Origin of the sequence: Saccharospirillum alexandrii (genome assembly GCF_043641555.1) — a bacterium.
Taxonomy (GTDB): domain Bacteria; phylum Pseudomonadota; class Gammaproteobacteria; order Pseudomonadales; family Natronospirillaceae; genus Saccharospirillum; species Saccharospirillum alexandrii_A.
The window spans coordinates 57,672-115,342 of the sequence record NZ_JBHZRJ010000005.1; the positions used below are offsets into that span (position 1 = coordinate 57,672).

Here is a 57,671-nt window from a genome sequence, read left to right on the forward strand (position 1 = left end):
TCTGCCGACCCAGTTGATGCCCGATTACAGCTTGCCGGGCATTGAAGTATCGACTCCCTGGCCGGAAGCCAATGCCCAGGCGGTTGAAACCTACCTGACCACACCGCTGGAACAGGCTTTTCGACAACTGGATGACGTTGAGGAAGTCTGGTCCTGGTCGAGCCAGGGGCACAGCCAGATCATCGTGCGTTATTCGATGGACGCCGACATGGACAGCGCCCTGTCAGACATGTCTGGCCTGCTGAGTGGTTTTAACGACCTGCCCGAAGGCGCCGAGACACCCAACCACCAGCAGGTGGTCGAGAAAGAAGTGGTCTTCTCCCTGTTGATTGGTTCAGCCGGGCCGCTGAGCGAACTGCGCCCCCTGGTGCACGATTTCAAAACTGACCTGATGGCCCGGGGCATTGCCGATGTGGATGTTCGTGGCTTCCCGGATCAGGAGATCGCCATCGACGTGCCGCTCGACCGGTTACTGGCAAGCGGAGCATCACTCAACGAAATCGCCAACCAGGTTCGCACCGTCAACCGGGATGACAGTGCCGGCCAGGTAGGTGACGATTTTAACCGCGCATCGATTGGCAGTCAGCGTCGCGCCGACGGTGCCATTGCTCTGACTGACTTGCCGCTGGCCAACCAGCACTCCCTGTCTTCCCTGGCCGACATCAACCGGCAAGTCGCGCCCGGCGCCCGCCATTATGTCCTTGAAGAACAGTCTGTCGCCCGCCTGCTGATCTACCGGTCCGACAATCTTGATAGCCTCGACACCAGCGACATCGTTCACGACTGGCTGGACGACGTTCGCCCCGGCTTGCCCGCCGGCACCAACATCGTTGTCTGGTGGGACATGTCTGAATTCGTGCAAGGCAACATGGACATGCTGCTGCAAAACAGCCTGATGGGCCTGGTACTGGTCATCGTGATTCTGTTTGTTTTCCTGAACCGGCGGGTCGCCTGGTGGACGGCCATGGGTATTCCTGTCTCGGTGCTGGGCACGCTGATTCTGCTGTATTTTACCGGCGGGTCGATGAACTTTCTGTCGATGTTCGCCTTTCTGATGGCACTGGGCATCATCGTCGACGACGCCATTGTCGTCGGTGAAGAAACCGTGACGCAAATGGAAAAAGGCCTGGCACCGGACGAAGCCACCCGGGTTGCCGCCAAGCGCATGTTTGGCCCGGTTATGGCCAGCTCGCTGACGACCATTGCCGCCTTCTTTCCGCTGCTGCTGGTACCCGGCCCGTTTGGTGAGCTGTTGCGACCCATACCGGTGGTGATCATCAGCGTTATTATTGCCTCACTGATCGAATGTTTTTTGATTTTACCGGGCCACCTGAACCACAGTTTTCACGGACGCAACCCCACACGCAGCCGCTTTCGGCTGGCGATGGATAACCGGGTCCACCGGCTGCGCGAACATTATTATCGCCCCTTTGTTACCTGGAGCATCCGTAACCGGGCGGTCACGCTGAGCCTTGCCATTGGCCTCTTTGTGCTGGCCTGCGGCCTGCCCTTTTCGGGCCTGGTGCCGGTGACCGATATGAACAACATTGAAGACAACATGGTAACCGCCTACATCGAGTTCTATGACGGCACCGATGAAGCCGTTATTGACCGCTATACCGCCCAGGCAAAATTAGCTCTGGCAGAAACCGAGACCGCGCTGGGCAATGGCCAGCCGATCGTCGACCAGGTGTATGAGATATACAGTGCCGACGAAGGCTTCACCCAGATACAGGCACGACTGGTCGACCGCGACAACCGACCGGTTTCCAACGGTGACTTTCTGCAAGCCTGGGGTGAACGAATCGAAGCCGGACCGGAAGTCTCCTATATGTCGACCGGCAATGAAGATGGCAGTGGCCAGTCAACGCTGACGTTTTTTCTCGCCGGGCGCACCCTGGTCGATCTCAAACAAGGGGCAGATGCGCTGAAAGCCCGACTCGAAGACTACGCCGGGCTGGCGAACGTGCGCGATACCCTGCCGTGGGGTGATGAACAGCGATTGTTCGAACTCAATGCCACCGGTCAGGGCCTGGGGCTGACCGAGCCGGACATAGCCGCCCAGATCCGTCAGGCCTTTATGGGCATTGAAGCCCAGTCGTTTACCGAAGACGGGCATGATATTCCGGTAATGGTACGGCTCGCCGAAGCAGACCGGAAAGCGCCGGGCGCCTTGTATGACTTGCCCGTGCGAACCGCAACGGGTCAGTATGTGCGCCTGGCTGACGTTGTCGATTTTCGAACCGAGCGCGAACTCAGTTCCATCTTTCACAACAATGGGCAACTGGGTGTGGAAGTAAAAGCCGACGTGCTCGGCGAAGACGCTAATCTGGCCGACATTGCCAACGACATTCGCGCACAGGAGCTGCAACCCATTCTCGACCGTTACGGACTGACGGCCGAGATTCAGGGCAGCGCCCAGGACATTCAGGAAATGCAGCAGAACCTGATCTTCGCAGCCCTTGGCGGGTTCGCCCTGATCTACTTCATACTGGTGTGGATGTTCGGCAGTTACAGCTGGCCGCTGGCCGTCATGTCGGCCATACCGCTCGGGATGACCGGGGCCATTTTCGGGCACTGGCTGCTTGGTTATGAACTGACGTTCCTGTCGTTCTTCGGCTTGTTTGGCCTTGGCGGCATCATCATCAACGACGCCATTATTCTGATTAACCGCTACCAGGAAATTCGCGTTGAACAACCGGAACTCGACTCAAGACTGGCTATTATCGACGCCAGTTGCCAGCGCTTTCGCGCCGTGATGCTGACGTCCATCACCACGGTAGCCGGGCTGATACCCATTCTTCTGGCCGATTCCGTGCAAGCGCAGCTGGTAAAAAGCATGGCCACTTCGCTGGCCTTCGGGCTCGCCTATGGCACCTTGCTGGTGCTGGTCGTCATTCCCGCCACCCTGACGTTTATTGAATCGGCCAATCACCGGCGCCAGCAGTTCGCCGGCTGGGTCAAACGGCGGGTGTTTTTGTAAGTTATGAGCTTCGAGCTGCGAGCTGTGAGCTTTGAGCTTTGAGCTGATAGCTGTTAACTCGCAGATCGCAGCTAATAACTCACAACTCCAGCTTCTCCACCCATTCCCAGGCCAGGGCATCCGCCCTGGCTACATTACCCTCATTGAACACCATGGCGACCACGGTATCCCGTTCGGGAACCAGCACCAGCAGGCTGTACCACATGGTATTGGAGCCGTTGTGCCAGAGCATGGGCCCAGTGTCAGCGCTGCCTTCACGCAACACCCAGCCAAAGGCATAGTTTTCAAGAACAGGGCTGTGCAGGCGCTGATAACTGCTGGCACTCAGCAGGGTGCCTTCACCCCGCTCACCGCGCAGGTGCTCGTAGCCATAACGCGCCAGGTCTTCGACCGTCATGTGCACCGTACCGGCCGGGCCGATGATGGCATTGTTGTCTGCTGTCTCACTGGCGGCCAGGGTGATGCCCAGCAGGTATCGATGGCCGCGTGGCTCGGTTAGTGATTCCCCGTCACTCCGGGGTGGCCCAAAGCCGGCACTGCCTAGATCCAGCGGCGCGAACAAACGCTCGCGCATGGCTTGCTCCCAGCCCTGACCGGTTAAGGTTTCTATTACTACACCGGCGAGGGTATACCCCACATTAGAGTACTCGAACCCGGAGCCAGGCGTGGATCTCGGCGGCTTTTTCAACACCTCCAGTACCGCCTGCCGGCGTGCAGCCGGGCGCTCTGCTTCTTCGGGTGATGACGTCATATTGACCCGTAGAGAAAAGTTCGCCGGCAAGCCTGCGGTATGGCTCAGTACCTGCGCCAGCGTCAACCCTTCCCAGCCCGTGTCTGCCGTGTCGGTCATGCCCAGAACGGGAGGCAGTGGTGTATCCCAGCCTATGTCACCGGCCTCTACCAAACTGGCCAGTACCGTCGCCGTCATCGACTTGGTGACCGAACCAATGTGCCAGCGATCGGTCACGGTGACCGGAACGCCAGACCCTTTTTTGCGGTCACCCGCGGCACCGAGGTATCGAACCTCACCGCCCTGAATCACGACGGCCGCCATGCCGACGAGGCCAGTTTCAGCCTGTTGTTGCTGTAGCCAGACATCGTCCATAACCTGCTCCCTCTCCTCGGCCAGACTCATCGCCGGCGCGTGCGACAACAGCATCAAGCCGGCCCAGAGCATTACGCGATAATTTCGACGAGTGAACTTGTTCATTGCAAACACTGGGGTTACCTTGGAAAGCTCTGATTGAGCTGTGAAGTAGATGTAAACCAGTCGCTTGGCTGCGCCAATGACCAGAAGTCACCTTTGTAAAACCCTAGGGAACACCGGGATGTTAGTCAAAAAATTACCAGTCACCTTTATGGTGCTATGCCTGGTGGCCACAACCGTGCTGGCCGGGTGCGCAACCGCCCCTACGCCTGCCCGGAATGACGACGATAACCTGCTCGGGCAAGACGTTCGCCTGTTGTACCAGCAGTGGGGAGAGCCCGAATACCGCTCCAACGCGACCGCTGAAGAACAGCAACTTCATATCTGGGACATCCGTGGCTGCAAAAACAACATAACCACCCGGCCCGATGGCACCATTATTGGCTATGCCGTAACCGGTGATTGCCCATAATCAGCCGGGGCCAACCCGACCTGGTCGATGAACACTCACAGGAGTTCACTGCGTGACGACAGCGCCCCGTTTCAGCCTGAAAATACGCCTGCACCAGGGCGATGCCATCGCGCTTGGCCCGGGTAAAATCGAGCTGCTCGAAGCGCTGCACACCACCGGCTCCATCAGCTCGGCGGCGCGCAGCATGAACATGAGCTATCGCCGTGCCTGGCTGCTGATCGATACCATGAACCAGTGCTTTGAAAGCCCACTGGTCAGTACCGCCAAAGGCGGCAAAGGTGGCGGCGGCGCTCATCTGACGGAACGGGGTGAACAGGTACTGAAGCAATATCAGCAGATGGAGCGCGCCGCCCTTCACAGTATAGAAGCCGACGTTGCAGCGTTAATGGCACACCTGAAACCTCAGTGAACGGCAATGCCTTTGATCAGTGCCCACACCCGGTCTCCCGGCTGCAAGGCCAGTTGCCGGCGTGAGCGTTCGGTAATGCGCGACAGCAGCACCTGCGTGCCCAGCCTGAGTGCGATCAGCACATGCCCCGGCTGCGGATCGGCTTCCAGCGCCTCAATCTGCACCGACAGGCAATTAAGCACACTGCTGTCGGTCGCCGGTACCTGGCTGATCGTCACATCCCGGGCCGCTACGCTCAACCGCACCCGGGTGCCACAGGCCTGGTTCAACTGGGAGACCCAGACTGACTGACCATCGCACACCACCTCGGTCAGATGGTCGGCCTCATCCTGGCGGGTAACTACGCCTTCCAACAGAGCTTGTGCGCCCTGCTGATGCGCCAACGGCATGTCGAGCCGGGTGAGCACCCGGGCTACCGGGCCCTGGGTCAACACCCGGCCGTCATCCATCAACACCAGCTGGTCAGCCAGCCGCAACACTTCATCCTGGCTGTGGCTGACATACACCACGGGCAACGCCAGGGTGCGATGCAGTTGCTCCAGATAGGGCAGAATCTCGGCCTTGCTGTCGCTGTCGAGCGAGGCCAGGGGCTCATCCATCAACAACAAATCTGGGCTCGTCAGCAGCGCCCGACCCAGCGCCACACGCTGGCGCTGGCCACCGGAGAGCTGATCCGGGTAACGATTCAGCAGGGGTGCCAGCCCCAGCAATTCGATGGTCGTCTGCCACTCGACGCGCCGATGCGACGGCGCCACTCGTCGCCAGCCGTAGCGCAGATTGCGCTCCACGGTCAGGTGGGCAAAGAGGCTGGCTTCCTGAAACACATAGCCCAGAGCACGCCGGTGCGTCGCCAGGCTCTGACTACCCGCTTGCCAGACTTCACCGGCAACGTCCAACTGCCCCCGGGCATCCGGCTCAAGCCCCGCCATGCACCGCAGCAGGCTGGTCTTACCGCAACCAGAGCGACCAAAAACAGCGGTAACACCCCGGTCGGCCAGATCAAAGGCGGCATCCAGCGTGAAGTCACCCCGTCTAAGCTGAAAACGGACCTTCATTGCACCACCCCTACCAGACGAAAGCGACGGTTCAGGGCGTAGACAGCCAGCAATAACGAGAACGCCAGCACCAGCAACACCAGCGAAAGGCCATGAGCCGCGCCGTAGTTGAGCGCCTCAACATGGTTGTAGATGGCGATTGACGCCACCTGCGTCTGGCCGGGAATACTGCCGCCAATCATCAGCAGCACACCGAATTCACCCAGGGTATGGGCAAAAGACAACACAAAGGCGGTGAGAAAGCCGCGCCGTGTTAGCGGCAACACCACAGACAGAAAACGATCGGAAGGCCCGGCACGCAGGGTTGCGGCGGCTTCGAGCGGCCGGGTGCCCAGGCTTTGAAAGGCATTCTGCAGCGGTTGCACCACAAACGGCAGGGAATAAACCATCGACCCGATGACCAGGCCGGTAAAGCTGAACGCCAGATGGGTAAGCCCAATCGACTCCAGCGCCCCGCCTATGGCGCCCCTCGGGCCCAGCAATATCAGCAGATAAAAACCGATCACCGTCGGTGGCAACACCAGCGGCAATGCCACCAGCGCTTCAATCAGCACCTTGGCCCGGCTTGGCGTAAAGGCCAGCCACCAGGCCAGGGGAACGCAGAGCACCAGTAGCAGAACCGTGCTGATCAGGGCGAGCCTGAGTGTCAGCAACAAGGCTATCCAGTCTGCCTCGGCGATGCCGGCTATCACCATCTCAGCACCTCAGGGAACGTCGGCGGGCAGATCATACCCGTACGACTGAAACAACGTCGCCGCCTCAGACCCGCGCAGGTAATCGGCGAAATGCCGGGCGACCTCGTTTTGCGCGGCACGGCGGGTCACCACCAGCCCCTGTTCCAGCGGCTGGTGGACGCCAGCGTCGATCAGCGCGTGCCCACCCTGCGCTGCGATACCGGGGTTCAGCACCTGTGCCAGGGCAACGATACCAACCTCCGCAGCGCCGCTTTGCACCAGTTGCAGGGTGCCGGAGACGTTGTCGCCATAGACCAGCCGGGGCTGCAGAGCATCCCAGAGACCGGCAGAGATCAGCGCTTCTTTTGCCCGCGCGCCATAGGGCGCAAGCCGGGGGTTGGCGATGGCCACCCGGCGGAAACGCTCATCGGCCAGGTCAGCGAGCGCCAGCGATTGCGCATCGACCGTATTGCTCCAGATCGCGATGCGACCGATGGCGTATGGCATCACCTCACTGGCGGCAAAGCCGGCATTCACCAGCGCAGCGGGGTAGTCCATATCAGCCGAGAGGTAAACATCGAAGGGGGCACCGTGGGTGATTTGTGCGTAAAACCGGCCGGATGATCCGTATTGAACCTCGATCCGGTTTTCCGGATAACGCTCCCGATACTGCATCGCTATCGCCTCAAGTACGAAACGCAGCTGGGCAGCCGCAGCCACCCGGGTGATTTGCTGTGCCTGAACCGCCGTCACCATCAGCAGCGCCGTTGCCGCCAGGCCAGCCAACACCGTCTGACGGATCCACATGGTACGCTTCCTGATGTTAGGGCTTAAGTAACCGAAATATATAGCCATATATAACGCCTGACAACTCCCTACCCAGGCAGGTGCCACTCTGGTCAGGCATCCGGCGGGACATCATCCTGCTTGAATCGCTCCATCAGAGGTTTGACGCTGAGGCCGTGCAGGACGATGGACAAGGTCACCACAATTAACGTCAGACCAACCAGCTCCAGTGCGATCTGCTCGGGCAGACCATGCTGAATCGCATACATCAGGTAAAACAGCGAGCCTATGCCGCGAACGCCAAACCACCCCACCATGCCGCGCAGTGACCAGGAAGTGTTCGTACCCAGCAAGCCAATGTAAACACTCACCGGGCGGATGACGATGAACACAAACAAGGCCAGCAAGACCGAACGCGCACTCCAGGAATCGAGGAACAGCGTGCCACCGATCAGCAACACCAGCACCATTTCCGAGAGGCGCTCCAGTTGCTCCTTGAACAGCAGTGACCCGCCACTGACAGACGGTGGCGGGTCGACATTGGGGTCGGCGGGCTGCGCTTCCGGTTCAATCAGCGTCTGATCCGACTCGGGCAGGCGTTCCCGGGGGCTGGCCAGAGTCAGCTCGGTGTTGCGCAGGCTCACCGCTGCGAAAAAGACCGCCAGAAACCCCCAGGCACCCACAAGCAGACTCAGACCATAGGCCACACCGATCAGCCCCAGGCCCAGAAAGTTATCCATCAGGTTATGGCGCGGTGGCAATTCGCGCAGCTTGAAGGCGACCCGGGCCAGAACACTGCCGCACACCACCCCGATGGCAATTCCCGCTGCGGTTGCCCACACCACATCGACCAATACCCAGCGCAGATTGAATTCACCCAGATCGTGCAGGCCCAGCATGCCCAGCCCCAGCATCACAAACGGAAAGGCACTGCCATCATTCATGCCCGCTTCGCTGGTCAGCGTAAAACGCAGCGGATCACGATCACCGGGGTGGCGGGTTTGAACATCAGTGGCCAGTACCGGGTCGGTCGGCGCCAGAATGGCGCCCAGCAAGATTCCAACCCCCAGCGGAAAACCAAACACATAATAGGTAAAAGCCGCGACCAAACCGACACTGACAATCATCGATACCGACGCCAGCATCACCGGCGCACGCCAACTGGAGAGCGTAAACGGCACCGGCATTTTCACACCTGCGGAGAACAGTGAAATCAGCACCACGACTTCAGTGAGTATTTCCAGTAATGCCGATTCCTCGAGCGGGTTGAAGTGAAACACATTCAAAACCGTCGGGCCGAGCAACATTCCCAGCGCCAGATAAAACATGGCCGGCGTGATGGGCGAGCGTTCCAGCACGGTAGCCGTTAACCCCCGCGCCAGCATCAAGCCGCCAACCAGCAAAAACCAGAGCGAAGCAGACATGGTTCGTTTTCCGTATCGGGCAAATGAAAAGAGGGTGAGATGGCAGCACTCGTGTCAGCCAGTGTACCCGTCACGCCTGCCCAGCTTAGCGGGAAACCGGGCCGGTTTCCGTTCGCTACGCCTCATACCGGCGCATCACCCAAGCAGCTTTGTGGTTTATCGAACAGAGTAACGCGGCTTGTTAGTGCATACTGCGTGATTGGAGATTCTCCCACCACGATCGCCGTTCAGTGACCCATCCCCCGGCCAACACCCCGGCATGGCGGGAACGCGACAGCACAGGGCTTTTACCATGAAGATCCGCATTGGCTACGAACTGGAATTCAACTGCCCGCAACCGACGCCGATGATTCTCTCGCTGAGAGTGCACGCCAGCCGCGTCCCCGACCTGGACGAGCCCGACGATATTGCCGCAAACCCACCTATCCCGCTTATTGATTATGTCGACACCTACGGCAACCATTGCACCCGCCTCGTGGCCCCAAGCGGCATTTTGCGCCTATCCGCCAATGCCATCATCGGTGATAACGGCTTAGCCGATCCCATGAACCCCGCCGCGCAACAGTTACCGGTCGAAGACCTTCCTGACGACGTATTGCTGTACCTGCTCGGCAGTCGCTATTGCGAAACCGACCCGCTCGCCGATACCGCCTGGCGGGTGTGTGGCCATTACACCACGGGCTGGGACCGGGTCCAGGCGATCTGCGACTTTGTGCACCAGCATATTGAGTTTGGTTACCACCATGCGCGCCCTACCAGAACGGCCCTGGAAGCGATGCAGGAACAACAGGGTGTATGCCGCGATTTTTCTCACCTGGCCATTGCTCTGTGTCGCAGCATGAACATTCCCGCCCGCTACTGCACCGGCTACCTGAGCGATATCGGCATTCCTCCGCCCTATGGTGAGATGGATTTCGCGGCCTGGTTCGAAGCCTGGCTCGATGGCCAGTGGTACATTTTCGACCCACGCAACAATGAACGTCGCATCGGCCGCATTCTGATTGCACGCGGTCGCGATGCGGCCGATGTTGCCATCAGTACCTCGTTCGGGCCGAACGTCCTGCAAACATTCAAGGTATACACTGACGAAATTATCGAACGCCAGCCCGACCGGCCAAGGCAACTGGCCAACAGCGCACCCCTGTTCTGAGCCCGCGGCGCCGTCCTGTTTGGTCGTTGACCGTTGCAAAAGATCGCCACATTAATCCACCTCGCATTCAGGTACTATGAGTGACTGAACCCGGGGAAATGCCAGGAGCGAGCATGTCTACACCCATGGATCAACCCAGCATCTACAAAAAGCTGCGCGACAAGGCTGAAGCCCAGTTGCGGGCAGGCACGTCACCCAGTGGTGGCCACGGCACCATGGGAGTCGATGCCCTGCGCTTGCTGCACCGCCTATCCAGCAACCCCGAGAAAGCAGACGATGCGCTCAAGTTTCTGCACGAACTTCAGGTTCATCAGGTGGAGCTCGATCTGCAACATGAAGAGATCGCCGCCAACGAGCAAACCCTGGCCGACGATCTTGGGCTGTATGAGACACTCTACGAGTGTGCGCCCTTCGCCTACTGCGTGGTTGACCTGGAAAGCTGCGTCATTCATGGCAACCTTGCCGCTGCCGAACTGTTTGGAGTAGCCAGGGCGCATTTCGAAGGTCAGCACCTCGACGCCTTTTTAAACCCGCAAGATTTGCCAAAACTGCTCAGTTTACTCGCAACGGTTGCAAGAGATGGAAGCCGCGGCAGCTGTCTGGTTGAAAGCGGCAGAGAGACACTGTCGCCGCGGCAGTTGCTGTTTCAGGTAACGCCCGGGCCCGTGCCCGAGCAACTGCTACTGGTCTGTTACGAGCCTGGAAATGCGCAGTAGACTCATGGTTGACCGCACCAACAAGACGGCCTTGCATCCGCTCATGCCACGGGTGGATCAGTGACCCTTCGGATCATGGGCATAGGCGCCTCTGCCGGTGGCCTGGCTCCGCTGGAGCAATTACTGGCGCACATTCCACCCAACAGCCAGATGGCGTACATCGTGGTTCAGCACCTCGACCCCAACCACAAAGCGATGCTGTCAGAACTGCTGCAACGCGCGACTCCGATGACGGTCGAGGAAGCAACCCAGGGCAAGCGCATTGAACCGGATTGTGTGTATGTCATTCCACCCAATACCGAACTCAGTGTCGTCGACGGCGCCCTGCACCTGGCACCCCCTGCAGAACCCAGAGGCATGCGACTGCCGATCAACGTACTGTTCTCGTCACTGGCCAGCGCCTGTGGCGACAAAGCTATTGGTGTGGTGCTCTCGGGCATGGGCACAGATGGCACTCTGGGTTTGCAGGCGATCAAAGCCGTGGGCGGCCTCACCGCCGTGCAACAACCCGATACCGCTCAGTCAGACGCCATGCCCAACAGCGCCATCAGTGCACATTGTGCCGATATCGTTGCGCCACCCGAAGAGCTGCCCGCTCGCATCCGGTCGTGTATTGAGCACATGCCCGACCCGGCTCCACCTCACCAGCCGCCGCAGGAAACCCCGTCGGCCTCTACCCCGCTAAAGCGCATTTTGCATCTGTTGCAGGGGCGCACCCGGCATGACTTCTCCCTGTACAAGCCCAGCACCCTGAACCGTCGGATCGAACGGCGCATGGCGATACACAGCATCGACTCACTGCCACGATACGCCGATTTCCTGCAAAATAACCCCCAGGAAATCGACCTCCTGTTCAAAGAAGTGCTGATCGGGGTAACCAGTTTTTTCCGGGATGCACCCGTGTGGCAACACCTGGCAGACCGCACACTGCCCGACCTGCTGGCGCACCCTGGCAGAGAGACCAACCTGCGTGCCTGGGTGGTGGGCTGCTCAACCGGCGAAGAAGCCTACTCCCTGGCGATCACCTTCATCGAAGCGCTCGATAACCTGCCCCGTCCACACAACCTGACCCTGCAAATTTTCGCCTCCGACCTGAGCCCGGACGCCATTGCCACTGCCCGCCGCGGTTTATACCCGGCCGACATCCGTCACTGTGTGTCAGAGCAACGCCTGGCCCGCTTCTTTACCGCACAGAACGATGGCTACCAGATCAACAGCGAGCTGCGCGACCGGGTACTGTTCGCCCAGCAGGATGTGGTGCTCGACCCGCCATTCACCCGCCTCGACCTGATCTCCTGCCGCAACCTGCTGATCTACTTCGACCAGAGTCTGCAACGTAAACTGATTCCACTGTTTCATTACAGCCTGCGCAACAACGGTGTATTGTTGCTGGGCAGTTCAGAAACGGTTGGGCGTTACACCCAATTGTTTGCCCCCATTCAATCGAAACTGCGTCTCTACCAACGCCAGGCAATGACACAGGACAGCGACACCCGACTACCGGTAAAGTCGTTCCCTCCCCTAACCCACTTCGCCAAGGAGTTTCCCGTGCCATCCAGTAACACTACCCGGCCAGCGACCGACAACCTTCAAACCGCAGCCGATCAGTTGCTGCTGCAGGTTTACGCCCCAGCGGCTGTCGTGGTCAACGATGAAGGTGACATCGTTTACATCAGCGGGCGCACGGGAAAGTATCTGGAACCAGCGGCCGGCAAAGCCAACTGGAATTTTCACGCCATGGTGCGCGACGGTTTACGAACACCAATCGGCAGTGCACTGCATCAGGCCGCCGAACAAAGCGAACCATTGCACCTGCAAGGGCTTCAGGTGCAGCTGCCCGGCGGCGTCCTGCAAAACGTGGAGGTGACGGTGCAGGCCTTACGAGATCCCAGTGCACTGCGCGGCATGAAGATGATCGTCTTCCGGGACGTTGCCGCAGCCAATACCGGCAAAGTCAGCAAGGCCACCTCTAAATCAGCCACCCAGCAGGCTCACGCCGAAGAACTGCAACAATACCAGGATGAGATTCAGACACTGCGTGAAGAAAACCGGGCCTCTCGCGAAGAATTGCAATCGGCCAACGAAGAATTGCAGTCAACCAATGAAGAGCTGCAGTCGACTAACGAAGAACTGACAACCTCGAAAGAAGAAATGCAGTCAATGAACGAAGAACTGCAAACCATCAACGCCGAAATGCAGACCAAGCTCGACGACCTCGCCCTGGCGCAGAGCGATATGAAAAACCTGCTCAACAGCATTGAAATTGCCATTCTGTTTCTCGACCAAGACCTGAACCTGCGTCGCTTTACCGACCGGGCTTCAAAGATCATCAGCATCCGCGACAGCGACATCGGCCGCCCGCTCAGCGACCTGACCACCACCCTCAACTACCCGGATCTGAGCAGCGACGCCCAATCTACGCTGAACACACTCGTCTTTTCCGAAAAGCAAATTGCCAGCACCGACGGCCGCTGGTTTACAGTCAGAATCATGCCCTATCGCCGCCTGGACAACGTCATCGACGGCGTCGTCATCACCCTGCTCGACATTACCGATACCAAGGCGCTGGAACAGTCTTTGCGCAAGGACTTGCAGGCCTAATCCCGCTGGGGCAATACCAACCGATCGCACTTCGCCATTCAATTGAACAATTCAGATCAACCTTTATTGCTTAAAATTCAACAGCTTGCGCGGCAATTCTACTAAAACGCACTTTTTTGAGGCATCCAGCCTTGCCTAATGAAGGTTTGCTGTTAGTATGAATGTTCAATTGAACATCTAACAATAACAAACGTCTGGGGCAGGTCCTTTCAGGATGTTCAATTCAAGGCATGGAGCCTTCACGCATGGACCGCACCCAATGGAGAACCAACCATGAATCTGCATAAGAAAGTGCTCTGCCGCACAACCCTGATGGCATCCGCCTTGTTACTGGGCTTCAGCAGTCACGCGCTGGCCGAATGTGAACGCGGCGCGCTCGACGCCCTGTATTGCGACACAGATGGTGACATGGTGGCCGACCTGCCCACCGACGAATCACAATGGGTTGACCCCGACACACTGATTTTCGCTTACACCCCGGTTGAAGACCCCGCCATTTACTCTGATATCTGGCAGCCCTTCATTGACCACCTCGCTGAGGTCACCGGCAAGGATGTCCGCTTTTTTGCGGTGCAGTCCAACTCGGCTCAGGTTGAAGCCATGCGCAGTGGCCGCCTTCACGTAGCGGGCTTTTCAACTGGCCCGACGCCATTCGCTGTTAATTTGGCAGGTGCCGTGCCCTTTGCCTTAATGGGCTCAAGCTCCGGGCAGTTCGGCTATACACTGCAGGTATACACCCATGTCGACTCCGATATTTATGAAATGGCCGACCTGAAAGGCAAGCGCATCGCTCATACCTCGCCTACCTCCAACTCCGGCAACCAGGCACCCCGCGCCCTGTTCCCTGAGATGGGCGTTGTTCCAGGCGAAGATTATGAAATTTCGTTCTCTGGCAGCCACGACCAGTCCATGCTGGGTGTCGTTGCAAAAGATTACGATGCGGCACCAGTTGCCTCGGAAGTGGTGGAACGCATGGCCGCACGCGGCCTCTATGATGAGGAGGACGTGCGCCTGGTCTGGGAGTCGGATCGATTCCCGACCACCTCCTATAACCACGCCTACAACCTGCACCCCGAGCTTGCCGAAAAGGTGCGTCAGGCTTTTTATACCTTTGAATTCGCCGGTACCGAGCTGGGTGAAGAATTTGAAGGTGTAGAGACCTTTATCCCAATCAACTACAAGGATAACTGGCGCGTCATCCGCACCATTCAGGCCTCCAATGGTGTGCAGTACACCCGCGACAACCTTCAATAAGCTCTTCAAATAAGAATGGGTGCCTCCGCCCAAGGGTTGGAGGCACCGTCGGGAGTGAAACAGATGTTAGAAATCACCAACCTGGTAAAACGATACGGGCGCAACGATCCGGTGCTCAAAGGCCTTAATTTGAGTGTCGATGGCAGCAGCGTCGTGTCGATCGTCGGCGCGTCCGGTGCGGGCAAGAGCACCATGCTGCGCTGCATCAACCGACTGGTCGAACCGACCTCGGGCTCGATCAAGCTAAACGGTCATGAACTGGTCAACCTTCGTGGCAGCGAGCTGCGCCATTCCCGTCGACGCATCGGCATGGTGTTTCAGGGGTTCAACCTGATCGACCGGCTGACGGTAATGGAAAACGTTCTGTCCGGGCGGCTCGGTTATGTGTCGTTTTTCCAGGCGCTGACACGCCGCTTTCCGCAAACCGATATTGATCGTGCCTTCAACCTGATGGAGCGTGTGGGCATCGCGCACTACGCCAACAAACGGGCCGACCAGCTCTCCGGCGGTGAACGCCAGCGAGTTGCTGTGGTGCGCGCTCTGATGCAAGAACCGGAAATTCTGCTGGCCGATGAGCCCACCGCCTCGCTCGACCCGAAGACCTCTCAGCAGATCATGAGCTTGCTGCAAACCCTGGCCAGTGAAATGTCACTGCCCGTGCTGATTAATATTCACAACGTTACCCAGGCCCGTATGTATACCGATCGCATTGTCGGCATGCGCCATGGCCAGATGATATTCGACGGCGCGCCCAAAGATTTTAATCAGGACGCACTGGATGCCATTTATGGCGGCATCGAATCGCCGGAAGAAGACGGTGGTGAACCGCAACACCAGACGGCTCAGGAGGCACTGGCATGACACCCGTCAGAACCGCTACCGATGCGTCGTCGGGCAGGGTCTGGAAGAAACCCCCGTTTATTACCAACCCCTGGGTTCGGTATGGGCTGGTTGCCATCACCCTGGTGTATTTGTACTGGGCATTTTCAACACTGCCATTCAACTGGGAACGCATTGCCGAAGGCATGCCGCGTGCGCTAAGAATTTTTGGCGGCGCCTTTCCACCGAGTTTTGAACGCGCCGGCTTGCTGTGGACCGGCTTCAAGGAAAGCTTCCAGATCGCGTTTTTATCGACATTACTGGGTGTGTTTCTGTCGGTACCCATCGCGGTTATGGCGGCGCGCAACGTCGCTCCGCTACCGGTGTATTTGCTTGGGCGTACCATCATCATCGTGTCGCGCAGTTTTCATCCGGTCATCGTTGCCATCCTGTTTGTTGCAGCGGTCGGCTTTGGGCCACTGGCGGGCATTCTTACCCTCACGCTCTACTCCATCGGTTTTGTCGCCAAATTACTGGCTGAAGAGATTGAAGAGATCGACTGGGGCCAGGTGGAAGCCATGCGTTCGGTCGGTGCCGGCTATCTGAAGATGCTGATTTACGGTGTGTTCCCGCAAATCATGCCGCGTCAGATTGGCTTGTCGATGTACCAGCTCGACAGCAATTTACGCGCGTCGGCCGTCGTCGGCATTGTCGGCGCCGGTGGTATCGGTGGCACGCTGATGAACGCCTTTGGACGTTACGATTACGATTTCGCATTTGCCATTCTGCTGATGATCATCGGCATCATTCTGGTCAGTGAAGGCATCAGCGGATGGGTGAGGAAAAAAGTATGGTAGATCATGCAGCAAAACTGTCCGATCACGTCTGGTCTCGCTACGACCGCAAAGAGCAGTGGACGCGCTACGCAGTCTACCTGGTCACGCTGATCGCCATTGTCTGGGCGGTTCGCGACATCGACATTTTCTGGCCCTGGGTCTGGGATGCCCCCAACCAGATTCAAAACCTGGGCGCGCGCATGTGGCCGCCCCGGTTCGATACCTGGAATGCCATCTTCCATGCCATGCTGGAGACGGTACACATCGCCACCCTGTCGACCCTGCTGACCATTTTTATTGCCCTGCCGGTCTCCTACATCGCGGCACAGAACACAACACCGAACAAGGCTACCCTGTGGCTGGGCCGGTTTATTCTGGTTTCAAGCCGCTCGGTGAACACCATCATCTGGGCGCTGCTGTTCGTAGCTATTTTTGGCCCGGGTGTACTGGCTGGCATTCTCGCGGTGATGTTCCGGTCAGTTGGCTTTATCGGCAAACTGATGGGCGAGGCCATCGAAGAAATCGACCGGCGTCCGGTTGAAGCCATGGAAGCCACTGGCGCCAGCAAAATGAAGATTGTGCTGTACGCCATTGTGCCTCAGGTGATGCCGGCGTTCTTTGCCATCATCATTCTGCGCTGGGACATCAACATCCGCGAATCCACTGTGCTCGGTCTGGTGGGTGCCGGTGGCATCGGAGTGTTGCTGCAAGGGTCGATTGACCTCTTTGCCTGGCAGACCGTTGCAACCATTCTGCTGGCGATTGTCGCACTGGTTATTCTGGGTGAAGCGGTAACCAGCGCCCTGCGCAAGAAGGTCATTTGAAGTCGGCAAACGATGCCCGGGCGCTGCCTGCGGCATCTTCCGCCAGTCGAAACTCGCCGGCAAATCCGCTAGTATGGATTTGGCAAAGCTGATGTTCTGTTCACCGGGTTGGACCATGCCGAGGCGCGCCTCGTACAATATCAACAAGGGTTTACTGATAGTGGCTTTATTCTAATGGGTGCCAAAGAACGGCAGTACAGTATTCTCGAATGGGTGCGCGAACAAGAGCATGTCGAGGTTGAAGACATTGCCCGGCGCTTCGGTGTCACCACCCAAACCATTCGCCGGGATATCAACAGACTCTGCGAACAGGGTTTGTTACGCCGCCGTTACGGCGGTGTCAGTTTGCCGACCAGTGCGTCAAAAAGCCCACTGGGCGACCCCAAAGTCCGTAACCTGCTGGCCAAGCAACAGATGGCCCGGCGGGTTGCCGCTGACATACCTGAAAACGCCACCGTCAGTCTGGGCGTGGGCAGCAGCATAGAGCTGGTCGCTCAGGCGCTGATTCACCATCAGTCACTGCGCATTCTCACCAACAACCTGAGTGTCGCCTCGGCGCTTTCCGGAAACCCGGGCATCGAAGTGATTGTATCGGGCGGGCAATACCGGCATAACGATCACGATGTGGTCGGCCCGGAAGTCACCAACTTTTTCAGCTCCTTCATTACCGACTACGGGATCATCAGCACCGGCAGCATGGACCTGAACCACGGCCTGATGGACTACGACATTCGCGAAGCGGAAGCCAGCCGAGCCATCATTTCCAACACCCGGGCTCGTTTGCTTGTGGCTGATCAGAGCAAATGGACACTGAATTCACACTGCAAAGTAGCATCGTTCAAATACGTCGATCGTTTCTACACCGATAGCCTGCCCGGCGAACAACGGCAGAACCTACCAGATACGGTTGAGGTTATCGAATGCGGAGAAACCGACGCCTCGATCGACCAATCCGATGCATTATCGGTCAGCAACCTCTGACGTCCATCTGCCCCGTTTGGGTTATCCAAAACGCAAACCCCCGCACCTTGCCTTGAATCTGCAAACTCAGTTTCGCTGGTCCTTACAAAAAAGGCATGACGTCTATATCGAGCTGGCGCGCATCCAGCGTTCCAATAATGTCGTAACGACAGCCTTTTTTGGCCAGATCGACCAGCTCCGGCTCGACCTGAACCCGGTTCACGGTGCTGTAAAACACTCTGACCACCGGCTGCTTGGGGCTGCGTCGGTTCGCCTCAACGACTACCGCAGCGCGATTCCCCGACAACTCAACCAGCGCACCGACCGGGTAAACCGACAGGCACCGGATAAAATCGTACACCAGGTCTTTGTCGAGGTGGAAAACACTCCACTCAATCAGCTTTCTTAGCGCCATGTCGGGCGCCATGCCCGTGTGGTAGACGCGGTCTGCGGTCACGGCATCGTACACGTCGCAGATGGCCGCCATCCGGCCATAGCGATCGATCTGCTCCCCCGCCCTATTTCGCGGATAGCCTGTGCCGTCGAGCCGTTCATGATGAAGCTGGCAAATCGACCGGCTCAGGTCGCTCAACCCGGCCGTCACGTCCAGAATTTTCTCGCCATAGGTGACATGGCGCTTCATTTCCTCCCACTCTTCAGCTTCGAGCTTGCCGGGTTTGTGCAATATCGAATCAGGCACCAGTACCTTGCCTATATCGTGCAGAATGCCGCCGATCACAAGGTCCTTTAAGACGTTGGGCTCAAGCCGCATTGAGCGACCAAATATGCCCAGCAGAATGCCGACGTTTATCGAGTGTTGGAGAAGATAGGTATCTTTTGAGCGAATATGAGACAAGCACGCCAGGGCGTTTTCGTTGGTATTGAGCGATTCAAGCAGCTCTTCGGAGGTCTCATCGACCGCCGCCACATCGATGGGCTGGTTGTTTTTAACATCATTCAACACTTCATCCAGAACATTCCGGGCTTGCTGATAGCGCTTTTCAGCCCGGTCGCGCTCTTGCGACACAGGCACCCGCTTCACGGCCGTTCCGGCATCCGACTGAAGTTGCAACGACTCCAACTGCTGGGCTTGAATCTGTTTCTGTTCATCGGCCGGCAATGCCTCCGGGCAATCCAGTCCCTTGGCGGTGTCTATGTACAGTTCGGTAACCCCAAGCCGCTTGATCTTCTCGATGGTCGCCAGATTGCCAATCTTGCCACTTCGGGATGCGTTATTGCTCGGAACCCACTGGTTATTCAGATCGGAGACATACATTCCGGGCTTCAACATGCTGATCAGTATCTTCTTTATCACTGTACACCCCGAGCCATGATGAAAACCTGCCATTACCACCAGTCTATACTAGCAACATGCCCAATACCTGTCCCATATATGAGCAATTATTAATCAATGATTCACATAGGCCAGTTGTATCGTTCACTGTTTCAGCAAAGGCTGCGAGCAGCACACGTTAATACACCTCATACGTGAAGCCGGTCTACAAATCCCGCGCTCGGGTGGTAGAGTTAAGGCGTAACCGACAGGGAGCCAGCCAACCTCATGATCACCGACCCGACTGCTTTGACCCCGAGCCAGCTAAAGACCCTCGAGATTGAACTGTTCAATCAGTTCTGCTCGTTTAAACGACGGGGACTGAATCTCGATTTAACGCGCGGCAAGCCCTCTGCCGAACAGTTAACCCTGTCCAATAGTCTGGACGGCATTCTCAGGGGCGACTATCAATCACGCGATGGCATCGATGTGCGCAACTACGGTGGTCTGGAAGGCTTATCAGAATGTCGTGAACTGGGCGCCGCCCTGCTCGGCATGCCAGCAAACCAGGTGCTCGCCGGTGGTCATTCCAGCCTGACGCTGATGCACCAGGCGATGAGTATTGGCTACTACGATGGACTCAGTGGCCCCGGCAGCGCCTGGCGTCTGAACGGGCCAGTCCGGTGGCTCTGCCCGGTGCCAGGCTACGACAGGCATTTCAGCATCTGCGAGCACCTTGGCATCGAGATGATTCCGGTCAGCATGACCGACACCGGCCCGAACATGGACGAAATCGAACACGCCGTTCAACAAGACCCCAGCATCAAAGGTTTGTGGTGCGTACCGCGTTTTTCCAACCCGACCGGCATCGTCTACGACGAACAGACTGTTCAGCGTATCGCCAGGCTCAGCGAGATCGCCGGCGAGCACTTTCGAGTCTTCTGGGATAACGCCTACAGCGTGCACGCACTAGCCGACGATGCCCCCGAACTTGCCAGTCTCTACGAAGCCTGCAGTGACGCGGGCACCGAAGACAGCGTACTGCAGTTCGCATCAACCTCTAAAATCACCTTTGCTGGCGCCGGGGTCGCGTTCCTGGGTGCCAGCCCCACCAACCTGAAACACATAACCGCCTCACTCAGTGCTCTGACCATTGGCCCGGACAAAGTCAACCAACTGCGGCATGCGCGCTTTTTTGAACAACACAACGCCCTCGAAACTCATATGGCTCAGCATGCGGCGGTTCTGAAACCGCGTTTTGAAGCGGTTCACCACCACTTGAAAGACGCCTTTGGCAGCAATCACCTGGGGCACTGGAAAACGGTGAAGGGCGGGTATTTTGTCGCTTTTCATACCCGGCCCGGGCTGGCCAAAACCGTTGTAAAACTCGCCGCAGAAGCGGGCGTTAAACTGACACCGGCCGGTGCCACCCACCCTTATGGCAACGACCCGAACGACACCTGCATTCGAATCGCGCCGTCGGTGCCCAGTGTCGACGACGTCAATGCCGCCATGAACGTTTTCACGCTGTGCGTGGAACTTGCCACCGTGCGACAGGCGCTTGATCTGTGAAGTGGCCTGACTGACCTGAAACCCTTAAATACACCCGGTCAGTTGCTACCCGATGCGCCACATCGACATGCAACCCAGTAAAAACCTGCCAGGGAGCCGAACCATGGAAGCCACAACGCCGCTCATCCCCCGCAAACACCTGTTCAGTAATCCGGAACGCAACGCACCCGTGATCAGCCCTGATGGCCGGTACCTGGTCTGGCAGGCACCGGTCAACGGTGTCATGAACATCTGGCTGGCGCCGAGTGATGATCCAGACGCCGCACGACCGATCACCCATGACATCCATAGGGGTATTCAGTCATGCCACTGGGCTTACAACAGCCGGGCGGTGCTTTACACCCAGGATAAGAACGGCGACGAGAACTGGCATGCCTACGCTGTAGATATCGAAACCGGTGACAGCCGAGACCTGACACCCATCAGCGGGGTGTCGGCGATGTTTACCCAGCTCAGCGAGCGCCACCCTAACCGCGTCGTCATTGGTTTGAACGACCGGGATGAATCACATCACGACCTCTACGTCATTGATGTGCTCACTGCAGAGCGCACCCTACTGGTCGAGAACCCGCGCTTTCAGACCATCATCGTGGATCGGGACTTCCAGGTTCGGCTGGCGGGGGAAGTGGAAGCCGACGGCGCCATACAATGGAATCAATACGATCAGGGCAACTGGCACCCCCTTGAGCGAATTCCTGCAGAAGACGCCATGACCACGAATATCGTCGGCTTCGAATCCGACAGCAATCAATTGCTGATGTTCGACAGCCGGGGGCGTGACACCGCTGCACTGGTTCGCTGGAATCTCGTCACCGGCGAACGCGAAACGCTGCTGGCCGATGACAGGGCAGACATTAGCAAACTGATGATCCAGCCAGGCACGCGCACGTTGCAGGCAGCGGCAGTGGAATACGAACGGCTGGAATGGATGCCTCTGGCCCCGGGCATCGAACACGACCTGGCCTTCCTTAAGACGCTGTGCGACGGCGATTATTCAATCACCTCCAGAACGCTGGATGACCAGCAATGGATCGTTACCTACGCCAACCCGGAACAACCTCGTCACTTCTACCGCTACGATCGCACCCAACGAACGGCTGATCTCCTCTTCACCAGCCGACCACAGCTGGAAGGCGCGCCGTTGTCTTCAATGCACCCGACGATCATTACCGCACGCGACGGGCTTAACCTGGTCAGCTACCTCAGCTTGCCTGAAGAAAGCGACCCGAAACGAACCGGCGTTCCATCGGCGCCGTTGCCCATGGTGCTGCTGGTTCATGGCGGCCCCTGGGGACGCGACAACTACGGGTGGAATGCCTACCACCTCTGGCTAGCCAACCGGGGCTATGCGGTACTCAGTGTCAACTTCCGTGGCTCCAACGGTTTCGGCAAAGCGTTTATCAACGCTGGCGACCGGGAATGGGGCAGGAAGATGCACGATGACCTGATCGATGCCGTTAACTGGGCTGTTGACGGCGGCATCGCCCAGCGTGACAAAGTTGCAATTATGGGCGGTTCCTATGGCGGCTATGCCACCCTGGCAGGTCTGACGTTCACGCCAGAGGTGTTCGCCGGTGGTGTGGACATAGTCGGCCCGTCCAATTTGATTACGTTGCTGGAATCCATCCCGCCCTACTGGGCGCCAATATTCAATATGTTTGCCAACCGTGTGGGCGACCCACGAACTGAATCTGGCCGTGCCTTTCTCAAAGAGCGCTCACCCCTGACTTATGCACACCGAATCTGCAAGCCGCTGCTTATCGGCCAGGGCGCCAACGACCCACGGGTGAAACAACAGGAAGCCGACCAAATAGTCGCCGCAATGAAAAACCAGGGCATACCGGTTACCTATGCTCTCTATCCGGATGAAGGCCACGGCTTCGTGCGCCCGGAAAACAACCTGTCTTTCAACGCCCTGGTCGAAGGCTTCCTCGGTACCATACTCGGCGGCCGGGTCGAACCCATCGGAACGGACCTGCACGATACCAGCTTGCACATTCCCGAAGGCGCAGAAAACATTCAGGGATTAGACCCGAGCCTGATAAATGCCGGATACCCGGAAAACACTTAGACGGGCCGTTTCAATCGCCCGCTGCGAAATGCGCCATCTGATCCGAAATAAAACCGGTACAATCATAAACTGCTATTCTTGGCTCAGTTTCCCTGTTGTTCAGAGGCTCCCTAATTCACTTTTGGAAGGAATTCCCATGAGAACCGTTATTCTGGCCGGTATCAGCTTACTGCTGATCTCAGCCTGCGCTACCAGCCCCACCGGCCGATCCCAGCTGATGCTGATATCGCCGGAAATGGCCATCACTGAGTCCAAACAGGCTTACGTCAGCACGGTTACTGACATAACCAATGAGTTTCAGCTGATGACCGACGAGGCATGGGTTGACCGCATTTCAACGATCACCGGCCGCCTGGTCACCGAGGCGATCAGGAAATACCCGGATTCACAGGAATGGGACTGGAGCGTCGCCATCATCGACGACCCGGACACCCTCAACGCCTGGTGCATGGCCGGCGGGCGAATGGCGATTTACACCGGCATTGTTACCCAGCTCAACCTGACGGATGACGAAATCGCCCAGATCATGGGGCACGAAATCTCCCATGCGCTGGCCAATCATACGGCCGAAAAGATGTCCCGCGCCGTACTGGTGAATACAGGGTTGGCCATCACCTCTCAGGTAACCGACCAGAATGGCTATGTACTGAGCGGCAGCGCCATCGCGGCGCAACTGGCGCTGCAATTGCCCAACAGCCGGGATGCAGAACGTGAGGCAGACGAAATAGGCATAGAACTGGCCATTCGGGCGGGCTACCGACCCGAGGCAGCCGTCTCGCTCTGGCGCAAGATGTCGCAGGCTGGCAGCGGCGGGCCGGAATTTCTAAGCACTCACCCATCACCAGGCAACCGTATGGACACCCTTCAGGACTTGGGTAACACACTGAAGTCCTTGAATCCAACGCAGACAAAATCTGCAGTGCACCCGGTCAGGATTGTGACGGATACTCAGCAACTGTAAATCAGCGAATCGTTGTGGGAGGCATTGCGACAATTGTGCAAGCCTCCCGGGACTCAACAGGCAGTAAGACCCCTTCCGCACTCGCTTCGATTGGCACTAGCGATCAGTACACTACAAGGGATAGCCGTCCTTAATGATGCCGCGACTAAAGCCCCGCACTCCTTCTTTCGCAAACAAAGTATAAAGTTTTGTCTAAACTGCCAGATAACCTGCTCAGAGCCTGACGCTCTTGACCCACCCCTTTTTGGAGCTACCCGGCAATGCTCGGCTTTTCTAACAACGTTCTCACGGCAATCAACAATACCTTTGCCTCTATCGAGTTCAAACTCGATGGCACCATTGTTAAAGCCAATTCGCTTTTTCTGGAAACCATGGGTTACCGGGCTGACGAAGTTGTTGGCAAGCACCACCGGTTGTTTGTAGACCCCGATGAAGCGAACAGCAGGCAGTACGAAGACTTCTGGAAGAACCTTCGGGCAGGCGAGGCACAAACCGCACGGTTCGAGCGAATCACCAAAGACGGCCGCAAGGTTTGGCTGCAGGCTTCCTATACGCCCATTCTGAAAGGTGGCAAAGTAAGCCGGATCATCAAATTTGCCAATGACATTACCAACCAGGTATTGCGTGAATCGGATTACGAGTCAAAGGTTCAGGCCATTCTTCGGTCTCAGGCAGTCATCGAATTCGACCTTTATGGCAACATTCTGGACGTCAATGAGAACTTCCTCGCGGTATTTGGCTATGAAAAGCAGGAGCTGGTCGGCAATCACCACCGCCTGTTCGTCGATGCAGCCTATGCCCAAAGCAAGGATTACAAGGCATTCTGGGAAACCCTGCGCAAAGGTCAGTTTCAGTCCAGCGAGTACCGGCGAATCGCCAAAGATGGGTCGGATGTCTGGATTCAGGCCACCTATAATCCCGTTAAGGACCCAAAGGGCAACGTACTGAAAATCATCAAGTTTGCCAGCGACATCACTGCCGACGTGTTAAAGCGTGAGAATTTCAAACTGTTGTCGCTGGTCGCCAATGAAACCGACAACTCAGTCATCATTACCGACGCCCATGGCCTGATCGATTACGTTAACCCGGGGTTTGAACGCCTTACCGGTTATAGCCTGCAGGACGTCGCTGGCAAGAAGCCGGGGGCACTGCTTCAGGGGCCAGAGACCGACAAGGCAGCGATCGCCCGAATCCGCCAGGCGCTCGACAAGCAAGTGCCCTTTTACGATGAGATATTAAACTACAGCCGCAGTGGTGAACCTTACTGGATATCCCTCTCCATTAATCCAATCTTCGATGACAGTGGCGCCATTGATAAATACATATCCATCCAGGCAAACATAACCTCTGTCAAACAAATGGCCCTCGACTTCAATCGCAAGTTGGCCGCCATCAGTGAAGTATTGCTGCTCGTAGAGCTAACCCCCAACGGTAAACACGCGCACTGGAATGAGTTAGCCAAAACCAAACTGCTGCCCGTCACTTCAGAGGCAGACTTCGCAAGTCTTGTGTTTAATGGATTAACGAAAGAAGAAATTGGGCTTATCGATACCGAAGGGTCGGTTAAAAAGATGGTCAGTGTTGAGCGAAACGGCAAAGCACTGCACCTCGACGCCCGTCTTTGCTGCCTCAGAAACGTGAAACAGGAGGTTGCACAGTACCTCTTGCTTGGGCTTGATATCACAGATCGAAAACAGGCCGTGGGTCAGACGAACGTGGCAATGACCAGTGTGCTGGAGGCCAGCAAACAGATCAGCGCCATTGTCAGTGCCATTAACGGCATTTCCGAACAAACCAACTTGCTGGCACTCAATGCTGCCATTGAAGCAGCGCGTGCAGGCGATGTCGGTCGGGGCTTTGCCGTTGTCGCCGATGAAGTAAGAAGCCTTGCTGCCAACTCAAAGCAATCGAGCACTGAAATAGACAGCCTGGTAAAAGTAACCGTCGGGAAGATTGAGGAATTGGCAGGCTTGCTGTCCAAAATCGACGACTAAGCCTGCATCGATACCATTAACGCTCTCGTCAGTACAATGACTGCTCCGGCCACACATACCAGAGGCTGAAGGCCAGCGGCAATGCGGTAACCAACACCAACACGACCAGCTTAAGCCACCAGCGACTTGCCTCAAGCCGGGCACGAAACAGGCTACCAACCAGCCAGGGCAGCGCGGCGGCCAGCAGAGCCACGGCAGGTACTTCAACCAGGTGGTAGGCCGTCAGTGCGACCCACATCAGCGGCAGCGTCAGGCAGGGCAGCAAGCGTTGCCACAAACGGGGCACTTGCCAGCCGGCAATAAGCGGCGCACCCCGGGCAACCCACCAGCAAACCGCCATCACCACACCCATGGCACCGGCAATTTCAGCAAGCTTGATACTGCCGGCCAGCCCGACAGTCGGTGCCAGCACCGCCACCGGCGCGACCAGAAAACCCGGCATCCAGAAGTCTGTGGTATTCGGCGAGTCTTCCCGGTTATCGGCACCCAAGGCCACCAGTGCAACCGGCACCAGCAGTGCCAGCGCCTGGCTTACCCAGACCACCGGGCCAATTGAACCGGCAAACACCCAAACCACCCAAACACTGATTGGAAGGCCGAGCAGCATCAGCGCCGCACCCTGGCGTCGGCCTAGACTGGCAGCGAGTACGGCCACCAGTGTCATCAGCCAAAGGCCATCCATCGCCGCAGGTTCCAGCAAGTGGTTTAACCGGAAGCCCTGTATCCAGCCAAAGGCACCCAGTATCGCCAGCAACACCCCGACCGCAGGCGCCCAACTCAATCGCAAGCTGGCCGCCGCTGCCGCCAACATGACCAGCAATGGCATTACAACGGTGGGTAGCAGCATGTCACCAATCATGGTCGTAACTCCCGCTGGCCGTTATTGGCGAATACCTTCAATGAAGATCGTCAGTTCGGTTTCATCGGGCACGTTGGGGATGAAATAGTCGATGTCAAAATCACTGCGCATCAGTTCGGTGGTTGCTACGAAGCCCTGACGAAAGCCACCCCAGGGGTCGTCACCTTCACCGATTTTCACGATGTTCATTTCCACTTCGCGGGTTACACCATGCATGGTCATCTCACCCGTCAGCACACCTTCGTCTGCGGTGCCTTCGTAACCGGTGCTGGTAAACTCAATGGTCGGGTACTGGCGAACGTTGAAGAAATCCGGGCTGCGCAGGTGCTCGTCGCGGTCGGTGTGGTTGGTGTCGATGCTGTTAGCCTGAATCTCAATTGATACGGCATTTTCCGACAGGTTGTCGTCAGACCAGGTATAGGAGCCTGAAAATTCGTTAAAGCGGCCGGGCAAACGAGAAACACCCAGGTGGCCGGTTTCGAAAGTGACCGCCGAGTGGGCATGGTCAATCTGGTAATTGGCGGCCAGTGCCGAGGCACTGATCATTGAGACGGAAATGGCCGCCAGCGTCAGGGACAAAGTTTTCATGATCGCTTCCTTGTAGAGGGTGAGACAGAATAGAGCCCGCCACTCTACTGAGTCACTCGCATGCTGTAATCCACTGTAATTGAAAATGGCTTTTTCGAATTTGGAAAACAGTGACCCCAGTTATACTTTGATGTATAGAAAGCATAAGGACACCAACATCAAATCCAAAACCGGGTACCATGACCGGTTAGGTCAGAAGAAGCAGCCCGTTGATGGACCGATTGGACGCCCTGCGGGTGTTTTGCGCCGTAGTCGAACACAGTAGTTTTTCCCGCGCTGCGACGGAGTTGAACATATCGGTCGCCAAAACCAGCAAGCTGATCCAGTCGCTGGAACAGGCCCTGAACACCAGCCTGTTGCGTCGCAATACCCGGCGCATCACCCTGACCGAAGCCGGTGAACGCTACTACCACGACGTTGTGCCGCTGCTGGAGGAGATGGCTAACATCGATGCCCGCGTCGAACGCATGACCACCACCATCACCGGCACTCTGCGCATGACCATGCCGCTCGACTTCGGGCGCCGGCTGATCATGCCACTGATCCCCGATTTCAAACGGACCTACCCCGACCTAGAGCTGGACATTGAACTGTCGGATCGTCACGCCGATCTGGTTGCCGAAGGCTTCGACCTGGGCCTGCGCGTTGCCGACCTCAAAGACAGCAGCCTGATCGCCAAACCGCTCGGCACCTATCGCATGAAGTGCGCAGCCTCACCGGAATACCTGGCCCGCCACCCAGCCATCAACACGCCCGAAGATCTGGAAGCGCACCCCTGCCTGACCTACTCACTGAGCGCCCAACCCTGCAACTGGACCCTGATACGCGGCGAAGCAGAAGCCCGGGTCAGGGTTCGGTCGGCTCTGCAGTTGAACAACGGCGATTTGCTGGCCCAGGCAGCCTGTCAGCACCTCGGGGTTCTTTACCAGCCCGATTTCATCATCAGCACCTACCTGGACTCCGGCGCGTTGACGCCCATCCTAACCGACTGGCAAGACCGGATGGTCCATGCCTGGCTGGTCTACCCGGCCCGAAAATACCTGCCGATGAAAGTGCAGGCGATGCTCGGTTTTCTGAAAGCCCGCCTCTCGGATCAATGACCGTTTACACACCGCAGCGGGAAACCGGGTTTTCAGTCGTGTCGCTTCACTGACACCGGCATGATGCGATGAATGATGTCCGCATGGCGATTCAGCCGATCCACCAGCGGCTGCGAGCCAGTCGTTACGGAACGTCCACACTTGCATGCAGTGTCAAGTAGATAAGGGCAAGTGTTGCCGGCTCCTTAGCAAAGCATCGATCGAGGTCAATAATCCGTGAGTAGTTAGGGTATATGTGCAGTTTTCTACACACAGACGCTAAAGCGGTTGTTGCCTTACAGCACTGTTGAGTATTGTATCGGGGAATAAAAACAACAAAGACCTGTAGTACGTTACCCGGAGACTGCTTTGGGGTCCGAACGCTGACAGGTCATCACTGCGAGGCCATTCATGTCGAATGATCAGTATTACGATAGCAAGCCCTGGGAAAGCCATTACCGGGCAGCCCGGTCCGAGGCCGGTAACAACACAGCCAGTCAACACAAGCACGACAATCTACCCGCCCTGATACAAACGGCCAGCCAGACCTACAGCGAACACCTGGCGTTCACAACCTGCATGCCAAACGGCATGAACGGCCGGCTTACCTACGCTGAAGTTGATGAAATGTCAGATGCCTTTGCCGTCTATTTGCGCGAATGCATCAAGCTTGAAGCCGGCACCCGGGTTGCGGTGCAAATGCCCAACTGCCTGACCTTGCCAGTGGTCGCCTTCGGCATTCTCAAAGCCGGTTGCATACTGGTGAACGTCAACCCGCTCTACACCAAGCGGGAAATGGAGCACCAGTTCAACGACAGTGGTGCCCAGGCGCTGGTCATCGTCGATATGTTCGTCGATAAACTCGACGCCATCCTGGCGAAAACCGCCATCAAACAAGTGGTCATCACCTCCGTTGCCCAGTGGTTTCCCCCGGTAGTTAGGGGTGTGCTCAAAGCCGTACTGAAATACTGGAACCGGGCGATACCCCGCCATCAGGTCAAAGCCGACGACATCAACCTGGCCCTCAAAAAAGGCCGCGAAGCAAAAGCACAGGCAAGCCTCGACGTTCGCCAATACTGGGAACATCTGACTCGCTCAGACACCGCACTGCTGCAGTACACGGGCGGAACTACCGGGGTCAGCAAAGGGGCTGAGCTGACGCACGGCAACCTGATCAGCAACCTGGAACAGGTCGATTCCGTGGTTCAGGGGCACATCGAACCCGGCAGGGAATGCATTCTGACCGCCTTGCCGATGTACCACATCTTTGCGTTCACGGTGAATTTGCTGGCCTTCTACCACAAGGGGGCACACAACGTTTTGGTGCCCAGTCCCCGGCCCATCCAGAATTGCCAGCGCGCTTTCGATAATTACCCGATTTCGGCTATCTCGGGGGTCAATACCCTCTATAACGCACTGCTGAACGAAGAATGGTTTACCGTCTACCCGCCCAAAACCATGAAGGTAGCCATGGCAGGCGGTACCGCGCTGCACCAAGCGGTCGCCGAGCGTTGGCGCACCATAGTCGGCAGCCCCATCTCTGAAGGCTATGGCCTAACCGAAACCGCACCCGTCATTTGTTTCAACCCGATCGGCCAGGAACGCCCCAACAGCATCGGCATCCCCGCACCCGATACCGAGGTGCGCATCGTCGATGAACAGGGAGCCACCGTACCTGTCGGCGACCCCGGCGAAATCATCGTCCGAGGCCCCCAGGTCATGAAAGGTTACTGGAACCGCCCGCAGGATACCGCCGACTCCGTCAGGGACGGCTGGTTCTATACCGGCGACATCGGCGTGATGACCGAAGACGGTCACTTCAGTATTGTCGATCGCAAGAAAGACATGATTCTGGTCAGCGGCTTTAACGTCTACCCGAATGAAATCGAAGACTGCATCGCCCGCATCCCCCAGGTGCAGGAATCAGCGGTGATTGGCGTCGCCGACGACCAAACGGGTGAAGCGGTACAGGCGTTTGTGGTGTTGCGCGAAGAGGGCATTACCGAGCGCGACATCATCGCCCACTGCAAGCAGGAACTCGCGGCCTATAAAGTGCCCCGAAAAGTCGTCTTCTGGGATGAGTTGCCTAAAACGCCGGTCGGCAAGGTACTCAGAAAAGAAGTCCGCGCCGCCGTCATACAACAATAATAGCTACTCAGTCGGAGCACAGAACATGCTTAGTCCATTGGAAGAAAGTTTACTGTCGGTCATGATGGTCATCATCATGTTTGGCATGGGGTCATCACTCACCTTTAAAGATTTCCGCCTGGCTTTGCGTCACCCGCAAGCAGTGGGGGTAGGTTTTGCCTCTCAGTACTTGCTGATGCCGCTGATCGCCTTTGTGTTGTCACGGGTACTGAATTTAACGGTTGAACAAACGGTAGGCCTGGTGCTTATCGGCTGCATGCCGGGCGGTACCACCTCCAACATTTTTGCGTATTTTTCAAAGAGCTTGCTCAGCCTGAGCATTATGATGACCATTTGCTCCACCCTGGCCGGCTTTGTGATGGTGCCCCTGTTAATGGAGTTTTATACCCAGGGCATTGATGATGCGTTTCGCATACCGCCAGACCAGATCGCGCGCTTATTGTTTGTGTTGCTGATTCCCACCCTGATCGGCATGTGGCTGCGCCGTAAAAATTCCAACATCGGCGCCGTTATCGAACTGATGGGCGGAATTCTCGGGGCCATCGTCATCATCTTTCTCGTGATCACCTGGGTACCCAGAAACTGGCGCTTGCTGGTCGAAACCAACTGGGAAGTGTATGCCGCGGTGATATTAATCGGGCTCATTGGCTTCACCTTCGGCTATATATTCTCCCGCGTGCTCAGACTGAACCCGCAAAAAGCCAGAACGGTATCGCTGGAAACCGGCATCCAGAATGGTCCGCTGGCGGCGCTGATCGTCATCATGACGTTCGCCGACGAAACCCAGCAACTCATCCTGCTGATACCCGTTATGTACTCCCTGTTTATCGTGATCAACTCCACAATCGCCACCGTCTTCTACCGTCGCTGGACCCGGCGTGAAGAACTGGAACGAGACCAGGCCAAAGTCGAACCTGCCTAAAGCATCCCCTTCCTGTCACACCTTGCGGCTAACCGTCGCAAGGTGTTGCTCTGAATACATCGCTTGTTTTCCAACACCCGGTTGAGCCATGCGGTTGGCTGCAAACATCTGACTGCGGCTTATTGATCCAACAAATACGGTGTTTGAACACCACAAGGCACCCGATCACCAATCAACCAGCTGTAAAATTTTAGATCCGAAAAAGTTGACTGCGATTGGCTCACACTTAGACTTCCAGGCGCCACTCAACAACAAGGATTTCTCATGCAGGCGCCCGGTGCAATTCGCCACGGCTGGACAGTCGCCGAGGTAGGTGAGCTTTTCGCACTGCCGTTCAATGATCTGCTGTTTCAGGCGCAGAGCGTTCACCGCCAGTATTTCGACCCCAATCGCGTACAAGTCAGTACCTTATTGTCGATAAAAACAGGCGCCTGCCCGGAAGATTGCAAATATTGCCCGCAAAGCGCTCGCTACAATACCGGGCTAAAAAAAGAACGGCTGATGGACGTAGAAACCGTGCTGCAACGGGCGAAGGAAGCCAAACACAATGGCGCCACCCGCTTTTGCATGGGCGCAGCCTGGCGCAACCCTCACGACAGAGACATGCCCGCTGTTATCGGGATGATCAGTGGGGTTAAAGCACTGGGCCTGGAAACCTGCATGACACTGGGCATGCTCAGCCCCCAGCAAGCCGCAATGTTGAAAGACGCCGGGCTCGATTACTACAACCACAACCTCGATACGTCACCAGACTATTACGCCGACATCATCAGCACCCGCACCTACCAGAACCGACTGGATACGCTGGAACAAGTGCGCCAGGCCGGCATGAAGGTGTGTTCAGGCGGCATTATTGGCATGGGTGAAAGCGCCAGCGACCGGGCCGGGTTGCTGGTGCAACTGGCCAACCTGGAGCCGCACCCTGAAAGCGTACCCATCAACAAACTGGTCAGAGTAGCGGGAACACCACTGGAACAGGTCGAAGACCTCGATGAGTTTGAATTTATCCGCACCATTGCCGTAGCCCGCATCATGATGCCCACCAGCCACGTACGGCTCTCCGCCGGCCGTGAAGCCATGAACGAACAGATGCAGGCGCTGTGCTTTTTGGCCGGTGCCAATTCACTATTTTACGGCTGCAAGCTACTGACAACCGCCAACCCCGAAGAAGACGCCGATGCCCGTCTGTTCAATAAACTCGGCATCAACACCGAACACAACCACGACGCCAACCATAAAGAGCAGGAAGCCGACGCAGTGAATGCGTTGAATCGCCAAACAACCAATGCCTTGTTTTATGATGCCAGCTCCAGATCCTAGCTAGGGAGCCTCTGAATAACCAATGGGCAAACCATCACCGCACCGCAGTCGCCGCCTTCCCCAAAAGTTCCGCTCACCAACGCCCGAATGTTTCTCCAAATAGCGGGTCAACCGTGCGCAGGTGAATACAGGTACAGGGCAGTCTTTTGATATACTCCTGCCCCTATTCCCCCATGCCAATTTGCTACAATGGCCTCAACAAGGACACTCCCCATGAACAGGATTACAAAAACTTTCTGCGTCAGCCTGGCAACTTTTCTCACGCCAGCCGTTCTGGCCGACACCTTTGTGTTCACCGCCATCCCCGATCAGGACGAACGCCAGTTAACCGAACGGTTTGGCAAGATCGCGGACTATCTGGAACAGCAATTGGAGGTCGACGTTCAATACATTCCGGTTAAAAGCTATTCTGCCGCCGTCAGCGCGTTTCGCAGTGACCAGGTGCAAATGGCCTGGTTTGGCGGCTTAACCGGCGTGCAGGCCCGACAGTTGGTGCCGGGCAGTCAGGCCATTGCGCAGGGCGAGGAAGACACCGCCTTTAAGTCCTATTTCATCGCCCACGAAAGCACGGGCCTGGCACCGGCCGACACATTAACCGATGCCTTGCGCGGCAAAAGCTTCACCTTTGGCTCCAAAGGCTCTACTTCAGGCCGGTTAATGCCGGAGTTCTACCTGCGCGAGCAGTTCGATGAAGCGCCGGAAACCCTGTTCAGCCGGGTCGGCTTCTCCGGTGATCATTCACGCACCATTGCCTTGGTCGAATCGGGTGCCTACGACGTAGGCGCGGTGAACTACGCCGTTTGGGACGCCGCTGTAGAAGCGGGTGAGCTGGATACCGACGTCATGCAAATCATTTGGGAAACCCCGGCTTATCCGGATTACCAGTGGACCATCCGCGGTAATGCCGACGCCCGTTTCGGAGACGGCTTCACCCAACGCGTGCAACAAGCACTGCTGGATATGACCGACCCGGACCTGCTCGCAGCCTTCCCGCGCAGCGGTTTCATTCCCGCAACCAATGCGGATTACGCGCCCATTCAAGCGACCGCAATATCCATCGGCATCATGGACACCCAGTGACCGGTTTTCGACTCCAACAGGCCGCGCTGACGGTAAGCGGCCGCCCTGTGTTGCACGACCTGGATCTCAACATCCGGTCGGGTGAAAGGGTGGCGCTGCTGGGGGAGTCCGGCGCGGGCAAGACCACTCTGTTGCGAGCGCTGCGCGAGCAGCAAACGAGCCAGGTGGCCTGGTGCCCGCAACAGCCCGGCCTGGTGCCGGTACTGTCTGTCTTTCACAACCTCTATATGGGCCGGCTCGACCACTATGCCACAGCCTATAACCTTCTGAACCTGATTCGCCCGACACCGGCTCGCCGTCGTGACATTGCTGAACTGGCCAACCGGCTCGGCCTGGGCGAGCGGTTATGGACACCGGTGGAACAATTGTCCGGCGGCCAGCAAAGCCGTGTGAATCTGGGAAGGGCACTGTACCAGCAACGCCCCGTCTTTATTGGCGACGAACCGGTGTCGGCGATTGACGAACGCCAGGGCGACGACTTGCTTGCGCTGGTGTGCGAACAACACGAAACCGTTGTGCTCGCCTTGCACAATGTTGAACAGGCGCTGACACACTGCAATCGCATCATTGGCATTCGCGATGGCCGCGTGGCATTCGACCGCCCGAGCGACCAGCTAACCAGTAGCGACATCAAACCGCTCTATCCGTCAGACGTTTCATGACCACTCGCCCTCTGCCCCGCGATACCGGTGCCATGCGCCGCACCATCGGCCTGTTCGTTCTACTGGCACTCTTATGCCTGCCCTGGGCCGACATCGCGATTCATACTCTGGCTCCCGGGCGGGAACTGGGGCGGCTGGCGCAGGGTTTGCTGTGGCCGCAATGGCCAATGGCCCGCACCCTGGGCGAGGCCATCGCGGCCACTCTGGCTTTCGCGTTTCAAGGGGTAGCATTGGGCGCCGTCGCCGGCTTCGGGCTGGCACTGATCTATCGGCGGCGTGCGGTTCGCTGGCTCGCGGCGTCTTTGCGCGCCGTGCATGAACTGTTCTGGGCATTGCTGTTCATTCAATTGTTCGGGCTGAGCGCCCTGGCCGGCGTGCTGGCCATTGCCGTGCCCTACGCCGGGATCTTCGCCAAGGTCTACGGTGAGCTGTTCGAAGAGACCGACCCGGCCCCGCGCCAGGCATTACCAGCCAACGCCAGCCGCCTGTCGAGCCTGATGTTCACCACCCTGCCCCAGGCCTGGCCCAACCTCGCCGCCTATACCCGTTACCGGTTGGAATGCGGCATTCGCAGCTCCGCCGTTCTCGGCTTCATCGGCCTGCCAACGCTGGGCTACCATCTGGAAAGTTTGCTGCGCCAGGGCTTTTACGCAGAAGCAGCGCCGTTTTTCTACGCGCTGCTGATTCTGATTGCGACCCAGCATCGCTGGTGCCGTGGCTGGATGATTCCCGCCTTGCTCCTGGCAGCCCTGTGGTGGCTGCCGCCAGTCGCGCCAGTAAACGCCAGCCTGATCTGGCAGTTTCTGACCTACGACATCGTGCCCGCACCACTGCGCAGCGGCGTCGATGCATGGCCCTGGTTGGCCGACCTGTGGCAAAGCCAGCTTTGGCCGGGACTGGTCAACACCCTGGTGCTGGCAATACTCTCGCTGGTGGTGATGGGGCTGCTCGGCGTAATGCTGTTCCCGTCCGTTTCGCGATTGTTTGGTAACCGCTGGACGCGTGGCCTGAGCCACGGTGTTCTGGTCGTGCTGCGCTCGCTGCCGGAATACCTGCTGGCTTTTATCGCTCTGATTCTGCTGGGCCCCAGCATGTTACCTGCCATCATCGCGCTCGGCCTGCACAACGGCGCCATCATCGCTCACTTGATCGGCCAGTACAGCAACACCCTAATACTGCGCGACGATGCCGCCCGCGGCGTGAACCGTTACTTTTTTGAAGTGCTACCGCGCCAGTTCCGTCTGTTCCTCGCGTTCTCACTTTACCGCTTCGAAACCGTCATCCGCGAGACCGCGATTCTCGGCATGCTCGGCATTCCCACCCTTGGTTTCTTTATCGATTCCGCCTTTGCCGAATTCCGTTTCGACCGGGCCGTCATGCTGCTTGTCGCCAGCGCCATTCTGAACATCGGCGTCGATGGTTTCGCGCGGCGGATACGGCGACGGTTGCATTTGCAGCAGCAAGTACAGGTGTGCTGAGAACACAACCTCTGTGAGGATGTAAGCGGCGGATTAACGTTACTTGGAGTCCAGCAATTCTCGCAAGGCAACCGGCAAAACGCTTCGCACTTTCACGGTAAGACTCTGCTCATTCTTCTGCCACAGAACACCCAGATAGATGATCGCCAGGCCAATCGCCGTTAGCGCAATCGGAAACAGCAGGCTGTCTTCAAACACCGAGTGGGCGAGGTACCCGAGATAAAAGCTACCGCCCAGCGCACCAAATACCACAAAAACCCTGCGCACCAGCATCACACCCAGGCCCATCATTAACAGGTTAATGCCAAAATACAGCAGTTTCGACAACTCGCTGTCAGAATTCTGTGCGGTCAGGCCACCCCAGAACGTCAACACACCGAACAGGTAAAGCCAGAACGCGTAATCCGCCGAATGCCTGGCCCGAATGTCCACCCAGAACGCCAGGCCCAGCATCAGCAAACCAAAATACAGCGATACCAGCGACCGCAATTCAAAATCGGGCCGCTCACCCACCAGCATGGCCGCAAGATCCATCGATAAGTACCACAGAGTGAAGGCGATCGGCAAAACCAGAAAGGGGTATTTGTAGAGGCGGGCAATGATGACACCACTGGCAAGCGTACCGAGCTCCATATATAGCCAATGCCACTTAATGTACCGGTGGTAATCACGGTACTCACTGCCTTCGGGCCAGACACCCAACCCTTGCTGAAGCCCATAGATGAACAGCGGTGTGAGAAACACCGCGAAGGTGGCACATATACCCGCTGGAATGGCATATCCTTGCTTTTGAAACCGGTTGGCAAGCAGTAACCCACCTGCCGCATAGAGAAAAGAGATACACACAATGCCCCAGCCACCAAAGGCTTCCCAGCCAAGGCCCATAAACAACGTCATAGCGCCAATGGCAATGAGCCCGCCAAGGTAGTAGAGCACATGGGTCAGGCTGAAGCTTGGACCAACCTCCGGTCGGGCTTGCAGAAACGCCAGCAACCGCGAGGATTGCTCCTGCGAGAGAATGCCTTCGGCTACGGCCGCGTCCATTGCGCTTTTTGTTATTTTCATTCGGTTATTTCCTTGTTTTGGCTAGATCAGCAAGCCATCTGAACTGGCCTGTCACCTGCCCTATTATTTTCGTCATTCGCACTTGACCTAAAGTTAACATGAGGAATTAGCATGGCCGTACTCAAATCAAACACAGCAACTATGAGGAAGCAGCCATGTGGACCCTTCAACTCCTGAACGTCATCAGATCATGGTATCAGCGCGCCAGGTGGTTAAAACACCAGCGGGCCATGCGCCTGGACATGGCTCACCTGAGCGATCACCTTAAAAAGGACATTGGGCTGAACAACCTTGGCGCGGTGCCTTTACTGACCTGGCACGATACGCCAGAAGCAACACAGACTGCGCCAACCAGGGGGCACCCGACTGGAACCCCAACGTTTAGGCGGCTGCCGGAATAAGTGGGCATCCACATCCAATTAATCACCCAAGGACTAACAGCTATTGAGGAACCTTTAACCGGAATGCAGGGCAGGCATCGCGCTCAAAAACGCCGATGTTAATTACTGGTAAACGGTAAGGCTGAGCCAATGGCAATAAACAGCCCGCCACAGACCTGATTAAACCGCTTACCAACCCGGGCCAGCCAGGGTCTAATGGTAAAAGCCAATCGCGCCAGCCCGTACTCGACAAAGAACTCACCCACGGCAAAGGTCAGCGCCATAATCACGAACTGCTGTAACAGGGCCGCATTCGGGTCCAGAAACTGCGGTAGAAAAGCACCAAAGAACAACAGCACCTTGGGATTCGACACAGCGGCCAACAAGCCTTGCCGGAACAATGTAGCGCCAGATACCCATTTCAATTCCGAAACATACCCGACCTGAGGCGGAGGTGAGCGCCAGACCTGGATGCCCAGCCACACCAGATACACAGCCCCTACCCATTTCAACACCATCAGCGCATGGGCTGAGGCCTGCAATAATAGGCCGATACCAAACATCGACAAGGCAATGGCGATAATAAAACCAAGTGTGCCGCCGCTGATGGTAAACAGAGACCGTCGATGGCCATAAAGCGCGCCATGGGTCAGCGCGAGCAGGCTATTGGGCCCGGGTGTTAACGACAACCCAATGACCGCAACCAGATAAATCAACCAGATGTCCAGCGCCATGAAAGCCCCCTCACTGACCAAAAAACCACTATGAAGGCTGTCCGGGTTGCTGTCTACTGTGAACGCACAACCGACGCACCCATCTCACTCTATCCACTCAAGCTATCAATGCCCTGGCTGTGATAGCCACTCATATGAACGTTCTAAGAACAGTGGTTCGAGTGACAAACACCGGTTTAGCTGCTTACCTAGTTGAACGGCATCTCTCTGTGAAGCAAGTGACAGCCATATTCAATAAGAGACACCAATAAGGAATACCTGGGATGGCTACCAAAAAGCAGACACCCGCCTACACCATCCGCGATGCGACCGAGGCGGATTTACCCAAGCTTGTGGATTTTCTCAAAAAGCTTGCGCTTCATGTAACCGGGGGGCCAGAGCTGGAACTCAAGGAGTCGGAATACCAGCGGCTGCTCGAGGTGCTAGAAGCGGCACTGGCCTCGCCCGACAAACGCGTCGTCGTTGCCGAGCAGCCCGGTGTGGGGTTGATCGGTATGGGGGATGTTACTGTCTGGTCTAGTCAGAGTATCTGGGAACAGGCGACGGTAGCAGAATACCGGTCTGCTATTCTCGACGACATCTGGGTTGAGCCGGAGTTTCGCAAAGCCGGTATCTTCAAGGCACTGCTGCGCAGCCTGGTTGATTTTGCCGACGAGCAGGGGGCGCACGATCTAATGCTGGAGTACTCATCGTCCAACAAAGAAGCCAAATCAGCCTGGACACGGCTTGGTTTTGTAACAACCGGTGTTCGCGCTGCGGCATTCACCCACAAGGTGAAGGAAGCTCTGACATGACAGCCCTGGTGCAGAACGCAAACCAAGCAATCACCGGACAATTCCTGGAAGAGGTGACGATCTGATGTCTAGCCGAACGGTTAACGTTTTCTATGATGAGATAATGCTTGGCCACAACCCGGAAGTCGATGTGCCCTATCTACCCAGCCGGGTTGAAAAGCGCGTCAGAACCATCCTGAGCGGGCTCGACTTCAAATGGAGCTATCCCGAACACCCCGGCCGCATTTCTGCCGTAAAAACCTACCTCGATGAGCACCCGATTCGCGGCGTTCATGTTCGCACCGGCCCGAAGGCCAGCTACAAACAACTGGCTCGCGTTCATACCAGCGCCTACCTGGACTATCTGTTCTCGTTAACTGGTAAAAACGCCTGGCTCGATTCAGACACCACCGCCGTCTCGCCCGACAGCATCGACGCCGCCGTCATGGCCGCCGGCCTCGCCATCGCGGCGGTAGAGTCGGTCGTTCACGGCAAAGCCGACAGCGCCTTCGCCCTGGTTCGCCCTCCGGGCCACCACGCCGAGCCGGTACGCGCCCGTGGCTTCTGCCTGATCAACAACGTCGCCGTAGCGGCCGCACATGCCCACGCCAAACTCGGTTGCGAGCGCATTCTGATCATCGATTGGGATGCGCACCACGGCAACGGCACCCAGGATATTTTCTGGGCTGATCCCAGCGTGCTGTTTTTCGATACTCATTGTGCCGCACCCTTTTATCCGGGTTCCGGCCATCTGGAAGAAGTAGGCGCTGGTTTGGGGGAAGGCTACACCATCAATGTGCCATTGCCCGAATCGGCCGGCGACGTCGCCTTTGAGAAAGCCTTCCGGGACATCCTTGTCCCCGCTGCTGAACGCTACCAACCCGACCTGATACTGGTATCGGCAGGGTTCGATCCGCACCGGAACGATATGGCACTGAACCTGACCTACGACGGGTTCAAGGTGATCACCAGCATCGTGCAGGGCATCGCCGATGCACATTGCAAAGGCAAACTGGCGTTCGTGCTCGAAGGCGGCTACAACCTGACCTCGTTATCAAAAGGCGTTCACGCCGTCCTGGATGTTTTGACGGGCGGTGATGTGCCCGAAATCAGTGAGACGGGCATCAAAGAGGTGGAGACCGCAGCGGCCTATCATCGCTCAGCCTTCACGGACGACGAATAGGCGCTGACCTGTCAGTTTGGCCAGGGCGTTCATCTCATCGCCCGCCTTATTGCTGCATCCTCCAAGCCTTACCGAGAGCCATCGCAGAACCGGTGCGTACAAATGCTGCCTACGTGACGTCAGTGCGCATACGGATCACGACAACACCACTTCCTCACCGGCGTCACCCGGGTCGTCGGCTTGTTGCAACAACCCGGCGTAAACGGCGTTTTTCGCCAGCAACTGCTCATGGTTACCCTGCTCGACAACACGCCCCTGCTCAAGCACGAGAATGGTATCGCTGTGCCGGATCGTACTCAGGCGGTGTGCAATGGCGATCACGGTCCGTTCTTTAAACAGTCGGCTGATCGCCCGTTGAATCAGGTTTTCGGTCACCGAATCGACGGAGCTGGTCGCTTCGTCAAGCATTATCACCTGGCCGCCCTGGGCGACAGCCCGGGCAAAGGAAATCAATTGCGTCTGACCAGCACTGAGGTTGCCGCCATTGCCGTCCAGCTCCATGTCATACCCGCCGGGCAGTGTTTTGATAAAGCCATCGGCATACACATAGCGTGCAGCTTCGTGTATCTGTTCACGGTCTACCGAGGGTTTACCGAGGCCAATGTTGAAGGCAATGCTTTCGTCGAACAGGTACACATCCTGCTGCATCAGAGAAAACAGCGGCATGGCGTCTTCGATCGACAGGGACGACAGTTCGATGCCGTTGAGCAGAATGCTGCCTTCGTAATCCTGGTAGACTTTTGAGATCAACCTCAGAATCGTCGACTTACCGGATCCGGTCGTGCCTACCAACGCCAGCTGATGGCCCTTTTCCAGCCGAAAGGAGACGTTTCTTAGAACCCAGGGCGCATCGTTGGCGTAACGGAAGGACACATCCCGAAACTCCAGCGACTCGAAGGTCTGCAACCGGTCGCCCATGGTGTCTTGGCTGATGAGGTCACGGCCGTCTTCCTCCAGCGGCTCCTGAAAGAGTTCGTCGATGTGATCGAACGCGGCGAACGACCGCTGAATGGCGGCAATCTGCCCGGTGAAATCACGCAGCGGTACGAAGACTTTTTCCATGTTGTTAATGAAGGCGATCAGCACACCGAGCGTCACCGCCTCCTGCACCACCTTGCCGGAGCCGTACCAGATGATCAGACCAATGGTGATGGTGGTCACACCGGTAATCACCGAAAACAGCACGGCATCGTATTTGTTCGACTTCAACTGAGCCTGCAAAAACGACTGGGTATAGTCGGCATAGCGTCGTTCAACTTCCTCTTCGGCGCCGTACAACTGCACGGTCTTGACGCCCAGCAGACACTCCTGCAAAAAACCGGTGCCCTTGGCCAGAGCGCTGCGGGTAATCTGATACATGCTGCGCAGTTTGTCGCGAATCAGTTTGGTGATGTAGAGCACCGGCGGAAAGACGGTCAGCACGATCAGCGTCAGCTTCCAGTCGATGACCAGCATCAGGATGATCAACGCGATGGTGTTGATCAGGTCCCGCACCATCGACAGAACACCCATGACGAAGGAATCGGAAATGGCTTCCAGGTCACCAGTCAGACGCGACAGGGTGACGCCGGTTGGTGTCCGGTCGAAATAGGTTCGAGGCAATTTCAGAATGCGCCGGAACAGCAACATGCGGATATCAAACAGCGTGAACTGCCCGGTTTTGCGCAGGAAGAACGAATAGCAGGAATCGGCGATGTAGTTGACGACCACCACAGCAACCATCAGCCCGATCAGCAGAGGCAAGCCTTCGAATTCGCCGACGGATAAATAGTCGTCAATAATCTTAATGGTCAACCACGGAAACAGCAGGTTGCTCGCGATGGACAGCGGTAACATCGCGACGCCGATCAGCCCCCAGGTTTTGTAAGGTTTCGCAAATTGCACAAAGCGGCGAATGTAGCTGATGTCGAGTCCCTTGATCATGCGCTTTCCTCCACATCGTGCTGCTGCAGTTCCCAGGTTTCCCGGTAGTAGTCGCTGCTGTCGAGCAATTGCTCATGGGTACCCCGGGCAATGATCTCCCCGTTATGCAGCACCAGAATCTTGTCCAGATTTTCCAGAGCGCTGATGCGATGCGACACCACCAGCACCGACTGCTGCCCGATGCGATTGAACAAGCCGCCGAGGATTTTACGCTCCGTCTCGTAATCCACGGCAGAGAGCACATTGTCCATGATGATCAGGTCGGCCGGGCTGAGCAGTGCCCGCGCGATACTCAGGCGCTGCTTCTGGCCGCCGGAGAGCATAATGCCTTTCTCGCCCACCAGGGTCTGGTCGCCGTCCTGAAAGCGCGAGATGTCGTCGCTCAACTGGCTCAGCGCCAGTACCTCGTCGATCTGATGTTTGTCGACCGGCTGCCCATCGGTTCCGAAACGGACATTGGCTTCTACCGTATCAGAGAACAGATAGGGCTCCTGAGTAATGGTTCGCACAGCCCCCCGCCACTGTCGTCGCGGCAGTCGGGCAATGTCTTCGTCGCCCCAGAAAACATGCCCTTCAGGTACATCAAGGTGATGGTTAATGCAATTGACCAGCGTCGTTTTCCCGGAGCCGATGCTGCCCAGCACACCGACCTTTTTACCGGGCCCGATATCGAAGCTGATGTCTTTCAGCGCCAGGGTATCCTGCCCCGGGTAGGCGAAGTTCAGATGGCGGACACTGAGTGTCCGCCCGGCCGACGCCGCTGGCTGAGGTGGCGTACGATCCGTCTCGGGTATCTCGGCATTCAAAATAGACTGAACACTTTCGATGCTGACCATCCCCATCTGATAGACCACGGCAATCCGGCCCAACTGCGCCAGTGGCAACGCCAACAGCGCGGAATACGACAGGAAGGCGGTCATTTCCCCCAGCGTCAGCCCCTGTTGCAGAACCATGTAACCCCCGAACCCGAGAATCACAACCTTCATCAAGTCGTTGGCGTAATCCAGCAACGGCAGAATGAATGTCTGTATCCGGGTCACTCGCATAATGGTATCCAGCAGGCGGCCGTTGACCTGCTCGATTTCGGCCAACACCCAGGGGCCCATCTGCTGGTTCTTGATCAGGTCGATGCCGGAGAGGTAGTTCATCAACTGTTCGGAAAGCCGTTGCAACCGTTGCATTCGCTCGGCCTGGTACTTGCGCATTCGCATAAAGCCCTGGTTAAAGGCAATAAACGCCAGCGCCACCGGAATGACCGAATACAGCATCAGCGAGGGCGAAATACGCCACATCCAGATCGGGGTCAACGTCAGCGCGAAGATCACATTCACGGTCTGCAGGAAACCAATGCCGTAGAACAGCCGGATGCCGTTCATGTCATTGTTGATGATCGAAATCAGTTTGCCGGACTGAAACTGCTGATGATAGGCGTTGGGTAATCTGTTCAGTCGAAAAAACAGGTCGTTCTTCAATGTCGCTTCTGTAATCCGCCCCGGGTTCAGTGAATACATCCGCGACAGGATGCGCACACCGACCATGATCAGCGAAAAGGCAACCACCCACAGAACGTATTCGTTCAAATTGCTGCGGGCCGCCTGGTCGGCTTTGCCAAGCAGATCGATGGCCTGCTGAATGTAGCGCGGAATCTCGACCTGCAGCCAATTGACCACGAAAATACAAACCACAGCAATCAGGTACGACCACTTATTCAGCAAGAAATAGTGAAGAAGGAACTGGCGTTTAGTCATCGGCTTTCTCAGGCGTGCTGCAGGCAGGAGGTTCGGAGGCATGGGCGGGCGGCTCGATGCCGTATTCGTTTTGACAGGCACGGATAATGGCGTGGCGAACATCGCATTGCTGTTCGAGTGCGTCGAGCAACCAAACCGGCAGGCGAACCGGCCGTGTTTTGATGCCGGGTTTACGGCCACAGCCGGGCCGGGCACCACCGCGGCTGCAGCAGCCGTCTGGCTTGTCGGTCGAATCTGGCAAGGGGAACTCCGGGGAAGTTTTGAAAAGTGTACACTTTTCATTTTGAAAGTACAGCCCGGCTTTGACGGCCTGACCCTCCCCAGCGCTTGAGCCAACCCAGTGTTTGGGCTTTACTGTGCGCCGATAACCCTTCAAGCAACAACAGGAGTAACGATGAGCCGCCATTTTGAAACTGCCGAAGGCCTGTGTGAAGCCCGCGACCCGGCAACCGAAGGTTTTGTCTTCAACCAGACCATGCTGCGCATCAAGTCCCCTCAAGCCTCGCTGGACTTCTACACCCGCGTGATGGGCATGACGCTGGTGCGCAAACTGCCCTTTCCCGACATGCAATTCACCCTCTATTTCCTGGCTGCCGTAGACCCGGCCGACCTGAAAAACTGGGCCACCGACACGGACACACGCACGGAACAGACGTTCAGCCGCCCAGCCATGCTCGAACTGACGTACAACTGGGGCTCGGAACAGGATGACGAAGTGGCTTACCACAATGGCAACAGCGACCCTCGCGGCTTTGGCCACATCGGCTTTGCCGTGCCCAACCTGGACGATGCCTGCGCCCGCTTTGAAGCCCTGGGCGTACCCTTTGTAAAGCGCCCACAAGACGGCAAAATGAACGACCTTGCCTTTATTCAAGATCCGGATGGCTATTGGATCGAGATCTTTGAACCCAGCCGCATCCCAGCCGGTTTAGCGGCGCACCTTGGGGAGTAAACAGGCTCAGCAACTTCTTGTTGGTTCGGTCAATACAGTCCATGTACACTGTCGGACGTTTTTTGACCGATACCGGCCTTCGGGGCCTTGATATTCAAGAACACGGTGCCCTTTTTCATTCCCTTCAACCCCGAGGTCAGGTAGAAGCATGCGACTACCGTTCAATAGCCAACCTGAAGGCTAGGCTGTACATTCGGTCGCGTGTGGAAGAGCTACTGGCACAACCTGACGCACTAACACCGCGTTTCCAGGTCTCAACGGACAAGAGGGCTTTCCGTGAAAACGCTATACAGGGCACTTATTTCGCTTTCGTTATTCCTACCCATGCTGGCGTGGTCGACGAACCATCGCGATGGCATCACGCTGATTCAAGGCACTGAAAACCGCGTGATGAACCTGGAGGAGCTACACACCCAGGCAAACGTCTCCATAGCTATTTATGAGCCTTTCCGTCGGGATCAGATCTCAATCCAGGGCGTTCGCTTGGCAGACTTTGTCGCGCAGCACTTCGAGGGCACCCCCGGCAGTATCGAACTTCAGGCTCACGATGGTTACACCGTCGTCATCTCCAACTGGCAAGACCGAAACTGGATTCTCATGACCCATGAGAACGACCGGCCACTGACGTTACGAACCCATGGTCCGGTCAGGTTGGTAGAGGAAGACCTGCGCAATCGCGATCCGAACATACTGCGGGACTTCACCGAATGGGTATGGATGATTCAACAGATCAGGGCGGTAGAGTGAAGCTGCTGCAGAATCGGTTATCCTGGTGGTTATGGTTAGCCACGTTGAGCTTTGGTGTTGTTGCTGCCTGGGTGGTGTACGAAGTACGCTGGTTTTACCCCGACCTGCAGCGCCATTTCGGCCCTGTGGGCGACCCACAGGTAGGCCGCCAGATCATCACCCGTTCACGCGAGTATTTGCAAAACGGGCTCACGATACTGGCCTCAGAGCCACTGGATAACGAGCAGTTCGAAGACGGCTATTTTCAATTTGAACTGGCCTACAGCTTCCTGAATGTTGGGCTCTACCTGGAGCGTTATGACTGCACTGAACCGAGCTTGAACCAACTCGATCAACTGCTAGATCGTCTGACGAGTGCCGCCACGACCGATCTGGCGTCCGTCGTGCGCACGGTCAACCCCGTCATTCAGTGCGCGACTTCCATTGAACAACATCAGTGGGAATTGCGTCAGACACGTGCCCTGCACATGGCCGAACGCCTCGATCGCAGTCAACGCTGGTTTTTAACCGTTACCGGCATTGCCTACTCCATGGGTGTATTGTTTCTTGTGTTTTATGAACTCCAGAGACGACGCACCAATCGTTCTTTGAAATCCCAGGTATCCTGGATGGAAAAAGCGTTGGAAGATGCACTGACCGGCGCACAAAACCGACGAGCCTTCGACCAGGACCTTCAGCGCCATTTCAATCGATTCAAGAAAGGCGGCGACAGTTTTTCGTTGCTGATGTGCGATCTGGACTACTTCAAAACCTACAATGACCAATTTGGTCATACTCGCGGTGACGAAGCCTTGCAACAGGTGGTTGAAGTCATCACCCAAACCCTGAGACCCGGCGATCAGGTTTACCGGTACGGCGGTGAAGAACTGGCCATCCTTTTGCCCAATACGCGTCAGAAAGAGGCGCGCCCAATTGCTGACAGAGCCATTACTGCAGTGCGCCGACTTGGCATCGACAACCCCGCCAGCCCATTGAAAACATTGACCCTAAGTGCCGGCCTGGCAACCAGTGGCGACACCGACACAACAGGGGAAGACGTGCTAAACCGGGCAGACAGTCTTCTGTACCAGGTAAAAGTAAGCGGCAAAGACGCTGTCATCGACGAATCACAGAGCGAAGAAAATTCAGGTGAATCAACAAGGACCTGACACCTTTTGACAGAACAAGGCAATACTGGTCTGGGCACCCATCCTTTGTGACAGTGGGCATCACCTTCAAGTGCCCTGGAGATCTTAACGTTACTTTGCCTGCTAGAGTGGGTGTCTCGAGCGCTAGCGGGACATATTTGGACGCTCGACACCTGTCATGCCACAGTACCTTACACAACATCACTCGACCCCCGACAATTACCAGCAGTGCAACGCATCAGCCACGAAATCGGCTACGGTGTGCTCACTGCTGAACAGGGTGGGCGACAACTGCATAACGAAGCCAGCGCCATTCTGGCTCGTTGAGGGCTGTTTTTGGTAGCCCAGCTGGCGGCGCAGCCGGCAGGGCCCAGGAACGCTAGTAGGAGATCCCCCCAATGCATTAATGCAAGCAATCGAACAACCATTTTCAAGAGCCCTTAAATGTCTGGTTCTCGACTGTTCTGGTTTTTGCCGTTATCGAGATATTGAACTAGCAGCATCTTCCGGCAATTTTGCGATCACCTTGATTTCAAACTGAAAGCCAAACAACCAGGTAACTCCAATGCCGGTCAGTGTTGGGAATGGCGCCTTTCCCCAGTTTTCATGCACTACCTTCATGACAGGGCCAAACACCGACTCAGGGTCGACAACAAACAGGGTGGTGTCGATCACATCGTCAAAGGTGCAGCCTGCCGCCTTGAGAATGGCATTCAGATTATCGAACGCCAGTTGTACTTGTTTTTCCAGGTCGGGTTCCGGCGAGCCGTCCTCACGGCTGCCTACCTGCCCGGAAACAAACAAAAGCCCGTTGGAACGGATCGCCGGTGAATAGCGGTTCTGTTCGTAAAGTGCCTGGCGTCCAGGCGGGAAAACGACGTCACGTTTGTTCATGGGTAACTCCATCTTTGGGCAACCAGGCCCTGGTTAGTGATGGGGCTACTGTAAAGCCGCTTTCGGGGCCGATAAACTGGCCATTACCGTCAACATTGTTTGTATAATCCAAACAATCCAATAGAGCCGGAGTACCCATGGACCGCTTCAATGCCATGCAGGCCTTCATTCGAGTGGTGGAAACAGGCAGCTTTACCAAAGCCGCTGACACGCTTCACATGAACAAGACCAGCGTCACTCAATTGGTTCAGCAGTTAGAGGCGCACTTGCGCGTCAAGCTACTCAATCGCACCACCCGCAAAGTCAATGTAACCGCCGACGGTGCGGCCTACTACGAACGAGCGGTGAAGCTATTGGCCGATATGGAGGATGCAGAAACCAACTTGCCCAGTGCAATTACCGCTCCAAGCGGGCGATTGCGTGTGGATGTACCCAGCCCGCTGGCTCGTTTTATCCTGATACCCGCCCTGCCTTCGTTCTACGCACAGTATCCCGACATACAGCTAGACCTGGGTGTCAGCGACCGGGTTGTGGATATCGTTGGGGAGGGCGTGGACTGTGTGTTGCGTGGCGGGGAGCTGGCTGATCTTTCGCTGGTAGCGCGCCGTGTAGGGAGCTTGCCGTTCGGTCTGTATGCGTCCCCCGGGTATCTGGAGCAGTTCGGCACACCCGTGCACCCTAACGAGCTGGCAGGGCCGCATCACTGTGTTGTCGGCTTTACCTGGGAACGTATCGGTAAGGCACTGCCCTATGTGTTGAAACAGAATGGTGAGTCTACAAAGGTGCAAGGCCGGAACCGAATTTCCGTCGACGATGGCAATGCACATCTGGCTGCAGGTATGGCAGGCCTGGGGGTTCTCTCACTACCGGTCTACATGGCAAATGAGGCGGTCGCCAGGAATGAACTGATACCCCTGTTCGAAGACTGGCAGCTTGACCCTATGCCGATGTACGTCGCCTTTCCGCAAAACCGGTATATCAGCGCCAAATTGCGGGTGTTCATCGATTGGGTATCGGATTTGATGAAACCAGTAGCAACTGGCAGGAACTGAGGCACCCAGCTAATGAGTTAATACTAGGGAGCCTCTGAATAACTCCCCCGGGGCTCTGGCTTATCCGAGGGACGTTGCCACAAGGCGGACTCATGCAGGAATGTCTAGACCTTTCAAATGAGTCCAACGCAGTGGCAGCGTTCCTCGGAAAGTCGGAATGCCGCACCACCCGCAGGGCGCGGCTAAAACGTCCTGCCCCGGCGTTGCACTTCTTGACAAGGGCTACGGCCATTGCGCTGCGAAGTGCGCCTTGTGGCAGAACGTTTTAGCTCGCGCAGAGCCCTGGGGGAGTTGTTCAGAGGCTCCCTAGGGAGCCTGTTCTTGATAGTCGTCTTTTGTGGGTGTATCAACAGTGTAGACAACAGAAATGGATTGAAACCGGTGTCAGCCGTTGCTGAACACCGGTACAGTGAGTGCTGGTCAGATTAGACCAGCTCAGCCAGTTGCGCCGGTTCGAACCCGGTCAGTTCATCACTCGCGCCACGCTGCACTTTCTGCGCCCAGTTGGGATCGCCCAGCAAGGCCCGCCCGACGGCGATCAGATCAAACTCTTTGCGCTCCAGGCGCTGCACCAATTGATCCAGCTCCGTGCGCTGTGAACTGTGACCGCCAAAGGCAGAGAAGAAATCGCCATCGAGGCCGACCGAACCAACGCTGATGGTGGTTTTTCCGGTCAGTTTTTTCGCCCAACCCGCAAAGTTCAATCCGTTTTCACCATCCACTTCAGGAAACTCGGCTTCCCAGAAACGGCGTTGCGAGCAATGGAAAACATCCACTCCGGCATCGGCCAGAACTCCGAGCCATGCTTCCATTTCCGCTGGTGACTGCGCCAGCCTGGCTTTGTAGTCCTGCTGTTTCCATTGGCTTAACCGCAACAGCACGGGAAAATCTGCACCCACCGCCTGGCGGATCGATTTAATGACTTCAACACCAAAGTTGGCACGTGCCAGCACAGTGTCGCCACCCCAGCGGTCGGTCCGCTGATTGGTACCTGCCCAGAAAAACTGGTCAATCAGATAACCATGAGCGCCGTGCACTTCAACCACATCAAAACCCAGGCGTTTGGCATCTACTGCGGCTTGAGTAAAGGCGTCGATGGTGTCGGCGATATCAGCATCGGTCATGGTTTTACCAACGGGCTTATCCGGAGCGAACAGACCGGACGGGCTTTCCATCTCGCCCTCCGCCGTCCAGCCACTGCCGCTGGGCGCTGTGCCGGTATGCCAGATTTGCGGACCCATGCGGCCGCCAGCCTGATGCACGCCATCGATCACCGTTTTCCAACCGGCCAGCGCTTGTTCGCCGTGAAAAAAGGGAATATTCGGTTCATTGCGCGACACCGGTCGGTTGATCACCGTGCCTTCCGACAGAATCAGACCAACATCCGCTTCGGCGCGACGACGATAGTAGTCGGCATTGGCTTGGCCGGGAATGCCTTCGGGCGCCATATTGCGCGTCATAGGGGCCATTACAATGCGATTTTTAAGGGTCAGAGAGCCCAGTTCAACAGGCTGGAAGAGAACGGATGTATCAATAGAATCAGCAGACATCAAAAAAATTTCCTGTTCGGTTGTTTAACGGCGCACATAGTATATTTTTTATACCTAGTGTAAATTAGGCACTTCAATTGCACCAAGTTACCTTGAGGAAACCTTGTGGCCGACAATCCGTGTTTTACCGCCCATTGCCCAAATCGAGTGCTCTTTGCCGAAATTGCCGACAAGTGGACGATGATGATTCTGACCGTCCTTGAGCAGCACCCGCGTCGCTTCAACGATATCAAGCGACTGCTGGAAGGCATTTCCCAAAAGTCACTGACCCAGACCTTAAGACGCCTGGAACGCAACGGTATTGTCACCCGTGAAGTCATCAGTAGCTCACCGGTAGCGGTACAGTATGAACTAACAGACATCGGCCAAAGCCTGTTACAGCCCTACAAGGCACTGTATTGCTGGACGATAGAGAAACTGCCAGAAGTGAATAAAGCCCGCCAGGCATTCGACCAGCGTCAGCCCGCCTGAATCGACACTGGCAAGTGACAGACGTGGCCGCAGCCTGAACCTCCGGCAAGAACACTGACCGTAGGTTACCGCACATACCCTTCTAAAATTATCGACTACACTAACTCACACAAGGGAATGGGAATCGCCGTGTATGAACGCCAGTGTCAATACACCCATCCAGGGAACCGTCGTCTCAGTCGCAGGCAGCGTGGTGGATATCCAGTTTGCCAGTCATTTACCCCCGATTTTTTCCATCCTGAATGCCCGTAACGGCGAGATCATCATCGAAGTTCTAACCCACCTGGACGCACACAAAGTTCGAGGCATTGCCTTTACCCCAACACAGGGTCTGGCACGTGGGATGGTGGTCACTGATACCGGAAGCCCGCTGCGGGCACCTGTGGGTAAAAACATTCGATCGCGCATGTTTGATGTCTTTGGCAATACCATAGACGGTGGCCCTGCGCTGGAAGACATCGCCTGGCAGTCCGTGCACAAAGCGCCGCCCCCACTGGACAGTCGCACGACCCAACCCGAAATCTTTGTGACAGGTATCAAGGTGATCGATGTCCTGGTCCCCCTTGAGCGGGGTGGTAAAGCAGGATTGTTCGGGGGTGCCGGTGTCGGTAAAACCGTACTTCTGGCAGAAATTATCCACAACATGGTGGGCCATCACGACGGTGTGAGCATTTTCTGTGGCATTGGCGAGCGCTCACGCGAAGGTGAGGAACTGCATCGGGAAATGGAAGCTGCGGGCGTATTGCCCAACATGGTCATGGTATTTGGCCAAATGAATGAGCCACCTGGTAATCGCTTTCGGGTGGGGCAAGTAGCGCTCACGATGGCGGAGTACTTTCGCGACGAAGAACACAGGGATGTCCTTCTGCTGGTCGACAATATCTTCCGGTTTATTCAGGCGGGAGCAGAAATCTCTGCATTGATGGGACAAATGCCATCCAGACTCGGTTATCAGCCAACCCTGGCTACCGAACTGGCCAGTTTTGAAGAACGTATCGCCAACACCCGGGCCGGGGCAATTACATCGATTCAGGCCGTCTATGTCCCCGCTGATGATTTCACAGATCCGGCAGCCGTGCATACGTTCTCACACCTGTCTGCCTCTATCGTATTGTCACGCAAGCGAGCCAGCGAAGGACTATACCCCGCGATAGACCCACTGCTGTCCAATTCCAAGATGGCAACACCCGGTATTTTGGGTGAGCGACACTATCATCTGGCCCAGGAAATCCGTCGAACACTGGCCCAGTACTCAGAATTGAAAGACATTATTTCAATGCTTGGCCTTGAACAACTGTCAGCCGAAGATCGCAAGGTTGTCCGGTGTGCCCGGCGGTTGGAGCGATTTTTTACCCAGCCATTCTTTACGACTCAGCAATTTACCGGAAACCCCGGGAAACTGGTCTCGCTTGAAGACTCCCTTGATGGCTGCGAACGCATTCTGGCTGATGAATTCAACGACGTTCCCGAACGGGCGCTTTATATGATCGGCTCCATCGATGAAGTATCGATTGATGACAAAAAAAGCGACGATGACAGCGATAGCAACGAGCTAGCAACGAGCGGCACAGAGCATGATGACACTTAGAGTGCTCTTGCCTTATGGGATCTTCAGGGAAGTTAGCGGGGTATCTCGTATCGTCGTCGAGACGGATCAGGGAAGTTTCGGGTTGTTGCCAAGACGTCTGGACTGCGTCGCCGCCATTGTACCGGGCATATTGACGTATCAATGTCAGGCTGCAGAAGGCCATGCAGTCAATGCCCGTGCCGAGGAGGAACAGTACATTGCCGTGGACGCCGGCATACTCGTAAAGACGGGATCCGAGGTCACTGTTTCGGTCAGAGAGGCGGTCTCAGGCCCGGACCTTGACCAACTTTACGATACGGTAGAACAGGCCTTTCTGCAAAAAAACAAACATGAAGCGCAGGTACATTCAGTGTTTGTAAAAATGGAAAGCAACTTTATACGCCGACTGACTGCATTTCATCATGAAGACTGAAAAGCCACTGCACAAGGTTATCGAAGGCAAGGCTGGCAGAAAGCTCAGGGCAAAGAAGATTGACTCGCCCGGCGTCTGGTTTGGCCTGGGCATGATGGGTTTGATTGGCTGGTCAGTCGCAATACCCACGTTACTGGGATCCGCTTTGGGCATTTGGCTGGATTCACACTACCCTGAAGGCCGGTCTTACACATTGGCCCTGTTGATTGCCGGACTCTGCCTGGGGTGCCTGAATGCCTGGCACTGGGTCGACAAAGAGCAGCAGGAAATCCATAAACCACCAGAGGATGAATCATGAGCAATAACTGGCCTTTACTGTTGTCAGCAGCAGAAGGGGTTGTATTGGCGGTGTTTTTTTATGGTGGCCTTTATCTGACTGTAACCCGGGGCCTGACGTCGAGGCACCCTGCCCTGCTGTTTATTGCCAGCTTAATACTGCGCCTGGGTCTTGTTATTTACGGATTCTATTTCTTTACCGGTGGGCAATGGCAGCTTGTGATCAGCTGTCTTGTAGGTTTTTCGATCACAGGGATCGTAATCAGGACACTCAGTAGTAGGCCACTTATCGTGGAAAGTGAGTCCATAAAAGAACTATCCAAAAGCACAGAGCGTCCAACTGAATCCACGACTGTGACCGCAGGGGAGCCTCATGCACCTCAGCCCTGATCAAATCATATTCTGGCAAATTGGATGGGTAAACATTAACGCCACACTGGTGTTCACCTGGCTAATAATGTTCATTCTGACACTGGGCGCTTTTCTGATTACCCGTAGGCTATCGGACTCACATCAGAGATCCCGCTGGCAAAATCTGCTTGAAATCCTTGTCATTGGCATTCTGAACCAAATCGAAGAAGTCGGCCTCAAACATCCAAAACAATACCTTGGCTTTATTGGAACCCTCTTCATTTTTGTGGCAGCGGCAGCACTGTGTACGCTGATTCCGGGGTTCGAACCGCCCACTGGCTCTTTATCGACCACTACGGCCCTGGCGCTTTGCGTATTTGTTGTGGTCCCATTTTTTGGCATTCGGGAAAAAGGGCTGGGCGGGTACCTTGAATCCTATATCAAGCCTACTTTCATCATGTTGCCGTTCAATCTAATCAGCGAGGTATCACGCACACTGGCACTCGCCGTGCGTTTGTTTGGGAACATGATGAGTGGTGCCATGATCATTGCCATACTGCTCACGATTACGCCCTTCATTTTTCCAATAGTGATGACGCTTCTCGGGTTGCTCACGGGCATGGTGCAGGCCTACATATTCAGCATTCTAGCGACCGTTTACATTGCTGCGGCCACTCAAAGAACGGGCAGGCAACACCAGTCAGACCCGACTTAACGGTACTCTTTACATGAGGATTTCGTATGGAAAGCATGGTCATAATCGCGGTAGCTTCGATCATAATGGCAGGCTTAACGACCGGCTTTGGCACCCTTGCACCCGCACTGGCGGAGGGCAAGGCGGTTGCCAGCGCACTGAACTCACTGGCACAACAGCCGGATGCCTCCGCTACCATCACCCGGACGCTTTTTGTGGGTCTGGCCATGATTGAATCGACGGCAATCTACTGCTTTGTCGTTTCCATGATATTGCTGTTCGCCAACCCATTCTGGAATTTTGCATTGGCACAAGCTCAGGCAGTGGGAAACTAGGCCATGTTGATCGACTGGTTTACGGTTGGTGCCCAAGCGCTCAACTTCATCATCCTCGTGTGGTTGATGAAGCGATTCCTCTACCAGCCCATTCTGAACGCAATAGACACCCGTGAGAAGAAAATAGCCGACCAACTAGCCCGGGCGGAAAAAACAAGTCAGGACGCGGCTGAGGAAAAATCGAGATTCGAGCAGAAGAATGTCGATTTTGACCAGCAACGGGAAAAACTGATGGAGGAGGCAACACAGGCCGCCACCCGGGAACGTCAGGTTCTGCTGGAAGAAGCCCATAAGACACAAGAAGCACTCGCCGCTAGCCAGAAGAAGGCAATGCAGGAGCAAATGTTTGAGCTACACAGCTCTATTCGTCAAAGTATGCAAAAAGAGCTGGTGACAACCGCTGGCAAGGTGCTACGAGTCCTGGCAGATACTGACATAGAATCAAGAATGGTCGCTGTATTCATTAACAAGTTGCATGAGTTGGATGACGATAAAGTGAACGTGCTTAGAGGCTCAAAAAGCGATTCTCAAATCACCGTAAAATCGAGCAGTCCAATATCGCAAGACCAGCAGAAAGCGATCAGTTCCGAGCTGGGAAGCATCCTGAACACCGATGTTTCGCTCAAATTTTTCGAGAGCCCTGACTTGATTGGTGGTATCGAACTGACGGCGAACGGATTTAAGATCGGCTGGAGTGTCTCTGAATACCTCAATACTCTGGACGACGCTCTGTCCAACCTTGTTGGTGATCCAGCCAAAGCCGCCAGCGTCAACGAGAAACCCCCAGTGGCTGAGGACAGGGCGAGTCAAAAAAGCCAATCGGATACAGCAACCCAATGGGCAGACACGTCAAGCAACAACAGTGCGAGCCCAGAAAAATGACCCTAAGTGTTGAGTACGAGAATGTGAGCCAACGTTCATGAACGCCAGCGCAGCAGATTCTGACGATAGGGATCCACCGTCACTCGAGACCGTGTTCGAGCAGACATTCTACGAGCTCGGGCAAGCCAGCTTGAATGTTCAAATGCAGCTTGGTCTGAGAGAGGTCGGGACAATCATACACAACGCAAATGGCATCGCCATTGTGTCTGGCCTGCCGAATGTGGGCTATGACGAGTTGGTCGAATTCCCCAACGGACTGCAAGGCATTGCTTTTAATATCGACGAACAGTCGGTGGGTATCGTATTGCTGGGAGACTACTGGCATCTGCGGGCAGGCGATGAGGTTCGACGCAGCGGACACGTCATGAACATACCGGTTGGTGAGCACCTACTGGGACGCGTCATTAACCCCCTGGGTGAACCGCTCGATAACCTGGGCCCGGTCAGCACCGGTAAACTATTGCCCATTGAACGGCCTGCGGCTGCTATTATGGACCGTGCTCCGGTTGCGACCCCTCTTCAGACTGGAATAAAAGTCATTGATGCCCTTATCCCCATAGGTCGTGGGCAGCGAGAACTTATTCTCGGTGACCGGCAAACCGGGAAAACCGCCATCGCCATTGATGCGATCGTGAACCAACGCGACAAGAACGTACTGTGCGTGTACTGCGCCATTGGTCAACGCGGATCATCGGTCGCCAAGGTGGTTGCAACGCTTCGCGAAAAGGGCGCCCTGGACTATACCGTCGTCGTGGTCGCAGAAGGTAATACCCCCCCGGGGCTGAGTTATATAGCGCCTTACGCGGCAACCAGCATTGCGGAAGCGTTTATGGAAGACGGACGCGATGTACTGATCGTATACGACGACCTGACCCAGCATGCCAGAGCCTACCGTGAGCTATCCCTGTTGCTTAAACGCCCACCCGGCCGGGAAGCGTTTCCCGGTGACATTTTCTATCTCCATTCTCGGCTGCTGGAACGTTCTACACACTTGAAAGCAACACTGGGAGGTGGGTCACTGACAGCGCTGCCCATTATTGAAACCGAGGCCCAGGATATTTCTGCGTATATTCCTACCAATCTGATTTCCATAACGGATGGTCAGATATACCTGTCTCCATCGCTCTTTGAACTGGGCATACTGCCTGCTGTCGATGTGGGCAAGTCCGTCTCACGCGTGGGTGGTAAGGCTCAAAGAGCGGCCTACCGGGGCGTGGCCAGTGACCTTAAGTTGACCTACGCTCAGTTTGAGGAGCTGGAGTCATTCTCCCGCTTCGGGGCTCGGCTGGACGCCGCCACACAGAAAATCATTGAACACGGCGAACGGGTCAGAATGAGCCTTGTGCAGCCTGAGTGCTCTCCGGTTTCGGTTGCCGAACAAATACTGCTGTTGTTGTCGGTCAAGGCCGGGTTGTTTGACTCGATCCCCCTCAGTGACATGCCCGAGGCAGAAAGCCAGCTGTTGCAGGCCGTCGAGGATATACCGAAAGCCATACTCAATAAGCTGGAAACGGAAGACGGTATTGATGACGGTGAGAGCCAGTCAATACTGGCGGTTGCAACAGAGGCACTAGCAGACTTTATCACCGTTACCGCTGACGACCCGAAACAGGAGCCTCACTGATCGACACCACAGCGAGCTTGAAACACAAGATTACCAGTGCGAATGATCTGCAATCGGTCGTGCGGACCATGAAGGCCGTTTCCGCCGCGAGTATCGGCGACTATGAACGGGCCGTAAACGCACTTGGCGACTACTATTCCACGGTAGAGCGTGGCCTCGGCGTGTGTTTCCGCGATGCCGAGCTGCGCCCGGTGGTAACCGCTCAGCCCCCCTTTCATACCCCGCCCTGCGTAATCGTGTTTGGAACCGATCAGGGCCTTGTCGGGCAATTTAACGAAACGATCGCTGACTTTGCCCTGACGTCACTGGCTTCACTGGCGGTAAGACCTGTGGCCTCACCTGTGTCACCGCAGTCGCACCCACAGCTGAACCCAACACCACAACAACCGCTTGTCTGGGTCGTCGGTGAGCGCCTCAATGAACGGCTCAATGATGCAAAAATAGTGACGCAAGACCACTACGACGTACCCAGCTCGGTAAAGGCGATTACGACATTGATTGGCAGAATTCTACTGGGCATTGAATCGCTACAACCACTCAGTATCTCGACTGAACTCCACCTGTTCTATCACAGGCCGGGAAGCAACCCCATTTATTCCCCCATCCACCAACGCCTGCTTCCCCTCGATAAGACCTGGAGCGAACAACTGGCCAGTCGCCCATGGCCAACCAGCAGCCTTCCTCAGCCACTGGGCAACAAAACCGCCACGCTGAGAGCGCTTATTCGAGAATACCTATTCGTCTCATTATTCCGGGCCAGCGCGGAATCACTGTCCAGCGAGAATGCAAGCCG

General features: G+C 56.3%; 53 protein-coding genes (2 of these 53 cut by a window edge). 38 read left to right on the top strand and 15 right to left on the bottom strand.

The window, feature by feature from the left end; all coding sequences use genetic code 11:
- Positions 1-2,983, top strand: partial view of an efflux RND transporter permease subunit gene (locus ACHUE7_RS17300; protein ID WP_394171133.1) — the 3' portion only. Its footprint begins 110 nt before the window's first position; only the last 2,983 of its 3,093 coding nucleotides appear in the window; the start codon falls outside the window, past its left edge; its stop codon occupies positions 2,981-2,983.
- 79 nt (positions 2,984-3,062) lie between these two features.
- Here ACHUE7_RS17300 and ACHUE7_RS17305 read toward each other — a convergent pair whose 3' ends face one another.
- Positions 3,063-4,193 (bottom strand): serine hydrolase domain-containing protein, encoded by a 1,131-nt coding sequence (locus ACHUE7_RS17305; protein WP_394171134.1) that lies wholly within the window; start codon positions 4,191-4,193, stop codon positions 3,063-3,065.
- 118 nt (positions 4,194-4,311) lie between these two features.
- On the opposite strand from ACHUE7_RS17305, the gene ACHUE7_RS17310 reads away from it, so the two are divergent.
- A complete protein-coding gene (locus ACHUE7_RS17310; protein ID WP_394171135.1) occupies positions 4,312-4,602 on the top strand; it encodes a hypothetical protein in 291 nt (96 codons plus the stop codon).
- A 52-nt stretch (positions 4,603-4,654) separates the two neighbouring features.
- Complete coding sequence (locus tag ACHUE7_RS17315; RefSeq protein WP_394171136.1) at positions 4,655-5,011, top strand: winged helix-turn-helix domain-containing protein; 357 nt, start codon at positions 4,655-4,657, stop codon at positions 5,009-5,011.
- On the opposite strand, the gene modC is transcribed toward ACHUE7_RS17315, so the two are convergent.
- The 4 genes from modC to ACHUE7_RS17335 form a co-directional block, all read right to left on the bottom strand.
- Positions 5,005-6,066, bottom strand: a complete 1,062-nt coding sequence (gene modC / locus ACHUE7_RS17320) for a molybdenum ABC transporter ATP-binding protein (protein WP_394171137.1) — start codon at positions 6,064-6,066, stop codon at positions 5,005-5,007. The genes ACHUE7_RS17315 and modC overlap by 7 nt on opposite strands.
- Positions 6,063-6,761 (bottom strand): molybdate ABC transporter permease subunit, encoded by a 699-nt coding sequence (gene modB / locus ACHUE7_RS17325; protein ID WP_394171138.1) that lies wholly within the window; start codon positions 6,759-6,761, stop codon positions 6,063-6,065. The genes modC and modB overlap by 4 nt, the downstream gene beginning before the upstream one ends.
- 9 nt (positions 6,762-6,770) lie before the next feature.
- A complete protein-coding gene (gene modA / locus ACHUE7_RS17330) occupies positions 6,771-7,547 on the bottom strand; it encodes a molybdate ABC transporter substrate-binding protein (protein ID WP_394171139.1) in 777 nt (258 codons plus the stop codon).
- A 92-nt stretch (positions 7,548-7,639) separates the two neighbouring features.
- Positions 7,640-8,950, bottom strand: a complete 1,311-nt coding sequence (locus tag ACHUE7_RS17335) for a cation:proton antiporter (protein WP_394171140.1) — start codon at positions 8,948-8,950, stop codon at positions 7,640-7,642.
- Between the two features lie 292 nt (positions 8,951-9,242).
- On the opposite strand from ACHUE7_RS17335, the gene ACHUE7_RS17340 reads away from it, so the two are divergent.
- The 8 genes from ACHUE7_RS17340 (at position 9,243) to ACHUE7_RS17375 (ending at position 18,131) form a co-directional block, all read left to right on the top strand.
- The gene (locus tag ACHUE7_RS17340; protein WP_394171141.1) at positions 9,243-10,100 is read left to right on the top strand and encodes a transglutaminase-like domain-containing protein; all 858 of its coding nucleotides are present in this window, start codon (positions 9,243-9,245) and stop codon (positions 10,098-10,100) included.
- 113 nt (positions 10,101-10,213) lie between these two features.
- Positions 10,214-10,816: a PAS domain-containing protein gene (locus tag ACHUE7_RS17345; protein WP_394171142.1), complete on the top strand. Its 603-nt coding sequence runs from the start codon at positions 10,214-10,216 to the stop codon at positions 10,814-10,816.
- 60 nt (positions 10,817-10,876) lie between these two features.
- The gene (locus tag ACHUE7_RS17350; RefSeq protein WP_394171143.1) at positions 10,877-13,417 is read left to right on the top strand and encodes a chemotaxis protein CheB; all 2,541 of its coding nucleotides are present in this window, start codon (positions 10,877-10,879) and stop codon (positions 13,415-13,417) included.
- Positions 13,418-13,729: 312 nt separating this feature from the next.
- Positions 13,730-14,671, top strand: coding sequence for a phosphate/phosphite/phosphonate ABC transporter substrate-binding protein (phnD, locus tag ACHUE7_RS17355; protein ID WP_394171465.1), 942 nt, complete (start codon positions 13,730-13,732; stop codon positions 14,669-14,671).
- 63 nt (positions 14,672-14,734) lie between these two features.
- The gene (gene phnC, locus ACHUE7_RS17360; RefSeq protein WP_213676630.1) at positions 14,735-15,532 is read left to right on the top strand and encodes a phosphonate ABC transporter ATP-binding protein; all 798 of its coding nucleotides are present in this window, start codon (positions 14,735-14,737) and stop codon (positions 15,530-15,532) included.
- Positions 15,529-16,347, top strand: coding sequence for a phosphonate ABC transporter, permease protein PhnE (gene phnE, locus ACHUE7_RS17365; RefSeq protein WP_394171144.1), 819 nt, complete (start codon positions 15,529-15,531; stop codon positions 16,345-16,347). Before phnC ends, phnE (ACHUE7_RS17365) begins: the two co-directional genes overlap by 4 nt.
- Positions 16,341-17,150 (top strand): phosphonate ABC transporter, permease protein PhnE, encoded by an 810-nt coding sequence (gene phnE, locus ACHUE7_RS17370; RefSeq protein ID WP_394171145.1) that lies wholly within the window; start codon positions 16,341-16,343, stop codon positions 17,148-17,150. Before phnE (ACHUE7_RS17365) ends, phnE (ACHUE7_RS17370) begins: the two co-directional genes overlap by 7 nt.
- 174 nt (positions 17,151-17,324) lie before the next feature.
- Positions 17,325-18,131, top strand: a complete 807-nt coding sequence (locus tag ACHUE7_RS17375; protein WP_394171146.1) for a DeoR/GlpR family DNA-binding transcription regulator — start codon at positions 17,325-17,327, stop codon at positions 18,129-18,131.
- Positions 18,132-18,213: 82 nt separating this feature from the next.
- Here ACHUE7_RS17375 and ACHUE7_RS17380 read toward each other — a convergent pair whose 3' ends face one another.
- Positions 18,214-19,458, bottom strand: a complete 1,245-nt coding sequence (locus tag ACHUE7_RS17380; protein WP_394171147.1) for an HD-GYP domain-containing protein — start codon at positions 19,456-19,458, stop codon at positions 18,214-18,216.
- A gap of 213 nt (positions 19,459-19,671) precedes the next feature.
- On the opposite strand from ACHUE7_RS17380, the gene ACHUE7_RS17385 reads away from it, so the two are divergent.
- The 4 genes from ACHUE7_RS17385 (at position 19,672) to ACHUE7_RS17400 (ending at position 25,981) form a co-directional block, all read left to right on the top strand.
- The gene (locus tag ACHUE7_RS17385; protein ID WP_394171148.1) at positions 19,672-20,955 is read left to right on the top strand and encodes an aspartate aminotransferase type Ic; all 1,284 of its coding nucleotides are present in this window, start codon (positions 19,672-19,674) and stop codon (positions 20,953-20,955) included.
- A 103-nt stretch (positions 20,956-21,058) separates the two neighbouring features.
- Complete coding sequence (locus tag ACHUE7_RS17390; RefSeq protein ID WP_394171149.1) at positions 21,059-23,026, top strand: S9 family peptidase; 1,968 nt, start codon at positions 21,059-21,061, stop codon at positions 23,024-23,026.
- A gap of 136 nt (positions 23,027-23,162) precedes the next feature.
- Positions 23,163-23,987, top strand: coding sequence for a M48 family metallopeptidase (locus tag ACHUE7_RS17395; RefSeq protein ID WP_394171150.1), 825 nt, complete (start codon positions 23,163-23,165; stop codon positions 23,985-23,987).
- A 260-nt stretch (positions 23,988-24,247) separates the two neighbouring features.
- Positions 24,248-25,981 carry a methyl-accepting chemotaxis protein gene (locus ACHUE7_RS17400; protein WP_394171151.1) on the top strand — a complete coding sequence of 578 codons (1,734 nt, stop codon included), beginning with the start codon at positions 24,248-24,250 and terminating at the stop codon, positions 25,979-25,981.
- 28 nt (positions 25,982-26,009) lie between these two features.
- Here ACHUE7_RS17400 and ACHUE7_RS17405 read toward each other — a convergent pair whose 3' ends face one another.
- Complete coding sequence (locus ACHUE7_RS17405; RefSeq protein WP_394171152.1) at positions 26,010-26,840, bottom strand: hypothetical protein; 831 nt, start codon at positions 26,838-26,840, stop codon at positions 26,010-26,012.
- Between the two features lie 21 nt (positions 26,841-26,861).
- The gene (locus ACHUE7_RS17410; protein WP_348473829.1) at positions 26,862-27,428 is read right to left on the bottom strand and encodes a YceI family protein; all 567 of its coding nucleotides are present in this window, start codon (positions 27,426-27,428) and stop codon (positions 26,862-26,864) included.
- Between the two features lie 212 nt (positions 27,429-27,640).
- Here ACHUE7_RS17410 and ACHUE7_RS17415 point away from each other — a divergent pair, with 212 nt between their 5' ends.
- The 7 genes from ACHUE7_RS17415 (at position 27,641) to ACHUE7_RS17445 (ending at position 36,117) form a co-directional block, all read left to right on the top strand.
- Complete coding sequence (locus tag ACHUE7_RS17415) at positions 27,641-28,528, top strand: LysR family transcriptional regulator (RefSeq protein ID WP_394171153.1); 888 nt, start codon at positions 27,641-27,643, stop codon at positions 28,526-28,528.
- Positions 28,529-28,918: 390 nt separating this feature from the next.
- Entirely contained in the window at positions 28,919-30,655 is a 1,737-nt protein-coding gene (locus ACHUE7_RS17420; protein ID WP_394171154.1) for an AMP-binding protein, read from the top strand.
- A 25-nt stretch (positions 30,656-30,680) separates the two neighbouring features.
- Complete coding sequence (locus ACHUE7_RS17425) at positions 30,681-31,577, top strand: bile acid:sodium symporter family protein (RefSeq protein WP_394171155.1); 897 nt, start codon at positions 30,681-30,683, stop codon at positions 31,575-31,577.
- A 264-nt stretch (positions 31,578-31,841) separates the two neighbouring features.
- Complete coding sequence (gene bioB / locus ACHUE7_RS17430; protein WP_394171156.1) at positions 31,842-32,897, top strand: biotin synthase BioB; 1,056 nt, start codon at positions 31,842-31,844, stop codon at positions 32,895-32,897.
- A 213-nt stretch (positions 32,898-33,110) separates the two neighbouring features.
- A complete protein-coding gene (locus ACHUE7_RS17435) occupies positions 33,111-33,977 on the top strand; it encodes a putative selenate ABC transporter substrate-binding protein (protein WP_394171157.1) in 867 nt (288 codons plus the stop codon).
- Positions 33,974-34,639 carry an ATP-binding cassette domain-containing protein gene (locus ACHUE7_RS17440; RefSeq protein ID WP_394171158.1) on the top strand — a complete coding sequence of 222 codons (666 nt, stop codon included), beginning with the start codon at positions 33,974-33,976 and terminating at the stop codon, positions 34,637-34,639. The genes ACHUE7_RS17435 and ACHUE7_RS17440 overlap by 4 nt, the downstream gene beginning before the upstream one ends.
- Positions 34,636-36,117 (top strand): PhnE/PtxC family ABC transporter permease, encoded by a 1,482-nt coding sequence (locus ACHUE7_RS17445; protein WP_394171159.1) that lies wholly within the window; start codon positions 34,636-34,638, stop codon positions 36,115-36,117. Before ACHUE7_RS17440 ends, ACHUE7_RS17445 begins: the two co-directional genes overlap by 4 nt.
- 39 nt (positions 36,118-36,156) lie before the next feature.
- Here ACHUE7_RS17445 and ACHUE7_RS17450 read toward each other — a convergent pair whose 3' ends face one another.
- Together ACHUE7_RS17450 and ACHUE7_RS17455 are read right to left on the bottom strand one after the other, a co-directional pair.
- Positions 36,157-37,182: a DUF2157 domain-containing protein gene (locus ACHUE7_RS17450; protein WP_394171160.1), complete on the bottom strand. Its 1,026-nt coding sequence runs from the start codon at positions 37,180-37,182 to the stop codon at positions 36,157-36,159.
- Between the two features lie 499 nt (positions 37,183-37,681).
- On the bottom strand, positions 37,682-38,296 hold the full coding sequence (locus ACHUE7_RS17455; protein ID WP_394171161.1) for a LysE family translocator: 615 nt from the start codon (positions 38,294-38,296) through the stop codon (positions 37,682-37,684).
- A 263-nt stretch (positions 38,297-38,559) separates the two neighbouring features.
- Here ACHUE7_RS17455 and ACHUE7_RS17460 point away from each other — a divergent pair, with 263 nt between their 5' ends.
- Together ACHUE7_RS17460 and ACHUE7_RS17465 are read left to right on the top strand one after the other, a co-directional pair.
- Positions 38,560-39,090 (top strand): GNAT family N-acetyltransferase, encoded by a 531-nt coding sequence (locus ACHUE7_RS17460; RefSeq protein ID WP_394171162.1) that lies wholly within the window; start codon positions 38,560-38,562, stop codon positions 39,088-39,090.
- Positions 39,091-39,154: 64 nt separating this feature from the next.
- Positions 39,155-40,252, top strand: a complete 1,098-nt coding sequence (locus ACHUE7_RS17465; protein ID WP_394171163.1) for a histone deacetylase family protein — start codon at positions 39,155-39,157, stop codon at positions 40,250-40,252.
- A gap of 135 nt (positions 40,253-40,387) precedes the next feature.
- Here ACHUE7_RS17465 and ACHUE7_RS17470 read toward each other — a convergent pair whose 3' ends face one another.
- Genes ACHUE7_RS17470 through ACHUE7_RS17480 form a run of 3 tightly spaced genes read right to left on the bottom strand, consistent with a single transcriptional unit; the run spans position 40,388 to position 44,164 of the window.
- Positions 40,388-42,175 carry an ABC transporter ATP-binding protein gene (locus tag ACHUE7_RS17470; protein ID WP_394171164.1) on the bottom strand — a complete coding sequence of 596 codons (1,788 nt, stop codon included), beginning with the start codon at positions 42,173-42,175 and terminating at the stop codon, positions 40,388-40,390.
- The gene (locus tag ACHUE7_RS17475; protein ID WP_394171165.1) at positions 42,172-43,923 is read right to left on the bottom strand and encodes an ABC transporter ATP-binding protein; all 1,752 of its coding nucleotides are present in this window, start codon (positions 43,921-43,923) and stop codon (positions 42,172-42,174) included. The genes ACHUE7_RS17470 and ACHUE7_RS17475 overlap by 4 nt, the downstream gene beginning before the upstream one ends.
- Positions 43,916-44,164 (bottom strand): hypothetical protein, encoded by a 249-nt coding sequence (locus ACHUE7_RS17480; protein ID WP_394171166.1) that lies wholly within the window; start codon positions 44,162-44,164, stop codon positions 43,916-43,918. The genes ACHUE7_RS17475 and ACHUE7_RS17480 overlap by 8 nt, the downstream gene beginning before the upstream one ends.
- 153 nt (positions 44,165-44,317) lie before the next feature.
- On the opposite strand from ACHUE7_RS17480, the gene gloA reads away from it, so the two are divergent.
- The 3 genes from gloA (at position 44,318) to ACHUE7_RS17495 (ending at position 46,770) form a co-directional block, all read left to right on the top strand.
- Positions 44,318-44,875: a lactoylglutathione lyase gene (gene gloA / locus ACHUE7_RS17485; RefSeq protein ID WP_394171167.1), complete on the top strand. Its 558-nt coding sequence runs from the start codon at positions 44,318-44,320 to the stop codon at positions 44,873-44,875.
- Between the two features lie 276 nt (positions 44,876-45,151).
- A complete protein-coding gene (locus ACHUE7_RS17490; RefSeq protein WP_394171168.1) occupies positions 45,152-45,622 on the top strand; it encodes a hypothetical protein in 471 nt (156 codons plus the stop codon).
- Positions 45,589-46,770, top strand: a complete 1,182-nt coding sequence (locus ACHUE7_RS17495; RefSeq protein WP_394171169.1) for a GGDEF domain-containing protein — start codon at positions 45,589-45,591, stop codon at positions 46,768-46,770. Before ACHUE7_RS17490 ends, ACHUE7_RS17495 begins: the two co-directional genes overlap by 34 nt.
- A gap of 456 nt (positions 46,771-47,226) precedes the next feature.
- Here the strand turns inward: ACHUE7_RS17495 and ACHUE7_RS17500 are convergent, their stop codons facing one another.
- Positions 47,227-47,643 (bottom strand): RidA family protein, encoded by a 417-nt coding sequence (locus tag ACHUE7_RS17500; protein WP_394171171.1) that lies wholly within the window; start codon positions 47,641-47,643, stop codon positions 47,227-47,229.
- 137 nt (positions 47,644-47,780) lie between these two features.
- On the opposite strand from ACHUE7_RS17500, the gene ACHUE7_RS17505 reads away from it, so the two are divergent.
- Positions 47,781-48,695 carry a LysR family transcriptional regulator gene (locus ACHUE7_RS17505; protein WP_394171172.1) on the top strand — a complete coding sequence of 305 codons (915 nt, stop codon included), beginning with the start codon at positions 47,781-47,783 and terminating at the stop codon, positions 48,693-48,695.
- A gap of 425 nt (positions 48,696-49,120) precedes the next feature.
- Here the strand turns inward: ACHUE7_RS17505 and ACHUE7_RS17510 are convergent, their stop codons facing one another.
- Complete coding sequence (locus ACHUE7_RS17510; RefSeq protein WP_394171173.1) at positions 49,121-50,245, bottom strand: NADH:flavin oxidoreductase; 1,125 nt, start codon at positions 50,243-50,245, stop codon at positions 49,121-49,123.
- Between the two features lie 105 nt (positions 50,246-50,350).
- On the opposite strand from ACHUE7_RS17510, the gene ACHUE7_RS17515 reads away from it, so the two are divergent.
- The 10 genes from ACHUE7_RS17515 to ACHUE7_RS17560 all read left to right on the top strand — a co-directional run.
- A complete protein-coding gene (locus tag ACHUE7_RS17515; protein ID WP_348473870.1) occupies positions 50,351-50,716 on the top strand; it encodes a winged helix-turn-helix transcriptional regulator in 366 nt (121 codons plus the stop codon).
- A 133-nt stretch (positions 50,717-50,849) separates the two neighbouring features.
- The gene (gene atpD, locus ACHUE7_RS17520) at positions 50,850-52,304 is read left to right on the top strand and encodes a F0F1 ATP synthase subunit beta (protein WP_394171174.1); all 1,455 of its coding nucleotides are present in this window, start codon (positions 50,850-50,852) and stop codon (positions 52,302-52,304) included.
- On the top strand, positions 52,291-52,716 hold the full coding sequence (locus ACHUE7_RS17525) for a F0F1 ATP synthase subunit epsilon (RefSeq protein WP_394171175.1): 426 nt from the start codon (positions 52,291-52,293) through the stop codon (positions 52,714-52,716). Before atpD ends, ACHUE7_RS17525 begins: the two co-directional genes overlap by 14 nt.
- Entirely contained in the window at positions 52,706-53,014 is a 309-nt protein-coding gene (locus ACHUE7_RS17530) for an AtpZ/AtpI family protein (protein WP_394171176.1), read from the top strand. Before ACHUE7_RS17525 ends, ACHUE7_RS17530 begins: the two co-directional genes overlap by 11 nt.
- Complete coding sequence (locus ACHUE7_RS17535; protein ID WP_394171177.1) at positions 53,011-53,382, top strand: N-ATPase subunit AtpR; 372 nt, start codon at positions 53,011-53,013, stop codon at positions 53,380-53,382. Before ACHUE7_RS17530 ends, ACHUE7_RS17535 begins: the two co-directional genes overlap by 4 nt.
- Positions 53,366-54,058, top strand: a complete 693-nt coding sequence (locus ACHUE7_RS17540) for a F0F1 ATP synthase subunit A (RefSeq protein ID WP_394171178.1) — start codon at positions 53,366-53,368, stop codon at positions 54,056-54,058. The genes ACHUE7_RS17535 and ACHUE7_RS17540 overlap by 17 nt, the downstream gene beginning before the upstream one ends.
- 26 nt (positions 54,059-54,084) lie before the next feature.
- The gene (locus ACHUE7_RS17545; RefSeq protein ID WP_394171179.1) at positions 54,085-54,372 is read left to right on the top strand and encodes a F0F1 ATP synthase subunit C; all 288 of its coding nucleotides are present in this window, start codon (positions 54,085-54,087) and stop codon (positions 54,370-54,372) included.
- 3 nt (positions 54,373-54,375) lie between these two features.
- Positions 54,376-55,254: a F0F1 ATP synthase subunit delta gene (locus tag ACHUE7_RS17550; RefSeq protein WP_394171180.1), complete on the top strand. Its 879-nt coding sequence runs from the start codon at positions 54,376-54,378 to the stop codon at positions 55,252-55,254.
- Between the two features lie 37 nt (positions 55,255-55,291).
- Positions 55,292-56,878: an alternate F1F0 ATPase, F1 subunit alpha gene (locus tag ACHUE7_RS17555; RefSeq protein ID WP_394171181.1), complete on the top strand. Its 1,587-nt coding sequence runs from the start codon at positions 55,292-55,294 to the stop codon at positions 56,876-56,878.
- A 17-nt stretch (positions 56,879-56,895) separates the two neighbouring features.
- Positions 56,896-57,671 carry the 5' portion of a F0F1 ATP synthase subunit gamma gene (locus ACHUE7_RS17560; protein ID WP_394171182.1) on the top strand. 133 nt of this gene lie beyond the right edge of the window, so only the first 776 of its 909 coding nucleotides appear in the window; it begins with the start codon at positions 56,896-56,898; its stop codon lies off the right edge, out of view.

Excerpts from the sequence above, each read along its gene's own strand:
- ACHUE7_RS17305 (WP_394171134.1), bottom strand. The coding sequence starts at position 4,193 with ATGAACAAGTTCACTCGTCGAAATTATCGCGTAATGCTCTGGGCCGGC.
- ACHUE7_RS17310 (WP_394171135.1), top strand. The coding sequence starts at position 4,312 with ATGTTAGTCAAAAAATTACCAGTCACCTTTATGGTGCTATGCCTGGTG.
- modC (WP_394171137.1), bottom strand. The coding sequence starts at position 6,066 with ATGAAGGTCCGTTTTCAGCTTAGACGGGGTGACTTCACGCTGGATGCC.
- modB (WP_394171138.1), bottom strand. The coding sequence starts at position 6,761 with ATGGTGATAGCCGGCATCGCCGAGGCAGACTGGATAGCCTTGTTGCTG.
- modA (WP_394171139.1), bottom strand. The coding sequence starts at position 7,547 with ATGTGGATCCGTCAGACGGTGTTGGCTGGCCTGGCGGCAACGGCGCTG.
- ACHUE7_RS17335 (WP_394171140.1), bottom strand. The coding sequence starts at position 8,950 with ATGTCTGCTTCGCTCTGGTTTTTGCTGGTTGGCGGCTTGATGCTGGCG.
- ACHUE7_RS17340 (WP_394171141.1), top strand. The coding sequence starts at position 9,243 with ATGAAGATCCGCATTGGCTACGAACTGGAATTCAACTGCCCGCAACCG.
- ACHUE7_RS17345 (WP_394171142.1), top strand. The coding sequence starts at position 10,214 with ATGTCTACACCCATGGATCAACCCAGCATCTACAAAAAGCTGCGCGAC.
- phnD (WP_394171465.1), top strand. The coding sequence starts at position 13,730 with ATGGCATCCGCCTTGTTACTGGGCTTCAGCAGTCACGCGCTGGCCGAA.
- phnC (WP_213676630.1), top strand. The coding sequence starts at position 14,735 with ATGTTAGAAATCACCAACCTGGTAAAACGATACGGGCGCAACGATCCG.
- phnE (WP_394171144.1), top strand. The coding sequence starts at position 15,529 with ATGACACCCGTCAGAACCGCTACCGATGCGTCGTCGGGCAGGGTCTGG.
- phnE (WP_394171145.1), top strand. The coding sequence starts at position 16,341 with ATGGTAGATCATGCAGCAAAACTGTCCGATCACGTCTGGTCTCGCTAC.
- ACHUE7_RS17375 (WP_394171146.1), top strand. The coding sequence starts at position 17,325 with ATGGGTGCCAAAGAACGGCAGTACAGTATTCTCGAATGGGTGCGCGAA.
- ACHUE7_RS17380 (WP_394171147.1), bottom strand. The coding sequence starts at position 19,458 with ATGGCAGGTTTTCATCATGGCTCGGGGTGTACAGTGATAAAGAAGATA.
- ACHUE7_RS17385 (WP_394171148.1), top strand. The coding sequence starts at position 19,672 with ATGATCACCGACCCGACTGCTTTGACCCCGAGCCAGCTAAAGACCCTC.
- ACHUE7_RS17390 (WP_394171149.1), top strand. The coding sequence starts at position 21,059 with ATGGAAGCCACAACGCCGCTCATCCCCCGCAAACACCTGTTCAGTAAT.
- ACHUE7_RS17395 (WP_394171150.1), top strand. The coding sequence starts at position 23,163 with ATGAGAACCGTTATTCTGGCCGGTATCAGCTTACTGCTGATCTCAGCC.
- ACHUE7_RS17400 (WP_394171151.1), top strand. The coding sequence starts at position 24,248 with ATGCTCGGCTTTTCTAACAACGTTCTCACGGCAATCAACAATACCTTT.
- ACHUE7_RS17405 (WP_394171152.1), bottom strand. The coding sequence starts at position 26,840 with ATGATTGGTGACATGCTGCTACCCACCGTTGTAATGCCATTGCTGGTC.
- ACHUE7_RS17410 (WP_348473829.1), bottom strand. The coding sequence starts at position 27,428 with ATGAAAACTTTGTCCCTGACGCTGGCGGCCATTTCCGTCTCAATGATC.
- ACHUE7_RS17415 (WP_394171153.1), top strand. The coding sequence starts at position 27,641 with ATGGACCGATTGGACGCCCTGCGGGTGTTTTGCGCCGTAGTCGAACAC.
- ACHUE7_RS17420 (WP_394171154.1), top strand. The coding sequence starts at position 28,919 with ATGTCGAATGATCAGTATTACGATAGCAAGCCCTGGGAAAGCCATTAC.
- ACHUE7_RS17425 (WP_394171155.1), top strand. The coding sequence starts at position 30,681 with ATGCTTAGTCCATTGGAAGAAAGTTTACTGTCGGTCATGATGGTCATC.
- bioB (WP_394171156.1), top strand. The coding sequence starts at position 31,842 with ATGCAGGCGCCCGGTGCAATTCGCCACGGCTGGACAGTCGCCGAGGTA.
- ACHUE7_RS17435 (WP_394171157.1), top strand. The coding sequence starts at position 33,111 with ATGAACAGGATTACAAAAACTTTCTGCGTCAGCCTGGCAACTTTTCTC.
- ACHUE7_RS17445 (WP_394171159.1), top strand. The coding sequence starts at position 34,636 with ATGACCACTCGCCCTCTGCCCCGCGATACCGGTGCCATGCGCCGCACC.
- ACHUE7_RS17450 (WP_394171160.1), bottom strand. The coding sequence starts at position 37,182 with ATGAAAATAACAAAAAGCGCAATGGACGCGGCCGTAGCCGAAGGCATT.
- ACHUE7_RS17455 (WP_394171161.1), bottom strand. The coding sequence starts at position 38,296 with ATGGCGCTGGACATCTGGTTGATTTATCTGGTTGCGGTCATTGGGTTG.
- ACHUE7_RS17460 (WP_394171162.1), top strand. The coding sequence starts at position 38,560 with ATGGCTACCAAAAAGCAGACACCCGCCTACACCATCCGCGATGCGACC.
- ACHUE7_RS17465 (WP_394171163.1), top strand. The coding sequence starts at position 39,155 with ATGTCTAGCCGAACGGTTAACGTTTTCTATGATGAGATAATGCTTGGC.
- ACHUE7_RS17470 (WP_394171164.1), bottom strand. The coding sequence starts at position 42,175 with ATGATCAAGGGACTCGACATCAGCTACATTCGCCGCTTTGTGCAATTT.
- ACHUE7_RS17475 (WP_394171165.1), bottom strand. The coding sequence starts at position 43,923 with ATGACTAAACGCCAGTTCCTTCTTCACTATTTCTTGCTGAATAAGTGG.
- gloA (WP_394171167.1), top strand. The coding sequence starts at position 44,318 with ATGAGCCGCCATTTTGAAACTGCCGAAGGCCTGTGTGAAGCCCGCGAC.
- ACHUE7_RS17495 (WP_394171169.1), top strand. The coding sequence starts at position 45,589 with ATGGATGATTCAACAGATCAGGGCGGTAGAGTGAAGCTGCTGCAGAAT.
- ACHUE7_RS17500 (WP_394171171.1), bottom strand. The coding sequence starts at position 47,643 with ATGAACAAACGTGACGTCGTTTTCCCGCCTGGACGCCAGGCACTTTAC.
- ACHUE7_RS17505 (WP_394171172.1), top strand. The coding sequence starts at position 47,781 with ATGGACCGCTTCAATGCCATGCAGGCCTTCATTCGAGTGGTGGAAACA.
- ACHUE7_RS17510 (WP_394171173.1), bottom strand. The coding sequence starts at position 50,245 with ATGTCTGCTGATTCTATTGATACATCCGTTCTCTTCCAGCCTGTTGAA.
- atpD (WP_394171174.1), top strand. The coding sequence starts at position 50,850 with ATGAACGCCAGTGTCAATACACCCATCCAGGGAACCGTCGTCTCAGTC.
- ACHUE7_RS17525 (WP_394171175.1), top strand. The coding sequence starts at position 52,291 with ATGATGACACTTAGAGTGCTCTTGCCTTATGGGATCTTCAGGGAAGTT.
- ACHUE7_RS17530 (WP_394171176.1), top strand. The coding sequence starts at position 52,706 with ATGAAGACTGAAAAGCCACTGCACAAGGTTATCGAAGGCAAGGCTGGC.
- ACHUE7_RS17535 (WP_394171177.1), top strand. The coding sequence starts at position 53,011 with ATGAGCAATAACTGGCCTTTACTGTTGTCAGCAGCAGAAGGGGTTGTA.
- ACHUE7_RS17540 (WP_394171178.1), top strand. The coding sequence starts at position 53,366 with ATGCACCTCAGCCCTGATCAAATCATATTCTGGCAAATTGGATGGGTA.
- ACHUE7_RS17545 (WP_394171179.1), top strand. The coding sequence starts at position 54,085 with ATGGAAAGCATGGTCATAATCGCGGTAGCTTCGATCATAATGGCAGGC.
- ACHUE7_RS17550 (WP_394171180.1), top strand. The coding sequence starts at position 54,376 with ATGTTGATCGACTGGTTTACGGTTGGTGCCCAAGCGCTCAACTTCATC.
- ACHUE7_RS17555 (WP_394171181.1), top strand. The coding sequence starts at position 55,292 with ATGAACGCCAGCGCAGCAGATTCTGACGATAGGGATCCACCGTCACTC.